Source organism: Pseudomonas sp. Sample_22 (assembly GCF_004307635.1).
Lineage (GTDB): Bacteria > Pseudomonadota > Gammaproteobacteria > Pseudomonadales > Pseudomonadaceae > Aquipseudomonas.
Genome location: NZ_RCNY01000017.1, coordinates 1 through 56264 on the forward strand (window position 1 = coordinate 1; position 56264 = coordinate 56264).

General features: G+C 59.7%; 52 protein-coding genes (1 of these 52 running past the window's edge). 27 read left to right on the forward strand and 25 right to left on the reverse strand.

What is annotated here, in order from left to right:
• The first annotated feature begins 159 nt into the window (after positions 1 to 159).
• Complete coding sequence (locus D8U73_RS03650; RefSeq protein ID WP_056854249.1) at positions 160 to 399, forward strand: PilZ domain-containing protein; 240 nt, start codon at positions 160 to 162, stop codon at positions 397 to 399.
• Here D8U73_RS03650 and D8U73_RS03655 read toward each other — a convergent pair.
• From D8U73_RS03655 to def, 5 genes are all read right to left on the reverse strand, one after another.
• Complete coding sequence (locus D8U73_RS03655; protein ID WP_056854248.1) at positions 390 to 707, reverse strand: tetratricopeptide repeat protein; 318 nt, start codon at positions 705 to 707, stop codon at positions 390 to 392. The genes D8U73_RS03650 and D8U73_RS03655 overlap by 10 nt on opposite strands.
• 173 nt (positions 708 to 880) lie before the next feature.
• Positions 881 to 2257 carry a Trk system potassium transporter TrkA gene (trkA, locus tag D8U73_RS03660; protein WP_056854247.1) on the reverse strand — a complete coding sequence of 459 codons (1377 nt, stop codon included), beginning with the start codon at positions 2255 to 2257 and terminating at the stop codon, positions 881 to 883.
• Positions 2258 to 2278: 21 nt separating this feature from the next.
• Complete coding sequence (gene rsmB / locus D8U73_RS03665) at positions 2279 to 3589, reverse strand: 16S rRNA (cytosine(967)-C(5))-methyltransferase RsmB (RefSeq protein WP_130903758.1); 1311 nt, start codon at positions 3587 to 3589, stop codon at positions 2279 to 2281.
• Positions 3586 to 4545 (reverse strand): methionyl-tRNA formyltransferase, encoded by a 960-nt coding sequence (fmt, locus tag D8U73_RS03670; protein WP_130903759.1) that lies wholly within the window; start codon positions 4543 to 4545, stop codon positions 3586 to 3588. Before fmt ends, rsmB begins: the two co-directional genes overlap by 4 nt.
• A 69-nt stretch (positions 4546 to 4614) precedes the next feature.
• Positions 4615 to 5121, reverse strand: coding sequence for a peptide deformylase (def, locus tag D8U73_RS03675; RefSeq protein ID WP_130903760.1), 507 nt, complete (start codon positions 5119 to 5121; stop codon positions 4615 to 4617).
• Between the two features lie 185 nt (positions 5122 to 5306).
• On the opposite strand from def, the gene D8U73_RS03680 reads away from it, so the two are divergent.
• The 3 genes from D8U73_RS03680 (at position 5307) to D8U73_RS03690 (ending at position 8132) form a co-directional block, all read left to right on the forward strand.
• Positions 5307 to 6332 (forward strand): LysM domain-containing protein, encoded by a 1026-nt coding sequence (locus tag D8U73_RS03680; protein WP_130903761.1) that lies wholly within the window; start codon positions 5307 to 5309, stop codon positions 6330 to 6332.
• 81 nt (positions 6333 to 6413) lie between these two features.
• On the forward strand, positions 6414 to 7520 hold the full coding sequence (gene dprA / locus D8U73_RS03685; RefSeq protein ID WP_130903762.1) for a DNA-processing protein DprA: 1107 nt from the start codon (positions 6414 to 6416) through the stop codon (positions 7518 to 7520).
• 54 nt (positions 7521 to 7574) lie between these two features.
• Entirely contained in the window at positions 7575 to 8132 is a 558-nt protein-coding gene (locus D8U73_RS03690; protein WP_056854241.1) for an L-threonylcarbamoyladenylate synthase, read from the forward strand.
• A 130-nt stretch (positions 8133 to 8262) separates the two neighbouring features.
• Here D8U73_RS03690 and D8U73_RS03695 read toward each other — a convergent pair whose 3' ends face one another.
• On the reverse strand, positions 8263 to 9240 hold the full coding sequence (locus tag D8U73_RS03695; protein WP_130903763.1) for an NADPH:quinone reductase: 978 nt from the start codon (positions 9238 to 9240) through the stop codon (positions 8263 to 8265).
• A gap of 176 nt (positions 9241 to 9416) precedes the next feature.
• Here D8U73_RS03695 and hemF point away from each other — a divergent pair, with 176 nt between their 5' ends.
• A complete protein-coding gene (gene hemF / locus D8U73_RS03700; RefSeq protein WP_130903764.1) occupies positions 9417 to 10331 on the forward strand; it encodes an oxygen-dependent coproporphyrinogen oxidase in 915 nt (304 codons plus the stop codon).
• Between the two features lie 13 nt (positions 10332 to 10344).
• Entirely contained in the window at positions 10345 to 11166 is an 822-nt protein-coding gene (gene aroE / locus D8U73_RS03705) for a shikimate dehydrogenase (RefSeq protein WP_130903765.1), read from the forward strand.
• Between the two features lie 127 nt (positions 11167 to 11293).
• On the opposite strand, the gene D8U73_RS03710 is transcribed toward aroE, so the two are convergent.
• From D8U73_RS03710 to betC, 3 genes are all read right to left on the reverse strand, one after another.
• Entirely contained in the window at positions 11294 to 12862 is a 1569-nt protein-coding gene (locus tag D8U73_RS03710) for a SulP family inorganic anion transporter (RefSeq protein ID WP_056854237.1), read from the reverse strand.
• Positions 12863 to 13058: 196 nt separating this feature from the next.
• Positions 13059 to 13976 (reverse strand): choline ABC transporter substrate-binding protein, encoded by a 918-nt coding sequence (choX, locus tag D8U73_RS03715; RefSeq protein ID WP_130903766.1) that lies wholly within the window; start codon positions 13974 to 13976, stop codon positions 13059 to 13061.
• A gap of 16 nt (positions 13977 to 13992) precedes the next feature.
• Positions 13993 to 15507: a choline-sulfatase gene (gene betC, locus D8U73_RS03720; RefSeq protein WP_130903767.1), complete on the reverse strand. Its 1515-nt coding sequence runs from the start codon at positions 15505 to 15507 to the stop codon at positions 13993 to 13995.
• A 114-nt stretch (positions 15508 to 15621) separates the two neighbouring features.
• On the opposite strand from betC, the gene D8U73_RS03725 reads away from it, so the two are divergent.
• Positions 15622 to 16572: a LysR family transcriptional regulator gene (locus D8U73_RS03725; RefSeq protein WP_056854234.1), complete on the forward strand. Its 951-nt coding sequence runs from the start codon at positions 15622 to 15624 to the stop codon at positions 16570 to 16572.
• Here the strand turns inward: D8U73_RS03725 and D8U73_RS03730 are convergent.
• Complete coding sequence (locus D8U73_RS03730) at positions 16569 to 17231, reverse strand: NAD(P)H-binding protein (RefSeq protein ID WP_056854233.1); 663 nt, start codon at positions 17229 to 17231, stop codon at positions 16569 to 16571. The two genes, D8U73_RS03725 and D8U73_RS03730, sit on opposite strands and share 4 nt — an antisense overlap.
• 86 nt (positions 17232 to 17317) lie before the next feature.
• Here D8U73_RS03730 and D8U73_RS03735 point away from each other — a divergent pair, with 86 nt between their 5' ends.
• The 10 genes from D8U73_RS03735 (at position 17318) to D8U73_RS03780 (ending at position 28420) form a co-directional block, all read left to right on the forward strand.
• Entirely contained in the window at positions 17318 to 17644 is a 327-nt protein-coding gene (locus D8U73_RS03735; protein ID WP_056854232.1) for a DOPA 4,5-dioxygenase family protein, read from the forward strand.
• A 377-nt stretch (positions 17645 to 18021) separates the two neighbouring features.
• Positions 18022 to 19329: a CitMHS family transporter gene (locus D8U73_RS03740; protein ID WP_056854231.1), complete on the forward strand. Its 1308-nt coding sequence runs from the start codon at positions 18022 to 18024 to the stop codon at positions 19327 to 19329.
• An 84-nt stretch (positions 19330 to 19413) separates the two neighbouring features.
• Positions 19414 to 20181, forward strand: coding sequence for a TerC family protein (locus D8U73_RS03745; protein ID WP_056854230.1), 768 nt, complete (start codon positions 19414 to 19416; stop codon positions 20179 to 20181).
• Positions 20182 to 20535: 354 nt separating this feature from the next.
• A complete protein-coding gene (locus D8U73_RS03750) occupies positions 20536 to 22194 on the forward strand; it encodes a Na/Pi cotransporter family protein (RefSeq protein ID WP_056854229.1) in 1659 nt (552 codons plus the stop codon).
• Between the two features lie 56 nt (positions 22195 to 22250).
• On the forward strand, positions 22251 to 23642 hold the full coding sequence (locus D8U73_RS03755) for an insulinase family protein (RefSeq protein WP_130903768.1): 1392 nt from the start codon (positions 22251 to 22253) through the stop codon (positions 23640 to 23642).
• A gap of 182 nt (positions 23643 to 23824) precedes the next feature.
• Complete coding sequence (locus D8U73_RS03760; RefSeq protein ID WP_056854227.1) at positions 23825 to 24853, forward strand: DUF5924 family protein; 1029 nt, start codon at positions 23825 to 23827, stop codon at positions 24851 to 24853.
• A gap of 55 nt (positions 24854 to 24908) precedes the next feature.
• Positions 24909 to 26057, forward strand: coding sequence for an ABC transporter permease (locus D8U73_RS03765; RefSeq protein ID WP_056854226.1), 1149 nt, complete (start codon positions 24909 to 24911; stop codon positions 26055 to 26057).
• Positions 26054 to 26857 (forward strand): ATP-binding cassette domain-containing protein, encoded by an 804-nt coding sequence (locus D8U73_RS03770; RefSeq protein WP_056854225.1) that lies wholly within the window; start codon positions 26054 to 26056, stop codon positions 26855 to 26857. Before D8U73_RS03765 ends, D8U73_RS03770 begins: the two co-directional genes overlap by 4 nt.
• Before the next feature lies 1 nt (position 26858).
• On the forward strand, positions 26859 to 27797 hold the full coding sequence (locus tag D8U73_RS03775) for an MlaD family protein (RefSeq protein ID WP_056854224.1): 939 nt from the start codon (positions 26859 to 26861) through the stop codon (positions 27795 to 27797).
• On the forward strand, positions 27794 to 28420 hold the full coding sequence (locus D8U73_RS03780) for an ABC-type transport auxiliary lipoprotein family protein (protein ID WP_130903769.1): 627 nt from the start codon (positions 27794 to 27796) through the stop codon (positions 28418 to 28420). The genes D8U73_RS03775 and D8U73_RS03780 overlap by 4 nt, the downstream gene beginning before the upstream one ends.
• 91 nt (positions 28421 to 28511) lie before the next feature.
• On the opposite strand, the gene D8U73_RS03785 is transcribed toward D8U73_RS03780, so the two are convergent.
• The 5 genes from D8U73_RS03785 to D8U73_RS03805 all read right to left on the reverse strand — a co-directional run bounded on the left by D8U73_RS03785 (position 28512) and on the right by D8U73_RS03805 (position 32968).
• Positions 28512 to 29741 (reverse strand): spore maturation protein, encoded by a 1230-nt coding sequence (locus D8U73_RS03785; protein WP_056854222.1) that lies wholly within the window; start codon positions 29739 to 29741, stop codon positions 28512 to 28514.
• 198 nt (positions 29742 to 29939) lie between these two features.
• Positions 29940 to 31271, reverse strand: a complete 1332-nt coding sequence (gene gltP, locus D8U73_RS03790; protein WP_056854221.1) for a glutamate/aspartate:proton symporter GltP — start codon at positions 31269 to 31271, stop codon at positions 29940 to 29942.
• 707 nt (positions 31272 to 31978) lie between these two features.
• Complete coding sequence (locus tag D8U73_RS03795; protein WP_130903770.1) at positions 31979 to 32443, reverse strand: inhibitor of vertebrate lysozyme family protein; 465 nt, start codon at positions 32441 to 32443, stop codon at positions 31979 to 31981.
• Between the two features lie 2 nt (positions 32444 to 32445).
• Positions 32446 to 32610: a DUF1328 domain-containing protein gene (locus D8U73_RS03800; RefSeq protein WP_003170804.1), complete on the reverse strand. Its 165-nt coding sequence runs from the start codon at positions 32608 to 32610 to the stop codon at positions 32446 to 32448.
• 70 nt (positions 32611 to 32680) lie between these two features.
• The gene (locus D8U73_RS03805; protein ID WP_130903771.1) at positions 32681 to 32968 is read right to left on the reverse strand and encodes a hypothetical protein; all 288 of its coding nucleotides are present in this window, start codon (positions 32966 to 32968) and stop codon (positions 32681 to 32683) included.
• Positions 32969 to 33349: 381 nt separating this feature from the next.
• Here D8U73_RS03805 and algB point away from each other — a divergent pair, with 381 nt between their 5' ends.
• Both algB and D8U73_RS03815 read left to right on the forward strand, forming a co-directional pair.
• Complete coding sequence (gene algB, locus D8U73_RS03810) at positions 33350 to 34696, forward strand: sigma-54-dependent response regulator transcription factor AlgB (protein ID WP_130903772.1); 1347 nt, start codon at positions 33350 to 33352, stop codon at positions 34694 to 34696.
• Positions 34697 to 34706: 10 nt separating this feature from the next.
• Positions 34707 to 36497, forward strand: a complete 1791-nt coding sequence (locus D8U73_RS03815; protein ID WP_130903773.1) for a KinB sensor domain-containing domain — start codon at positions 34707 to 34709, stop codon at positions 36495 to 36497.
• 3 nt (positions 36498 to 36500) lie between these two features.
• Here the strand turns inward: D8U73_RS03815 and D8U73_RS03820 are convergent, their stop codons facing one another.
• The 7 genes from D8U73_RS03820 to D8U73_RS03855 form a co-directional block, all read right to left on the reverse strand.
• Positions 36501 to 38114: an EAL domain-containing protein gene (locus tag D8U73_RS03820; protein ID WP_130903774.1), complete on the reverse strand. Its 1614-nt coding sequence runs from the start codon at positions 38112 to 38114 to the stop codon at positions 36501 to 36503.
• Between the two features lie 76 nt (positions 38115 to 38190).
• On the reverse strand, positions 38191 to 38970 hold the full coding sequence (locus D8U73_RS03825) for an N-acetylmuramoyl-L-alanine amidase (protein WP_056854375.1): 780 nt from the start codon (positions 38968 to 38970) through the stop codon (positions 38191 to 38193).
• 97 nt (positions 38971 to 39067) lie between these two features.
• A complete protein-coding gene (locus D8U73_RS03830; protein ID WP_130903775.1) occupies positions 39068 to 41104 on the reverse strand; it encodes a GGDEF domain-containing protein in 2037 nt (678 codons plus the stop codon).
• On the reverse strand, positions 41101 to 41979 hold the full coding sequence (locus D8U73_RS03835) for an endonuclease/exonuclease/phosphatase family protein (protein ID WP_056854214.1): 879 nt from the start codon (positions 41977 to 41979) through the stop codon (positions 41101 to 41103). Before D8U73_RS03835 ends, D8U73_RS03830 begins: the two co-directional genes overlap by 4 nt.
• A 14-nt stretch (positions 41980 to 41993) precedes the next feature.
• Entirely contained in the window at positions 41994 to 42635 is a 642-nt protein-coding gene (gene dsbA / locus D8U73_RS03840; RefSeq protein WP_130903776.1) for a thiol:disulfide interchange protein DsbA, read from the reverse strand.
• Positions 42636 to 42836: 201 nt separating this feature from the next.
• Positions 42837 to 43466 carry a c-type cytochrome gene (locus tag D8U73_RS03850; protein ID WP_130903777.1) on the reverse strand — a complete coding sequence of 210 codons (630 nt, stop codon included), beginning with the start codon at positions 43464 to 43466 and terminating at the stop codon, positions 42837 to 42839.
• A gap of 45 nt (positions 43467 to 43511) precedes the next feature.
• The gene (locus D8U73_RS03855; protein ID WP_046818664.1) at positions 43512 to 43802 is read right to left on the reverse strand and encodes a c-type cytochrome; all 291 of its coding nucleotides are present in this window, start codon (positions 43800 to 43802) and stop codon (positions 43512 to 43514) included.
• Positions 43803 to 43993: 191 nt separating this feature from the next.
• Between D8U73_RS03855 and yihA the strand changes: the two genes are divergently transcribed.
• Complete coding sequence (yihA, locus tag D8U73_RS03860; RefSeq protein ID WP_056854211.1) at positions 43994 to 44638, forward strand: ribosome biogenesis GTP-binding protein YihA/YsxC; 645 nt, start codon at positions 43994 to 43996, stop codon at positions 44636 to 44638.
• A gap of 322 nt (positions 44639 to 44960) precedes the next feature.
• Here yihA and polA read toward each other — a convergent pair whose 3' ends face one another.
• Positions 44961 to 47765: a DNA polymerase I gene (gene polA, locus D8U73_RS03865; RefSeq protein WP_130903778.1), complete on the reverse strand. Its 2805-nt coding sequence runs from the start codon at positions 47763 to 47765 to the stop codon at positions 44961 to 44963.
• A gap of 74 nt (positions 47766 to 47839) precedes the next feature.
• Between polA and D8U73_RS03870 the strand changes: the two genes are divergently transcribed.
• Positions 47840 to 48130 (forward strand): DUF2782 domain-containing protein, encoded by a 291-nt coding sequence (locus D8U73_RS03870; protein WP_015092908.1) that lies wholly within the window; start codon positions 47840 to 47842, stop codon positions 48128 to 48130.
• Positions 48131 to 48180: 50 nt separating this feature from the next.
• A complete protein-coding gene (locus tag D8U73_RS03875) occupies positions 48181 to 49134 on the forward strand; it encodes a homoserine kinase (protein ID WP_056854209.1) in 954 nt (317 codons plus the stop codon).
• 109 nt (positions 49135 to 49243) lie between these two features.
• Here the strand turns inward: D8U73_RS03875 and D8U73_RS03880 are convergent, their stop codons facing one another.
• A complete protein-coding gene (locus D8U73_RS03880; protein ID WP_130903779.1) occupies positions 49244 to 50164 on the reverse strand; it encodes a zinc ABC transporter substrate-binding protein in 921 nt (306 codons plus the stop codon).
• Between the two features lie 66 nt (positions 50165 to 50230).
• On the opposite strand from D8U73_RS03880, the gene zur reads away from it, so the two are divergent.
• Genes zur through D8U73_RS03900 form a run of 4 tightly spaced genes read left to right on the forward strand, consistent with a single transcriptional unit; the run spans position 50231 to position 53033 of the window.
• Positions 50231 to 50713 (forward strand): zinc uptake transcriptional repressor Zur, encoded by a 483-nt coding sequence (zur, locus tag D8U73_RS03885; RefSeq protein WP_056854207.1) that lies wholly within the window; start codon positions 50231 to 50233, stop codon positions 50711 to 50713.
• Positions 50713 to 51498 (forward strand): zinc ABC transporter ATP-binding protein ZnuC, encoded by a 786-nt coding sequence (znuC, locus tag D8U73_RS03890; protein WP_130903780.1) that lies wholly within the window; start codon positions 50713 to 50715, stop codon positions 51496 to 51498. The genes zur and znuC overlap by 1 nt, the downstream gene beginning before the upstream one ends.
• On the forward strand, positions 51491 to 52279 hold the full coding sequence (gene znuB / locus D8U73_RS03895; protein WP_056854205.1) for a zinc ABC transporter permease subunit ZnuB: 789 nt from the start codon (positions 51491 to 51493) through the stop codon (positions 52277 to 52279). The genes znuC and znuB overlap by 8 nt, the downstream gene beginning before the upstream one ends.
• 37 nt (positions 52280 to 52316) lie before the next feature.
• Complete coding sequence (locus D8U73_RS03900) at positions 52317 to 53033, forward strand: PA5502 family lipoprotein (protein ID WP_056854204.1); 717 nt, start codon at positions 52317 to 52319, stop codon at positions 53031 to 53033.
• A gap of 282 nt (positions 53034 to 53315) precedes the next feature.
• Here D8U73_RS03900 and katE read toward each other — a convergent pair whose 3' ends face one another.
• Positions 53316 to 55454 (reverse strand): catalase HPII, encoded by a 2139-nt coding sequence (gene katE / locus D8U73_RS03905; RefSeq protein ID WP_130903781.1) that lies wholly within the window; start codon positions 55452 to 55454, stop codon positions 53316 to 53318.
• A gap of 209 nt (positions 55455 to 55663) precedes the next feature.
• Here katE and D8U73_RS03910 point away from each other — a divergent pair, with 209 nt between their 5' ends.
• A protein-coding gene (locus D8U73_RS03910; RefSeq protein ID WP_130903782.1) for a methionine ABC transporter ATP-binding protein crosses the window boundary here: on the forward strand, positions 55664 to 56264 show its 5' portion. Its footprint extends 407 nt past the window's final position; only the first 601 of its 1008 coding nucleotides appear in the window; the start codon lies at positions 55664 to 55666; its stop codon lies beyond the right edge, outside the window.

Here is a 56264-nt window from a genome sequence, read left to right on the forward strand (position 1 = left end):
TCTCTCTTTGGACTCAGGGTCAACATACAAGGAGCGAGGCTTGCCCGCGAAGGCGACTGTCAGCCGACAAACGATATTGAAGGCGAAGTCCTCTTCGCGGGCAAGCCTCGCTCCTACAGGTCTGGATTATCCACAATCGATTTTCAAGGGCGCAAAAAGATGTCCGAGCAGCGCAAATCATTTCGCATCAAGATCACCCACGAAAGCTTCGGCGAATGCCTGGGCCAGACGCGCAATCTTTCGCACACGGGTGTCTACGTCAAGCACCCGGCACTGGCGGCCTTGCCTAAAGGTGCGGTGGTCTACGGCCAGGTGCAGGACTTGCCCACAGGCGCGCCGCGAGTGCGCATGGAAGTGGTGCAGGTGGATGTCGAAGGGATTGGCTTGCGCTATCTCTGATCGGCTCGGTCCAGTTTTTTCATAAACACAGTCATTTCCTTCTCGGCCTGCTTGTCGCCATGGTTGCGAGCGGCTTCCACGCCCTTCTCCCAAGCCTGACGCGCAGCCGCGTGATCCCCAAGTGCCAGATGCGCCTTGCCCAGCAGCTTCCACGCCGCCGAATACTTCGGGTCGAAATCGACGCAGCGTTGAAAATGCTCCGCCGCCTTGGCGTTCTCCCCCAGATCCAGATAACCCTTGCCCAGGCCGAAGCGCAGTAAAGAGTTATCCACACCCTTGGCGAGCATTTTTTCCAGGGATTCGATCATGGACACTTTTCCTTTGAGAGTAGACAGCTCTGTGGCGAGGGAGCTTGCTCCCGCTCGAGCGCGAAGCGGTCGCTTATGAGCTATCTGGCTATGTCTGATAAATCGCGATCAGAGGTTTTGCGACTGCTGCGCAGCCGAGCGGGAGCAAGCTCCCTCGCCACAAAAAAGCAGGGTCAGAAGAAACTCAACCCTACATGGAACAGCTTTTCCACATCGCGAATATGCTTTTTATCCACAAGGAACAGGATTACATGGTCACCGGTTTTGATCACGGTATCGTCGTGGGCAATGATCACTTCTTCGTCGCGGATGATCGCGCCGATCGTTGTACCCGGTGGCAGCCCGATGTTCTCGATGGCCTTGCCGATCACCTTGCTCGATTTTGCATCGCCATGGGCAATGGCTTCGATGGCCTCGGCCGCACCGCGGCGCAGTGAGTGCACACTGACGATATCGCCCCGGCGCACGTGGGCCAGCAAGGTGCCGATGGTCGCCAGTTGCGGGCTGATGGCGATGTCGATGTCACCGCCCTGGATCAGGTCGACGTAGGCCGGGTTGTTGATGATGGTCATCACCTTCTTGGCGCCCAGACGCTTGGCCAGCAGCGACGACATGATGTTGGCCTCGTCGTCGTTGGTCAGCGCCAGGAACAGATCGGCGTCGGCGATGTTTTCTTCCATCAGCAGGTCGCGGTCCGAGGCGCTACCTTGCAAGACCACAGTACTGTCGAGGTGGTCCGAGAGATGACGGCAACGTGCCGGGTTCATCTCGATGATCTTCACTTGATAGCGGCTTTCGATGGCTTCGGCCAAGCGCTCGCCGATCTGACCGCCACCGGCGATGACGATGCGTTTGTAGGTCTCGTCGAGACGGCGCATTTCGCTCATCACGGCGCGAATGTTCGCCTTGGCGGCGATGAAAAACACCTCGTCGTCGGCCTCGATCACGGTGTCGCCCTGGGGCAGGATCGGCCGGTCGCGGCGGAAAATCGCGGCCACGCGGGTTTCGACGTTCGGCATGTGCTCACGCAACTGCCGCAATTGCTGGCCCACCAGCGGCCCACCGTAGTAAGCGCGCACGGCCACCAGTTGCGCCTTGCCTTCGGCGAAGTCGATCACCTGCAGGGCTCCGGGGTGCTGGATTAGACGCTTGATGTAGTTGGTGACCACTTGTTCCGGGCTGATCAGCACATCCACCGGAATCGCTTCATTCTGGAACAGCTGCTCTTCGCGGGTCAGGTAGGCAGCCTCGCGCACCCGGGCGATCTTGGTCGGGGTGTGGAACAGCGTGTGGGCGACCTGGCAGGCGACCATGTTGGTTTCATCGCTGTTGGTCACGGCGACCAGCATGTCCGCATCATCGGCCCCGGCCTGGCGCAGCACGGTCGGGAATGAGCCGCGGCCCTGGACGGTGCGGATGTCCAGCCGGTCGCCGAGGTCGCGCAGGCGCTCACCGTCGGTATCGACCACCGTGATGTCGTTGGCCTCGCTGGCCAAGTGTTCCGCCAGCGAACCGCCGACCTGCCCTGCGCCGAGGATGATGATTTTCATCCAGTCACTCCCTTAAACCGGTTAACCGCGTGCGGCGGCGATCTTGATCAGCTTGGCGTAGTAGAAACCGTCGTGTCCGCCCTCTTGCGCCAGCAATTGGCGACCGTGGGGCTGCTTGATGCCGGCCGTGGTGGCCAGGTCCAGCTCACGGGCGCCCGGGGTGCGAGCGAGGAAGGCTTCGATGACTTCGGTGTTCTCGGTCGGCAATGTCGAGCACGTGGCGTAGAGCAGAATGCCGCCCACTTCCAACGTTATCCACATCGCGTCCAGCAGCTCGCCTTGCAGCACCGCGAGTGCGGCGATGTCGTCGGGTTGACGGGTCAACTTGATGTCCGGGTGACGACGAATCACTCCCGTGGCCGAGCAGGGGGCATCGAGCAGGATGCGCTGGAACGGCTTGCCATCCCACCACGCCTGGGTATCACGGCCATCGGCGGCAATCAGTTCGGCGCTGAGTTTCAGGCGTTCGAGGTTTTCACGCACGCGCACCAGCCGCTTGGCTTCAAGGTCGACCGCTACGACGCCGGCCAGCTTTGGCTCGGCCTCAAGGATGTGGCAAGTCTTGCCACCCGGTGCACAGCAGGCGTCGAGTACCCGTTGGCCCGGCGCCAGATCCAGCAGGTCGGCGGCCAGTTGCGCGGCTTCATCCTGCACGCTGATCCAGCCGTCGGCGAAACCCGGCAGGCTGCGCACGTCCGTGGCCGCTTCGAGCACGATGCCATCACGGCTGTAGACACACGGGGCGGCGGCGATACCCGCGTTGGTCAGCAAGCCGAGATACGCGTCGCGGCTGTGATGGCGACGATTGACCCGCAGAATCATTGGCGGATGCGCATTGTTCGCCGCGCAGATGGCTTCCCATTGTTCCGGCCAGAAGGCCTTCAGGGATTTTTGCAGCCAGCGCGGGTGAGCGGTGCGCACCACCGGGTCACGTTCCAGCTCGGCAAAAATCGTTTCGCTTTCGCGCTGGGCATTGCGCAGCACGGCGTTGAGCAAGGCCTTGGCCCAGGGTTTTTTCAGCTTGTCGGCGCAGCCAACGGTTTCGCCAATGGCGGCGTGGGCCGGGACGCGGGTGTAGAGCAGTTGATAGAGGCCAACCAGCAGCAGAGCTTCAACATCGGCGTCGGCAGCCTTGAACGGTTTCTGCAACAGCTTGGCCGCCAGTGCCGACAAGCGCGGTTGCCAGCGCGCGGTGCCAAAGGCCAGATCCTGAGTGAAGCCGCGATCACGGTCCTCGACCTTGTCCAGTTGCGTGGGTAGCGAGCTGTTGAGCGATGCTTTTCCGTTCAGGACAGCGGCAAGTGCCTTGGCGGCGGCCAGACGCGGATTCATTGAGCGTCCGCCGCTTGACCGAGAATTGTGCCAATGGCGAATTTCTCCCGACGGCTGTTGAACAAGTCGCTGAAATTCAGTGCCTTGCCACCGGGCAATTGCAGGCGCGTCAGGCACAGGGCCTGCTCACCACAAGCGACGACCAGGCCGTCCTTGCTGGCGCCAAGAATCTCCCCCGGCGTGCCCTTGCCTTCGGCCAGGTGCGCGGCCAGCACTTTCAAGGCTTCGCCATTCAAGGTGCTGTGGGTGATCGGCCAAGGGTTGAAGGCGCGGACCAGGCGTTCCAGTTCAATCGCCGGGCGAGCCCAGTCGATGCGCGCTTCGTCTTTGTTCAATTTGTGTGCATAAGTGGCGAGGCTATCGTCCTGCACTTCGCCTTCCAGAGTACCGGCGGCAAGGCCGGCAATCGCCTGGGCCACGGCCGGTGGACCCATTTCGGCCAGACGATCGTGGAGGCTGCCACCGGTGTCTTCGGCACTGATCGGCGTGGCGACCTTGAGCAGCATCGGCCCGGTATCGAGCCCGGCTTCCATGCGCATCACGGTCACGCCGCTTTCGGCATCACCGGCTTCGACGGCACGCTGGATCGGCGCTGCACCGCGCCAGCGCGGCAACAGCGAGGCATGGCTGTTGATGCAGCCCAGGCGCGGAATATCCAGCACCACTTGCGGCAGGATCAGGCCGTAGGCGACCACCACCATCAGGTCTGGCTTCAACGCGGCCAGTTCAGCCTGGGCTTCTTCGTTGCGCAGGGTTGGCGGTTGCAACACCGGGATGTGGTTTTCCAGTGCCAACTGCTTGACCGGGCTTGGCATCATTTTTTGCCCACGGCCTGCCGGGCGATCCGGCTGGGTGTAGACCGCGACGATCTCGTAAGGGCTGCTCAGCAGGGCCTTGAGGTGTTCGGCGGCGAATTCCGGGGTGCCGGCAAAGACAATGCGCAGTGGCTCAGTCATGAAAGCTCTCGATTACAAAGCAGCTTGAAAAGAAAAAGGCTTGCCGCAGCAAGCCTTTGAAGAGGGGCATCAGGCGTTCTGGCGATGGAGCTTTTCCAGCTTCTTCTTGATGCGGTCGCGTTTGAGCGTGGACAGGTAGTCGACGAACAATTTGCCGTTGAGGTGGTCGCATTCATGCTGGATGCACACAGCGAGCAAATCTTCGGCGATCAGTTCGTAAGGCTGACCGTCGCGGTCCAGCGCCTTGACCTTGACCCGTTGCGGGCGATCGACGTTTTCGTAGAAGCCCGGCACCGACAGACAGCCTTCCTGATACTGGCCCATGTCTTCGGTTAGCGGTTCGAGCTCGGGGTTGATGAACACTCGAGGCTCGGTGCGGTCTTCGGAAAGGTCCATCACGACGATACGTTTGTGCACGTTGACCTGGGTCGCGGCGAGGCCGATGCCTGGCGCTTCATACATTGTTTCAAACATGTCGTCGACCAACTGACGCACTTCGTCGTCCACTACGGCCACAGGTTTGGCGATAGTGCGCAGGCGCGAGTCGGGAAATTCGAGGATGTCTAAAATGGCCATAAGCTTGATTACTGCACGTGTGAAGTAAAGTCGGGTCGATGGCCTGGCAGGTCCGAAGATGCAGGCTACCGTTGTAAAACGTAGCTCCCTTCTGTCGACAAGCAAGTTTTGACAAGCCGGCCGGGAGCGAGCCACTGACGGCTCTGGCGTTTCACGCGAACGCACATAATAAAGGGATTCACCGCATGAGGAAATCACTACTCGCCCTGCTCCTTCTGGCTTCGGCCGGTTTCGCGCACGGGCAAGTGCAACTTCGGGAAGGTTTTCCGCAGCGATACACCGTGGTGACGGGGGACACACTCTGGGACATTTCCGCAAAGTATCTCCGTGAGCCATGGCAGTGGCCGCAGTTGTGGCAAGCCAATCCGCAGATCGAAAACCCCAATCTGATCTACCCCGGCGATTCGCTGTCGCTGGACTACGTCAATGGCCAGCCGCGCCTGACCCTCAGCCGGGGCGAGTCGCGGGGCACCATCAAGCTTTCGCCGCGGGTACGCACCAGCCCGGTAGCCGATGCGATTCCGAGCATCCCGCTGAAATCGATCAACAGTTTTCTCCTGAGCAACCGCATCGTCGACAAGGTCGAGGATTTCGACAAGGCGCCGTACATCGTGGCCGGTGATGCCGAACGCGTGCTCAGCGGCATGGGCGACAGAATCTTCGCCCGCGGTCAGTTCGACCTGGCGCAACCGGTCTACGGCATCTTCCGCCAGGGCAAGGTCTATACCGATCCACAAACCCAGGAGTTTTTGGGGATCAACGCCGATGACATTGGCGGTGGCGAAATCGTCGCCACCGAAGGTGACATCGCTACGCTGGCGCTGCAACGCACAACCCAGGAGGTACGCCTTGGCGACCGCCTGTTCAGTGGCGAGGAGCGCTCCATCAACTCGACGTTCATGCCCAGCGCACCGAGCAGCAAGATCGAAGGCTTGATCATTGATGTGCCGCGCGGCGTGACGCAGATCGGTGCGTTGGATGTGGTCACGCTGAACAAGGGTCAACGCGATGGTCTGGCCGAAGGCAATGTATTGGTGGTGATGAAGACCGGGGAAACCGTGCGTGACCGAATCAGCGGCCAGCCGGTGAAAATTCCCGACGAACGCGCCGGTCTGCTGATGGTTTTCCGCACCTACGACAAGCTCAGCTACGGGCTGGTGCTCACCGCATCGCGTTCGCTGGCGGTGATGGACAAGGTGCGAAATCCATAAGCGTGCTTCACAAGTTACCAACAGAGTTATCCACAGCTTATTCCCGTTTGTACGGGTGCTCATAACGATCAAGGATGATCCATGTCATGGCCTACTGTTACACCGGTTTCCCCTGCGGAGCTGGAAGCTCGTTTGCGTCTGCACCGTTTGCCGGAACTCGGGCCGATGCGGTTCAAAAAGTTGCTCGAGGCGTTCGGTTCGGCATCGAAAGCGATCAGTGCACCGGCCAGTGCCTGGCGCGCGCTGGGTTTGCCATTGGCGTGTGCCGAGGCCAGGCGATGTCCTGAAATCCGCGATGGAGCAAGCCACGCATTGGCCTGGCTGGAGCGTCAGGGCCAGCATTTACTGATGTGGGACCAGGTTGACTACCCGGCGCTGCTGGCGCAAATCAGTGATGCTCCGCCCTTGTTATTCGTCGCGGGCGATCCTGGCATTCTGGAAAAACCGCAGCTGGCGATGGTCGGTAGTCGGCGCGCGTCTCGGCCGGGCATGGATACCGCGGCAGCGTTTTCCCGCAGCCTGGCCAGTGCCGGTTTCGTCATCACCAGCGGGTTGGCGCTGGGTATCGATGCCGCCGCGCATCAGGCTGCTTTGGATGTCGGCGGGCAAACGGTCGGTGTACTTGGCACGGGTCTTGAAAAGTTTTATCCACAGCGCAATCGGCGGCTGGCGGACGCCATGATCGCCTCGGGCAGCGCGGTGCTTTCGGAGTTTCCGCTGGATGCCGGCCCCAGCGCCAGCAACTTCCCGCGACGTAACCGCATCATCAGCGGTTTGTCCCTCGGTGTGCTGGTGGTCGAGGCCAGCGTGGCCAGCGGTTCGTTGATCACCGCACGGCTGGCGGCCGAACAAGGGCGTGAGGTTTACGCGATTCCCGGGTCGATCCATTACCCCGGCGCGCGGGGTTGCCACCAGTTGATCCGCGACGGCGCGGTGCTGGTGGAGACCATTGAACATATTCTCGAAGCCTTGCGAGGTTGGCAGCAACAGCCGTTGTTCCCGGAAACCTGCGAGGTGGCGACGAGTCATCCGCTGTTGAAGCTGCTGCATGCGGCCCCTCACACCAGTGAAGCGCTGGCCCTCGCCAGCGGCTGGGCGCTGCCCAACGTGTTGGCGGCGTTGACGGAACTGGAGATGGGCGGCAGCGCGGTGTGCGAAAACGGGCGCTGGTTTGCGCGGGTGAGCTAGGTTTTATAAACAAGATCGGTAAACTGCGCAGAGCCTTATTCTGGAGAGTTTTTCATGGTCAACAGTTGGCGTGTGCAGCAAGCCGCACGAGCAGTTCGCGCAGGGGCGGTGATTGCCTACCCAACCGAAGCAGTCTGGGGCCTGGGTTGCGACCCGTGGGACGAAGAGGCCGTCGAGCGTTTGTTGCTGATCAAGGGCCGGGCAGTGGATAAAGGCCTGATCCTGGTGGCCGACAACATCCGTCAGTTCGATTTCCTGTTCGAAGACTTCCCTGAACTGTGGATGGACCGCATGGCCAGCACCTGGCCGGGGCCGAACACCTGGCTGGTGCCGCATCAGAACCTGTTGCCGCCATGGATCACCGGCGTGCATGAAACCGTGGCGCTGCGCGTGAGTGATCACCCGCTGGTACGGGATTTGTGTGCGTTGGTCGGGCCGTTGGTGTCGACCTCTGCCAACCCGCAAGGCCGGCCGGCAGCTCGTACGCGGCTTCGCGTCGAGCAGTATTTCCGCGGGCAGGTTGACCTGGTGCTCGGCGGGTTGCTGGGTGGGCGCAAGAACCCGAGCGTGATTCGCGATCTGGCGACGGGGCACGTTGTTCGCCCAGGCTGAGACCGAGGCGCCCCCCATCGCTGGCAAGCCAGCTCCCACGGGATTCTGGTCGTTCACATGATTTGTGACCGACCCTGTACGTGTGGGAGCTGGCTTGCCAGCGATGAGGCCTTGGCAGACGCTGAAAATCTTAAGGCAACAGAACCACCGATCCCGTGGTGCGCCGTGCCGATAATTCAGTCTGCGCTTTCGCCGCATCCGCCAGTGAATACGTCTGGCTGATATCCACCTTCAACTTGCCACTGATGATCATCTCGAACAGTTCATCGGCCATGCGCTGTAGGTTTTCGGCGTTGTTGGCGTAGGTGCCCAGCGTCGGCCGGGTTACGTACAGCGAACCTTTCGCCGCCAGAATCCCCAGGTTGACTCCGTCCACTGCGCCGGATGCGTTGCCGAAACTCACCACCAGGCCCCGAGGCGCGACGCTGTCCAGAGATGTCAGCCAAGTGTCCTTGCCCACGCCGTCGTACACCACCGGGACTTTTTTGCCGTCGGTCAATTCCAGTACCCGTTGTGCGACGTTTTCATGGCTGTAATCGATGGTCGCCCAGGCGCCGTTGGCCTTGGCCAGCGCGGCTTTCTCCGCGGAGCTCACGGTGCCGATCAGCTTGACGCCCAAGGCCTTGGCCCATTGGCAAGCCAACGAGCCGACACCACCCGCTGCCGCGTGGAACAGGATGGTTTCGCCACCCTTGAGTTCGTAGGTCTGGCGCAGCAGATATTGCACGGTCAGGCCTTTGAGCATCACACCTGCCGCCTGCTCGAAGCTGATGGCGTCCGGCAGGTGAACCAGATTGGCCTCGGGCAAGACGTGAACGTCACTGTAGGCCCCCAATGGGCCGCTGCCGTAAGCGACGCGATCGCCGACCTTGAACCGCGTGACGTCACTGCCGACCGCCTCGACCACGCCCGCGCCTTCGGAACCGAGCCCCGATGGCAGAGCCGGCGGTGGGTAGAGACCGCTGCGGTAATAGGTATCGATGAAGTTCAGGCCGATGGCCTTGTTGGTCACACGGACCTCTTTGGGGCCGGGCCCGGCGGGTTGGTAATCCACATACTCAAGCACTTCGGGGCCGCCATGGGCACGGAACTGAATACGCTTTGCCATCTGCTCTCTCCTGAGATCGATGCTGATTGTGTAAATGCGAAGCGTCCTATCGGACTCCTAAGCTTGATCTTCGTCAACTGCGACGAGCACTTCGGCGGTGTTATGCTACGCGCCCATTTGCGCAGGCCCCGGTCCGATGGAGCGCCGCGTAGCTTTGCCCGATCCAAGGTGATGCCATGACTACCCGCACCGAGGCCGTAAAAGCCTATCTGCTCGACCTGCAAGACCGTATTTGTGCTGCCCTGGAAGCCGAAGACGGTGGCACGCACTTCGTCGAAGACGCCTGGACCCGGCCTGCCGGCGGTGGTGGACGTACGCGGGTGATCGAAAACGGCACGGTCATTGAAAAGGGCGGCGTCAACTTTTCCCATGTCTTTGGCAGTGGCCTGCCACCGTCCGCCAGCGCCCATCGTCCGGAACTGGCCGGCCGTGGCTTCGAAGCGCTCGGCGTGTCGCTGGTGATCCATCCGCACAACCCGCATGTGCCGACTTCCCACGCCAACGTACGTTTTTTCATCGCTGAAAAAGAAGGTGAAGAACCGGTCTGGTGGTTCGGCGGCGGTTTCGACCTGACGCCCTACTACGGCAATGAAGAAGACTGCGTGCACTGGCACCGCGTGGCCGAGCAGGCTTGCGCGCCGTTCGGTGCGGACGTCTACCCGCGTTACAAGGCCTGGTGCGACAGCTACTTCCACATCAAGCATCGCCACGAACCACGGGGCATTGGCGGTCTGTTTTTCGATGACTTGAACGAGTGGGACTTCGACACCAGCTTCGCGTTCATGCGAGCTATCGGCGATGCATACATCGATGCCTACCTGCCGATCGTGCAGCGTCGCAAAAACGACACGTTCAGCGCGAAACAACGGGAGTTCCAGGAATACCGTCGTGGCCGTTACGTCGAGTTCAACCTGGTCTATGACCGTGGCACGCTGTTCGGCCTGCAATCGGGCGGTCGCACGGAGTCGATCCTGATGTCCCTGCCGCCGCAAGTGCGTTGGGGTTACGACTGGAAAGCCGAACCGGGCAGCGAAGAAGCGCGCCTGACCGATTATTTCTTGCAGGATCGCGATTGGTTGGCCAAGGCCTGAACGAGGAATGTAGATGGACCGTTATGTTGTATTCGGTAACCCGATTGGCCATAGCAAGTCACCATTGATCCATCGTCTGTTCGCCGAGCAGACCGCGCAGCGCCTCGACTACAGCACATTGCTGGCGCCTTTAGACGATTTTTCCGACTGCGCTCGGGCTTTTTTCCTCGAAGGCCGGGGGGCGAATGTGACGGTCCCGTTCAAGGAAGAAGCCTTTCGCCTTGCCGATAGCCTGACTGCGCGAGCGCAGCGGGCCGGCGCGGTGAATACCTTGAGCAAAATGGCCGATGGCAGTCTGCTGGGAGACAACACCGATGGCGCCGGCCTGGTGCGGGACCTGACCGTCAACGCCGGGTTCAGCCTCAAGGGCAAACGCATCCTGTTACTCGGTGCCGGTGGTGCTGTGCGCGGTGCTCTGGAGCCCTTGCTCGCCGAGCAGCCGGCGTCGGTGATCATCGCCAACCGCACCGTAGACAAGGCCGAACTGCTGGCGGAACTGTTCTGCGATTTGGGGCCGGTCTCGGCGAGCGGTTACGACTGGTTGCAGGAATCTGTGGACCTGATCATCAATGCCACCTCTGCCAGCCTGACAGGGGACGTTCCGCCGATCGCCAGCAGCCTGATCGAACCAGGCAAAACCGTTTGCTACGACATGATGTACGGCAAGGAGCCGACTTCATTCTGCCGTTGGGCCAGCGAACACGGCGCAGCGGTATCGATGGACGGGTTGGGGATGTTGGCTGAGCAAGCGGCAGAAGCGTTCTTCCTTTGGCGCGGTGTCCGCCCGGATACGGCACCGGTGCTGGCCGAGTTGCGCCGACAACTGGCGCTGTAATTCTTTGTGGCGAGGGAGCTTGCTCCCGCTGGATTGCGTAGCGACCCTTAAAATCTGCGGGCGCTTCGCTCCCGAGCGGGAGCAAGCTCCCTCGCCACAGGGATTGGTGTTTTAGCCAAGAATTTGTTCAATCTTCAAATCGGATCGGGCATTTCTCCGGTCCCTCAAGCTTCCTCAACTCTTCCACCACCTGCGGCCGCGCCTGGCGCAAGGTCAGGCTGCGATCCTGGCGCAGCAAGCGCCGGGCTTCCTGATGCAGCATTTCCACCCCTGAATAGTCGATGAAATTGATCTGCTGCGCCTCGATCACCACGCGCGCACCGTGCATGCGTTGCAGGCGCACCTGCAGGTAATGGCTGGCGCCGAAGAAGATCGAGCCGCCGACCCGCAGAATGTCTTCATCGCCGTCGCGTACATGTTGTACCCGCGGTTGCGACGTTCGCTTGAGGTAAAAAAACAGTGACGCCAGCACGCCAGCGTAAATTGCTGTCTGCAACTCCAGCAGCAGCGTGGCGACACAGGTCAGGGCCATGACCACGAACTCGGCGCGACTCACCCGCAACAACGCGCGAATGCCGCGATGGTCCACCAGGCCCCAGGCGATCAACAGAATACTACCGGCCATGGCCGGGATCGGGATGTGCGCAATCAAACCTGCGCCAAAAATCGCAAACAACGCCACCCACATCGCCGAAAAAACCCCGGCCAACGGCGAGCAGGCCCCGGCTTCGTAACTCAACCCGGAGCGGGTGAACGAGCCGGCTGACAGCGATCCGGAAAAAAACGCACCGACAATATTCGACAGGCCTTGGGCGCGAACTTCCTGGTTAGCGTCGAGTAGTTGCTGCGAACGTGCAGAGATCGAGCGGGCAATCGACAGGCTTGTCACCAGCCCGAGCATGCCAACGGCCACGGCGCTGGGCAGCAGGCGCAGGATCAAATCGAGATCCAGTGGCAACGGACTGAAGGGCGGTAACTTACCGGTGAACGCGCTGACCAGTTGCACATGACCAAACATGGTTGGCCACAGCCAGACCAGCAATGCGCCCAGCACCAGTGTGATCAACAGCGTTGGCCAACGTGGCAACCACAGCTTGAGGAACACCCCCACCACCACCGTCGCCAGACCCAACGCCAGCGAGGCCTTGTCCACTTCGCCGAGATGGCGCAATAAAGTGATGAAACTGTCCAGGGCGGTGGCCTGACTTGGCAAGTCCAACCCCAACAGATTGGGCAGTTGACCGACGGCAATCACTACCGCCGCACCGAGGGTAAAGCCGAGCACCACCGAATGGGAGACGAAATTCACCAGCGCGCCAAAGCGCAGCAATCCCAGCAGCCACTGGAAAACCCCCGCCAGGAAAGTCAGCAGCAGGATCACCGTGACGTAGTCCTGTGTCGCCGGCACGGCCAGAGGACTGACGCTGGCATACAAGACAATCGAGATCGCGGCCGTAGGACCGCAGATCAAATGCCACGACGAACCCCAAAGACAAGCGATCAACACCGGGATGATAGCCGCGTACAGCCCGTATTCCGGTGGCAGACCCGCGATCAGTGCGTAGGCAATGGATTGCGGCAACGCAAGAATCGCACCGCTGAGGCCGACGATCAGGTCGCGGCCGACGCTGGCTCGGGTTTGCCGGGGCAGCCAGGTGAGGAAGGGAAAAAGTGAATGGCGGCTTGGCAGGGCCATGGGGCCTCTCGGTCGGGGGTTTGCGCAAGGGTAGCAGGACGCACAATCATTTGTGGCGAGGGAGCTTGCTCGCGCTCGGGTGCGAAGCGCCCGCAGGTTTCAGGGCCGCTGCGCAGCCCAGCGGGAGCAAGCTCCCTCGCCACAGAGGATGATCGTTCCCACGCTCCGCGTGGGAACGATCATCAACAGAGGATCTCTACAACTTGGCTTTGACTGCCGGCAATGCATCCTTGCCGTCCACGGTTTTCACGCCATCCAGCCATTTATCCAGCACCGCCGGGTTGGCCTTGATCCACGCTCTGGCGGCGTCGGCATTGCTGATCTTCTTGTTCACCACCTCGGCCATGATGCTGTTTTCCATGTCCTGAGTGAACGTCAGGTTGGTCAGCAATTTCCCAACGTTAGGGCAGGCCTGTGCATAACCTTTGCGGGTCAGGGTGTGGACGCTGCCAGTGTCGCCGAAATACTTCTCGCCGCCCTTCAGGTAATGCATTTTCAGCTGCACGTTCATCGGGTGCGGCGTCCAGCCGAGGAAGGTCACGAACTTCTGTTTCTTCACTGCGCGCGACACTTCGGCCAACATCGCTTGCTCGCTGGACTCGACCAATTTCCACTGGCCCATGTCGAAATCGTTTTTCTTGATGATCTCTTGCAGCGAGATGTTTGCCGGTGCACCGGAACCGATGCCGTAGATTTTGCGATCAAACTTGTCGGCGTGTTTGTTCAGGTCGGCAAAGTTATGCACACCCGCGTCCCAGACGTAGTCCGGAACGGCGAGGGTGAACTCGGTGCCATCGAGATTCTTCGCCAGTTGCGTGACATCGCCCGTGGCGACGAATTTGTCGTAGAAGCCCTGCTGCGCCGGCATCCAGTTACCCAGAAACACATCGACCTGGCCGTCCTTGAGCCCGCCGAAGGTAATCGGCACCGCGAGGGTGTCGACTTTGGCCTTGTAGCCCATGCCGTCCAGGAGAAACCCGGTGATGGCGTTGGTCGCGGCGATGTCGCTCCAGCCCGGGTCGGCCATTTTCACCGTCTCGCATTGATCGGCGAACGCCGATGCACTGCCCAGAGCCAGGAGCCCGACCGTCAGTACTGTGGATAACCTTTGCATGGACTTCCCCTTAACATTATTGGTTTTGGCAGGGTTGTGGATAACGTGCTTTACGCTCCAGATCGTCGAGGTCGATATGGTTACGCATGTACTGCTGACTGGCGTCTACCAGCGGCTGGTGATCCCAGCTCTTCAGCTTGCCGATGGTCAGGGCATCGGCGACGAAACGCCGGCGCCGTTGGCTTGCGAGCACCTGTTGATGGATCGCCGGAATATCCCATTTGGCCCGCGCTTCGGCGAGAAAGTCGTCAAACAGCTGGCGATGCTGCGGCGACTGGCTCAGTTCTTCCAGTTCGCGCGGATCATTGTGTACGTCGAAGAGTAGGCAAGGGTCGTCTTCGCTGTAGATGAATTTGTAAGCGCCGCGGCGAATCATCATCAGCGGGCTGATGGTGCCTTCTGCCATGTATTCGCCGAACACTTCGTCGTGACCGCCCTGCCCTTTCAGATGTGGGACCAACGAGCGGCCATCGAGCGGCAGGCCTGGCTCCAGCGAGCCGCCCGCCAGTTCGACGAAGGTCGGCAGCAAGTCGGCGGTCGAGACCGAGGCACTGACACGGCTCGCGCCGAATTGCCCGGGAGCACTTATCAACAGGGGCACGCGAGCGGCCATTTCATACCAGTGCATTTTGTACCAGAGCCCGCGCTCGCCGAGCATGTCGCCATGGTCGCCGGAGAAGACAATGATGGTATCGTCGATCAGGCCGGTATCTTCGAGTGTTTGCAGGAGTTTGCCGACGTTACTGTCGATATAGCTGCAAGCACCGAAATAGGCACGGCGTGCATCGCGGATCTTATCCACAGGCAAGGGTTTATCCCACAGGTCGTAAACCTTGAGCAAACGCCGGGCGTGCGGGTCGAGTTCGTGCTGGTCCGGTGTTATTGGCAAAGGAATGTCGGCATCGTCGTACAGATCCCAGAAAGCTTTGGGAATGGTGTACGGATCGTGTGGGTGGGTCATTGAAACAGTCAGGCAGAACGGCTGGTCGCCATCCTCGCGAATGTGATCGAACAGGTATTGCTGGGCCTTGAACACCACCTCTTCGTCGAAATCCAGTTGATTGGTGCGCACGCACGGCCCCGCCTGCAGTACCGACGACATGTTGTGATACCAGGTCGGACGCACGTCCGGCTCGTCCCAATTCACTGCCCAGCCGTAGTCGGCCGGATAGATATCGCTGGTCAGACGTTCTTCGTAACCGTGCAGTTGATCCGGACCGCAGAAGTGCATCTTGCCTGACAGTGCGGTGCGATAGCCAAGTCGACGCAGGTAGTGGGCATAGGTCGGTACATCGGCCGGAAAATCCGCCGCGTTGTCGTAGGCGCCGATCTTGCTCGGCAATTGGCCGCTGACCAGGGTAAAACGCGACGGTGCGCACAACGGGCTGTTGCAGTAGGCGGCGTCGAACACCACGCCTTGTGCGGCGAGGCGGCTCAAATTCGGCAACTTGATGGGCGATGGGCCGTAGAACGGCAACATTGGCGCGGCCATTTGATCGGCCATGATGAAAAGAATGTTCTTGCGCTTCATGTGATCGCGGCATTCCATAGTGGATGTTTATGCGAGAGTGCTGGGATCGAGGATGTAACCCATGCACTTTGCGGTAAAGCCCACGCGCAGCAATGACTAGGATAAGCACAGCTTATGTATGACGCTCTTGGTGACCTGTCTCTGGATTTACTTCGCGCGTTCGAAGCCGCGGCCCGTCAACGCAGCTTCACGGCTGCCGCCAATGAACTGGGCACTACCCAACCCGCCATCAGCCAGCAAATCAAGCGGCTGGAAGAACAGTTGGCCACACGTCTGTTCGACCGCATTTACCGCGGTATCGAACTGACCGAGGCCGGAATGATCCTTTTCGAGCAAGTTCAGCTTGGATTGCAGAATATCGATGCTGGTTTGAGTGCGATCAGCGCACAGCAGCAACACGAAGTGTTGCAAGTGGCGACCGATTTCGCTTTTGCTGCCTACTGGCTGATGCCGCGCCTGCACCGTTTTCACGCGGCCAATCCGCACGTGGATGTCAGCCTGGTCACCAGCGAGCGCAGCCACAACATGCTGCGTACGGATATCGATGTGGCGGTGTTATTCGGCGATGGCCGCTTCAAGCAGGGTGAAAGCCATTGGTTGTTCAGCGAAGAAGTATTCCCCGTGTGCAGCCCTCAGCTTCTGAATGAGCGTGCCCTGCCCTTGCCTGCCCAGTGTTTGTTGGAGTTCCCACTGTTGCACCTGCGCGGCGAGAACAGCAGTAACTGGTTTGACTGGAGCGGAGTGTTTCGAGAATTGGGCATCACTTCGCCCCCGGCCCCCGGCCAGTTGCGCTTCGACAACTACACCCTGTTGATACAAGCCGCGATTGGTGGTCAGGGCGTCGCCATTGGCTGGCGACACCTTGTGGATAACTTGCTGACGCAAGGCTTGTTGTGTCGCCCGATTGCACAAACAGTGATTTCACGCTTGGGCTATTACGTGGTTCTGCCGCAACGCAAACGGCGTGGCGCGTTGATTCAACAGTTCGTCGACTGGTTGATGGAAGAACAGGCCAGCAGCGCGCAATCGCTGAACGGGATGGCGCTGCCCTCCATAGCGGTCTAGCTGTCTGCGGCAATGAAATTGACGTGCTCACCAATGTGCAAATTCAGCTGCAGCTCATCGGCAATCCCCGTGGCAGTGCGTGCCAGGCGTGCGAGCGGTTCGGCCAGGCCCGGTTCAAGGTTGCCGCCAGTCTGGCTGAAATGCTCGATGGTCAGGCCGGCCACTCCCCGTGGCGCGTTCACCAAAGTCCAATGCAACGTGCTGCTTTGCAGTGCTTCACGGATCTCTTCGGCGGCATGACGTTCCAGGTCGTCTTCTAATTCGGGATCATCGAGAACTTCGAAATCCCCCACCACGAACAAACGGGCAATGCCCGCCGCCTGCATGCCCTCGATCAATGCATCCACTGCCAGCACTTGCTCGACCGGACCCGGCACGATGGATTTTTCCACATGCTCACTGTTGAACGGCAGGCCAGGCGCATCTAACAAGCAGATGACCGCCGAACTGCCTGCCACACTTTGTTTCACCCGTTGAGCTGCGAAAAGATCGCCGGTTTTGGTGCGCAATCCCGGACGCGGCGCCAGCGCCGTCAGGTCGTCGAGAATGGCGATGACTTCGTGTTGGCGCCGCAGCATTTCAGCCATCAGCGCACTGCCCAGGCTACTCATGGCACCATAAAGCACCACTTTCACCACCGGGGTCTCGGCATTCTTCATGGCTGAACTCCCTTGTTTTCCCGCGTATATGGCGTACGACCTGCGGGAAACGGTGAGGGTTCTACCGGGTTTTAGAGGGATTACCCATGCAACGGATCAAGGGCTATCACGCCCACGTGTATTTCGATGCCAGTTCCATCGATCAGGCACGGGCCTTGTGCGAGCAAGCTGCGCAATTGTTCCCGCTGAAAATGGGGCGCGTGCACGAACGCCCGGTCGGCCCGCATCCGGACTGGAGTTGCCAACTGGCGTTCGGACCGCAGCTGATCGGCGAAGTGCTGCCGTGGCTGGCGCTCAACCGCAAGGGCTTGGTGGTGTTCCTGCACCCGGACACCGGCGACGATCTGCTTGACCACAGCGAGCATGCGATCTGGATGGGGGCCATTCGTCCGCTCAATCTGTCTGTTTTTTGATCAGGGCGTTTCTTCGCCTTCGCCTTCACCTCGCAAGTGCTTGCGCAGAGTGCTGTTCTGCCGGGGGCTCGCGAAGGCTGCCCTTTGGTCCTGGCCCCGTCCGACGACCGGTTACACATCCGGTCAATGCTTTCATTGCCGAAAGCTGGCTGAAAGCTTCCCCGATTAGGATCGCCCCACTACCGGCAACAGACCGGTCGGCCAATGCCAGCGTTTTATCGCTCGCACAGCCCATTTAACAACAACAATGGTGACCCTGATGTCCTTTGAAACCCGCCGCTTCGCCGCCACTCCGCCCGTACGTCTCGTGCTTCCCGTTCTGCGCTGACCCACCCGGTTCGCCCATTCCCTAGCCGCGCTACGCCTGGAGTATTCCCATGCTGACTTTCCTTGGCTTCGCCATGGTCATCACGTTCATGTTCCTGATCATGACCAAGCGCCTGTCTGCGCTGATTGCCCTGATCATCATTCCAATCGTCTTCGCCTTGTTTGGCGGTTTCGGCCCGAAAATCGGCCCAATGATGCTCGAAGGCATCACCAAGCTTGCGCCGACCGGCGTGATGTTGATGTTCGCGATTCTGTACTTCGCCCTGATGATCGACTCCGGCCTGTTCGACCCGGCCGTGCGCAAGATCCTGAAAATGGTCAAGGGCGACCCGCTGAAAGTTTCGGTCGGTACCGCCGTACTGGCGCTGGTCGTTTCCCTCGATGGTGACGGTGCGACCACCTACATGATCTGCGTGGCCGCCATGTTGCCGCTCTACAGCCGCATCGGCATGAGCCCGCGGATCATGGCCGGCCTGATCATCCTCGCCGGTGGCGTGATGAACATGACCCCATGGGGCGGCCCGACCGCCCGTGCCGCGAGTGCGCTGCACGTGGACCCGTCGGCGATCTTCGTGCCGATGATTCCGGCGATGGCAGCCGGTGTGGTGGCGATCCTGGCGATTGCTTACTTCTACGGCAAGCGTGAACGTGCGCGTCTGGGTGAGTTGCACCTGGTGGGCGATGAGATCGATCACAGCGAAATCAGCGTCTCGCAATTCCCCGATGCCCGTCGTCCGAAGCTGATCTGGTTCAACGGTGCCCTGACCCTGGGCTTAATGTGCACCCTGATCGCTGGCCTGTTGCCGTTGCCGGTATTGTTCATGGTGGCCTTCAGTATCGCGATGATCGTTAACTACCCATGCCTGCAACAACAGAAGGATCGTGTGGCTGCCCATGCTGGCAGTGTGCTGGCGGTGGTCGGGCTGATCTTTGCTGCCGGTATCTTCACCGGTATCCTGTCGGGCACCGGTATGGTCGATGCGATGTCGAAAAGCCTGCTGTCGGTGATTCCGGATTTCCTCGGCCCGTACCTGGCAGTCATAACGGCGCTGGTGAGCATGCCGTTCACGTTCTTCATGTCGAACGATGCATTTTATTACGGCGTGTTACCGGTACTTGCCGAAGCCGCCAGCCATTACGGTATAACCGCGGTGGAAATGGCACGTGCCTCGATCGTCGGTCAGCCCGTCCACTTGTTGAGCCCGCTGGTACCATCGACTTATTTGTTGGTGGCCCTGGCCGGGATCGATTTTGGTGATCACCAGCGCTTCACCCTCAAGTGGGCAGTGCTGGTGTGTATGTGCATACTGGTTGCTGCATTGCTGATGGGGATTTTTCCGCTGTTCAGCACTCTATAAGCCCAAGACTCACCACACCGGGTCCAGGCTTCGTTTTTGAAGCCCGGGCCCGTTTTGGTTTAACAATCGCTCAAAGGAATACACATGGAATGGCTGACCAACCCTGAAATCTGGGTTGCCTTCTTCACCCTGACTGCTCTGGAAATCGTCCTGGGCATCGATAACATCATCATGATTTCGATCCTGGTCAGCCGCATGCCCAAGCACATGCAACAGCGCACGCGGATTTTCGGCCTGGCGCTGGCCATGATCACGCGGATTCTGTTGCTGCTGTCGATCACCTGGGTCATGCGCCTCACCGCCGACTTGTTCGAAGTATTCGGCCAGGGCATTTCCGGACGTGACCTGATCCTGTTCTTTGGTGGCCTGTTCCTGCTGTGGAAGAGCTCGCAAGAGATGTACCACGCACTGGAAGGTGAAGACGAAAGCAACGAAGAACCTTCGGGCAAGGGTGGCAACTTCCTCTACACCATCATCCAGATCGCGATCATCGACATCGTGTTCTCGCTGGACTCGGTGATCACCGCGGTCGGCATGGTGTCCCATGTACCGGTCATGGTGGCGGCGATCGTTGTCGCGGTTCTGGTGATGATGCTGGCCTCGGGCACCATCAGCACGTTCATCGACAAGCACCCATCCCTGAAAATGCTGGCGCTGTCGTTCCTGTTGGTAGTCGGTACCGTTCTGATTGCCGAATCCCTGGATGTGCACGTGCCAAAAGGCTACGTCTACTTTGCCATGGCGTTCTCGCTGGCGGTGGAAGCGATCAACATCAAGATGCGCACCGCGATGGCGAGAAAGCGCAAGCAGCAGGATCCGGTGAAACTGCGCAAGGACATTCCGGGACAGTAACCCGGAGGGCAAAGCTCTGTGGGATAAGAGCTTTTGTGGCGAGGGAGCTTGCTCCCGCTCGACTGCGCAGCAGGCGTAAACGTATCGGACTTGCCGGTATTGGGGCCGCTACGCGACCCAGCGGGAGCAAGCTCCTTCGCCACAGTCACGCTGTGAACAAGGGGACCTTCGGGTCCCTTTTTCATTTTCCGCACGGAGCTGTTTTCATGACAGTTTTGTTTCAATCACGTCTTTAGCTATGCGATGCTGGCGTCCAGACCGTTAGCCAACTACAGCTTAAGTACAGAAGAAGTAGATCGTCGCGCGGCACCGTCAACTTGCTCCCTTTGGAGCGCTACACCACAGGGGGTCTGTATGCTCACCCTGCTCAATCTACTCTCCGCCGTGGCCTTGTTGATCTGGGGCACGCACATCGTCCGAACCGGCATTCTGCGGGTGTTCGGCTCCAACTTGCGCCATGTCATCGGACAGAACATGTCCAGACGCTGGCTGGCGTTCATTTCCGGAATCGTCGTCACCGCGATGGTGCAGAGCAGCAACGCCACCGCGATGCTGGTCACTTCATTTGTCGGCCAGGGCCTGATGGCGCTGACGCCGGCGCTGGCCACCATGCTTGGCGCGGATGTCGGTACGGCGCTGATGGCGCGGGTGCTGACTCTTGACCTGTCATGGCTGTCGCCGCTGCTGATTTTCCTCGGGGTGATTTTCTTTCTCTCGCGCAAACAGACCCGCCTGGGCCAGATGGGCCGTGTCGCGATCGGCTTGGGCTTGATCATCCTGGCGTTGCAGCTGATCGTCGAAGCGGCCACGCCGATCACTCATGCCCAAGGGGTGAAGGTAATCTTCGCCTCGCTGACCGGCGACATTTTGCTCGACGCCCTGGTGGGTGCGCTGTTCGCGATGATTTCCTATTCAAGTCTCGCGGCGGTGCTGCTGACCGCGACCCTGGCCGGCGCGAACGTGATCAGTCTGCCGGTGGCCATCGGCCTGGTGATCGGTGCCAACATCGGCAGCGGCATTCTGGCGTTCCTCAGCACCAGCATGCAGAACGCCGCCGGGCGCCAGGTGGCATTGGGCAGCCTGCTGTACAAACTGATCGGCCTGGTGCTGATCATTCCGGTGCTCGACCCCGTGGTGCATTGGCTCGACAGCCTCGACTTCAGCCCTCAGGAAATGGTCATCGGCTTCCACCTGCTCTACAACACGGCGCGCTGCCTGATCCTGTTGCCCAGTGTCGGGCCAATGGCGAGGTTCTGTGCCTGGGTGTTGCCGGAGCGTCCGCAAGCCAACGGCACCGCCAAACCACGGCATCTCGACCCGACGGCCTTGGCTACCCCGAGCCTGGCGTTGGCCAATGCGGCGCGGGAAACCCTGCGCATGGGCGACCTGATCGACAACATGCTCGAAGCCATGCTCGATGTGTTGCACGGCAAGCAAACCGCGGTGACTCAGGAAGTGCGTCGCCTGGCGGAAGACGTGGAATCGCTCTACAGCGCGATCAAGCTCTATCTGGCGCAAATGCCTCGCGAAGACCTTAGTGACCAGGACAGCCGACGCTGGGCAGAAATCATTGAATTGGCGATAAACCTGAAGCTCGCCAGTGACCTGATCGAGCGCATGCTGCGCAAGGTGCAGCAGCAGAAAACCTCGCAACGCCGGTCGTTTTCCGAGGTGGGCCTGGAGGAGTTGGCGGGGTTGCACAGCCAATTGATTGCCAATTTGCGCCTGGGATTGTCGGTGTTCCTCAGCGCCGACCCGGAAAGCGCTCGCCAATTGGTCCGTGAGAAACGTCGCTTTCGCGCACAGGAGCGGCGCATGGCCCATGCTCATGTCAGCCGTTTGCAACGCAAGATCGTGCAAAGTCTCGAGACCAGTTCGTTGCACCTGGAGTTGATCGCCGACATGAAACGTCTGAATTCGCTGTTTTGCAGCAGCGCCTACGTAGTGCTGGAAACGTCCGACACCGGAGCGCTGGTTGTCGACGATATGACTGACATCACGCATTCTCCCTGAACGTCCACAGTGGCCTGAAGTCTGTTGAACTCACGCTAGCCGTATGGAAGCTCGTTATGCGTTGCCTGTTGTTCGCCTGTTTGTTGCTCGGCTCATTCCCGTCGTTTGCCCTGGATCGCTTCCAGGTCGAGGGTTATACCCTGCGCAACGGTCTGCAAATTCTGCTCAAACCCGGTGCCGAACGCGGGCATGTGGCAATCCGGCTGGTAGTCGGCGTCGGCATTGATGATTTCGGCTGCGCTGACAAAGAGTTGCCACATCTGCTCGAGCATCTGCTGTTCAGCGGTATCGACGCCAGCGGCGAAGGCGGGCTTGAAGAGCGCATGCAAGCGCTGGGCGGTGAGTGGAATGCGTTCACCAGCAACGCCGACACCACGTTCGTGATCGAAGCCCCGGCGAAGAATCAGCGCAAAGTCCTCGACCTGCTGCTGGCATTGCTGACCCAGACTCACTTCGACGACAACGCCATCAACGCGGCCAAACAAGTGGTCGAGCGCGAAGACGGCGGTCACTACTCGCATTTGCAACGCTGGCTGGATCGTCAGGACCTGGGTCACACCGCCAGCAAGCAACTGGCCGTGGAATTGGGCCTGAAATGCTCCGAGCGCGCCGAAGTCGATCAGTTGACCCGCGAGCAGTTGGAGAAAGTCCGCAAGGATTGGTACGCGCCCAACAACATGACGCTGATCGTGGTCGGCGACCTGGATCGCTTGCTGCCGGCCTATCTGGAGCGCACCTACGGCACGTTGGTACCGATCGAGCCGGGCAATCATCCGCCGCTGCCGCAAATCCAGGCCAGCGCGGCCCACGAGCGCGTGCTGACACGCGGCTTCGTCGGGGGTGGGGCCAAGCTGCATTGGCTGGTACCGGAACCGGTGCTGGAGGATCAGCATGACGAAACCTTCGACCTGCTCAAGGACTATCTGGACTGGGCGCTGTATCGCCAACTGCGGCTGGCGCACAGCTTGTCATACGGCCCATGGGCCGAGCGTGAGGTATTCGGCGGGGTTGGTTTCATGAGCCTCAACGCCGACCTTGAGCGTGACGACGTAGCCGAGGCTCTGACGGTGCTGGATGAATTGAAGGCGCAATTACTCAAGGACGGCCTCAACGCTGAGACCTTCAACCGTCTCAAGCAAGCCGCTATCGCCCGTCAATCCTGGGCCGTGCAAGGCAACAGCGCGCTGGCCGATTACTATTGGAGCGCGTTGGGAGACTATCAGGACGGCCGTTTCGCCAACCCCGCCAAGGAACTGCAAGCGGTATCACTGGCTGAAGCGAACAAGGCGATGCGCGAGCTGCTCCTGCAACCGGGGTACGTGCGGATCGAAAAACCGTTGCTCAGTGATGACCAAGTGTTGTGGGTGATTGCCGGGGCGTTGGGATTGTTGGTGCTGGGCCTGGCAGCCTGGCGCTTCCGATCCCGATCCCGATCCCGACCCCTGTAGGAGCACAGCTTGCTCGCGATGGCGGAATGTCAGTCACCGATAATGTTGAATGTGCCGACGTCATCGCGGGCAAGCCATGCTCCTACAGGGTGTGTGTGTCAAAGGAGCGTCTGTTCTCGCCACACCGCCCTGCCGGCGGTAACCTGTTTGAGATTTTTCCTACGACTAATGTGAATCGCCGAATGTCGACTCTGACCCTTTTTGTACAGCGCATACTCGAGCTGATGAAGCGCTACCCTGGGGTCATTGCGCTCGGTGGTTTTGTTTCCGGGGTCGGCAGCTTCATTCTGGTCGACCGTCAGCAGGGCTTGGCCAGCTGGATCACCACCATCATGCTGATCAGCTGGATCTGGCTGATGCTGGAAAACAGCCTGACCAAGCTGTTCACGCGGATCTTCAAGCGGGAAATTCCTCAGCCGTTGCTGCGTTACGCGACGCAGATGATCCATCAGGAAAGCCTTTTTTTCGTTCTGCCGTTCTTTTTCATCACCACCACCTGGAACAGCGGCCAGTTGTTCTTCACCGGGTTGCTGGGCATCGCCGCACTGATCTCCATCGTCGACCCGCTTTACTACAAATGGCTGGCGCCGCGGCGCTGGGCGTTCCTCGCGCTGCATACGCTGACATTGTTCGCCGCCCTCCTCACCGCGTTGCCGGTGATCATGCACCTGACCACCTCGCAAAGTTTCAAATGGGCGCTGGGTATTGCCGTATTGCTGTCGTTCCCGAGCCTGGCGTCGATTTTTCCGATTCGCACCGTGCGCAATGCGCTGGCGATCCTGAGCATCACCATCGGGATCGGCGGTGTCGGTTGGGTGTTGCGCTCATGGGTGCCGCCAGCGACCTTGTGGATGACCGACGTGGCCATCAGCACGCAAATGCAGGATCGCACGCCAGGCGCCAGCCTCGAAGAAGTCAGTGCCGAGCAGATTCGCGGCGGTGGCCTGTATGCCTACACCGCGATCAACGCGCCGCGTGGCCTGGACGAGCGGATTTATCATGTGTGGCAGTTCAACGGCAAAGAGGTCGACCGCATTCCGCTGGACATCCACGGTGGGCGCAAAGAAGGCTATCGGGCCTGGACTCACAAACAGAACTTCCCCGGCAATCCGGCAGGCAAATGGCAGGTCCGGGTACTTACCGAAGACGGCCAGCTGATCGGCGTATTGCGCTTCAAAGTGAAGGACAGCACACCGGCCAAAGAAAAGTGAGGCCGTTCGTGGTATTACGTAAGTCAGCGTAAATAGCCGAAAAAGCACGGAGCTTATGACCAGCAGCACATTGGCCGGCAATGCCCATCTGGACACCTCGCTCGCCCCCGCCCGGATCCGGGTGACCGGGGACTGGACGCTTGCCCATTACGCCGACCTCAAGCGCCTGAGCGAAAAGCTCGAAGGCCAATACGATGCCAGCACCCACATCGACCTCAACGGTCTCGGCGCCCTGGATACCGCCGGCGCTTCATTGCTGGTGGAACTGCTGGGCTCCGAGCGTCTGGGGCGATCCGCCGAACACCCTGATTGCACCCTCTCCTCTGCCGACCGTGCGTTGCTGCAAACCGTCTACCAGTCGCTGACCGATTTCTGTGTGCCGGTCAAGGAGCCGGAAATCAGCGTCGGCATTCAATTGTTGACCCGCATTGGCCGCGCGGTGGACGCAGTCTGGCAGGACACCCTGCAACTGCTGGGTTTCGTCGGGCTGATTCTGGAAACCCTCGTCCGTGGCCTGTTCCGCCCCAAACGCTGGCGCATCACGCCAATGGTCGCGCACATCGAGCAAACCGGTCTCGACGCTGCGCCCATCGTTGCCTTGCTGACGTTTCTGGTGGGCGCCGTCGTTGCGTTTCTCGGGGCGACCGTGCTGACCACGTTCGGTGCCAGCGTCTTCACGGTGGACCTGGTGGCATTCGCCTTCCTGCGGGAATTCGGCGTGCTGCTGACTGCGATTCTCATGGCCGGGCGCACGGCCAGTGCGTTCACTGCGCAGATCGGTTCGATGAAGGCCAACGAGGAAATCGACGCCATTCGCACCCTCGGTCTCGATCCGATGGAATTACTGGTGGTGCCGCGTGTGCTCGCCCTGCTGGTCTCGTTGCCAATGCTGACCTTTCTGGCGATGGTTTCGGGGATTGTCGGTGGCGGCGTGGTGTGTGCGGTGTCGCTGGATATCTCGCCGGCAATGTTCCTTTCGCTACTGCAATCGGACATCGGTGTTCAGCACTTTCTGGTGGGGATGGTCAAAGCGCCAGTGTTCGCGTTCTTGATTGCCGCTATCGGCTGCCTGGAAGGCTTCAAGGTCAGCGGCAGCGCTGAGTCCGTCGGCGCGCATACCACGTCCAGCGTGGTGCAATCGATTTTCGTGGTGATCGTGCTCGACGCCGTGGCCGCGCTGTTCTTCATGGAGATGAGCTGGTGAGTCGTTTACCCCGAGCGCCCGCCGAGGCGGTGATTGAAGTCCGTGGGCTGTGCAATCGCTTCGGCCGCCAGAGCGTGCATGAAAACCTCGATCTGGATTTGTACAAGGGCGAAATCCTCGCCGTCGTCGGTGGCTCCGGCAGCGGCAAGTCAGTGTTGCTGCGCAGCATTGTCGGCTTGCGTCAGCCCAGCGAAGGCGTGGTCAAAGTGTTCGGGCAAAACCTGCCGACGTTGCCGGAACACGAACGCTCGCTGATTGAGCGGCGTTTTGGCGTGCTGTTTCAGAAAGGCGCCCTGTTCTCTTCCCTGACCGTGACCGAAAACGTCGCGCTGCCCCTGATCGAACACGCCGGCCTGAGCCGCGACGATGCCGAACATCTGGCCGCGGTGAAACTGGCCCTGGCCGGGTTGCCACTGTCAGCGGCGGATAAGTACCCCGCCTCCTTGTCCGGCGGGATGATCAAGCGTGCGGCGCTCGCGCGGGCCTTGGCGCTGGACCCGGACATCCTGTTTCTCGACGAACCCACCGCCGGCCTCGATCCAATTGGCGCGGCAGCGTTCGATCAGCTGATCCTGACCTTGCGCGATGCCTTGGGCCTGAGCGTGTTTCTGGTGACTCACGATCTCGACACGCTCTACACCATCACCGACCGCGTGGCGGTGCTGGCGCAGAAGAAAGTGCTGGTGGCGGATGCCATCGACAAGGTATCGGAAACCGACGACGCGTGGATTCACGAATACTTCCATGGCCCTCGCGGCCGCGCGGCACTGACGGCCGCTCAACAGCTCAACGAGGTCTGACATGGAAACCCGAGCTCATCATGTATTGATCGGCCTGTTCACTGTGATTGTGGTGGCAGGCGCCCTGCTCTTTGGTTTGTTTCTGGCCAAGTCCAGTGTCGATACCGCGTTCAAGGACTACGAAGTCGTGTTCAACGAGGCGGTCAGCGGCTTGTCCAAAGGCAGTTCGGTGCAGTACAGCGGTATCAAGGTCGGCGATGTGATATCGCTGCGCCTGGACCCGCAAGACCCGCGCCGGGTGCTGGCGCGGATCCGCCTGGGCGGCGACACGCCGGTCAAGGAAGACACCCAGGCCAAACTGGCGCTGACCGGGGTCACCGGGACATCGATCATCCAGCTCAGCGGCGGCACGCCACAGAGCCCGACGCTAAAGGGCAAGGACGGCAACCTGCCGACAATCGTTGCATCGCCCTCGCCTATCGCCCGTCTGCTCAACGACAGCAACGACCTGATGGCCGGCGTGAACATGCTGATGCACAACGCCAACCTGATGTTTTCCACGGAAAACATCGAGCGCATCAGCAAGACCCTTGAACATCTGGAGCAAACCACCGGGGTCATTGCCGACCAGCGTGGCGATATTCGCCAGGCCATGCAGCAACTGTCCTCGGTGGGCAAGCAGGCCAGCAGCATGATGGAGCAAACCTCAGCGCTGATGCGCAACGCCAATGGACTGCTCAACGATCAGGGCAAGCAGATGTTCGGCAGCGCCGAGCAAGCGATGAAGTCGCTGGAACAGAGCAGTGCAACCATCAACACATTGCTGAGCAGCAATCAGGACTCGATCAACAACGGCATGCAGGGCCTCAATGGTCTGGCTCCGGCGGTGCGTGAGCTGCGCGAAACCCTCACCGCGCTGCGCGCCATCTCTCAACGCCTTGAGGCCAACCCCAGCGGTTACCTGCTGGGCAGTGACAAGAACAAGGAATTCACTCCATGAAGCTGACCCTCATCGCCCTCCTCGCCGGTTTCATGCTGGTCAGCTCCTGCTCGATCCTGCCCAAGCCCGAGCCGTTCGATGTCTATCGTTTGCCTTCAGCTCAGAGCATTCCGGCGAACAGTCATGGTGCGGCGCAACGCTGGTCGTTGCGCCTGACCAAACTGCAGGCCAGCGAAGCGTTGAACAGTCCGAACATAGCGGTCATTCCTCAGGGCGATGTGATCAGCAGCTACAAAGGCTCGCGCTGGAGCGACCCGGCACCGGTGCTCGTGCGCAATCGCCTGCTCGATGGTTTCCAGCGCGATGGTCGGGTCTCGCTGTTGAGCACCGATGACAGCATTTTCCAGACGGATCTGGAGCTGGGCGGTGTCCTGCAAGCCTTCCAGACCGAATACCAGGGCACGAACGCCAGCGTGGTGGTACGCGTGGATGCATTGCTGGTGCGCAGCTACGACCAGCACATCCTCGCCAGCCGCCGCTTTGAGGTTCGTCAGCCGCTCAATGATGTAAAAGTGCCGGCGGTGGTGGCCGGGTTCGGCCAGGCCAGCGATCAATTGACGGCGCAGGTGGTGAATTGGGCGGTTGAGCAAGGCCAGAAAATTGTGCTTCCCGCGAGACCTTGAAGGTTCTGCGGGCCTTATCGCTGGCAAGCCAGCTCCCACAGAAACTGCGCGGTCCTTGTGGGAGCTGGCTTGCCAGCGATAAATGTTGGATTTACCCAAAGAACCAGTAGCAAACCCCGATGGCACCCAGCACGCCGGCCAGCTCCGCCAACAACGCACAGCCCACCGCATGCCGAGCTCGTTGGATACCCACTGCCCCGAAATACACCGCCAGCACATAGAACGTGGTTTCGGTACTGCCCTGAATCGTCGCCGCCACCAGCGCCGGGAAGCTGTCGACGCCGGAGGTCTTCATGGTTTCGATCAGCATCGCCCGGGCGGCGCTGCCTGAGAACGGTTTGACCATGGCAGTGGGCAGTGCATCGACGAAACGCGTGTCCCAGCCGGCCCACTCCACCAGGTGACGAATGCCGTCCAGGCCAAAATCCAAAGCCCCGGACGCTCGCAGCACACCCACCGCGCAGAGCATCGCCACCAGATACGGCAGCAGGTTCTTCGCCACATCAAAGCCTTCCTTGGCGCCTTCGACGAACGCTTCATAGACTTTGACTTTACGCATCGCACCGATGATCAAGAACAGCATGATCAAGCCGAATAGCGTCAGATTGCCGAGGATCGACGACAAACCGGCCAGCGCGGCTGCCGACATGGTTCCCAGCAACGCCATGAACCCGCCAAGGACCAAAGCGCCCGGGATCAGATACGCGAGCACGACCGGGTCCCAGACACGCAGGCGTTGCATGAAGGCCACCGCGAGGAAGCCCACGATGGTCGAGCAACTGGTGGCCAGCAGGATCGGCAGGAACACCAGCGTCGGATCAGGCGCGCCTTGCTGGGCGCGGTACATGAAGATCGTCACCGGCAGCAGGGTCAGGGAAGAAGCATTGAGCACCAGAAACAGGATTTGAGCATTACTGGCGATGGTGTCACTGGGGTTGAGTTCCTGCAGGGCTTTCATCGCTTTGAGGCCGATGGGCGTAGCGGCGTTGTCCAGGCCAAGGCCGTTGGCGGCGAAGTTCAGGGTAATGAGGCCGATGGCGGGGTGGCCGGGCGGGACTTCCGGCATCAAGCGCAGAAACAGCGGGCCGAGGGCTTTGGCCAGCCACTCGACAATCCCGGCTTTTTCGGCAATCCGCAGGAAACCCAGCCAGAGGGTGAGGGTGCCGAACAGCAATACCATCACTTCGACCGACAATTTGGCCATGGCGAAAATGCTTTCCACCATCGCCGCGAAGATTCCGGCATTGCCGCCGATCAGCCACTGCGCCAGCGCCGAAATCGCGGCCACGATGAAAAAGCCAAGCCACAGGCCATTGAGCATCAGTCAAATCCCCCAAAAGATGCGCGAATGATAGCGGGGTGGCCGGAAACGACAAACCCCGGATTTCTCCGGGGTTTGTCTGGTGCTGTCATTGACTTGTGTAGGAGCAAGGCTTGCCCGCGATCGGGACGCCTCGGTGTATCAGATGCACCGCGCTTTCATTCATCGCGGGCAAGCCATGCTCCTACAGGGCGCGTGTCAGTTGCTGGAAACTTCGCCGGCCGGCAGCTTCTCTTTGCTGCGCCAGTGCGGCAGGGAGTTCCAGTAGCGCTGGCCCTTGGCATCGTCGTACATGCCTTCCCAGCGGGAAATAACCAGCACGGCCAGGGCGTTGCCGATCACGTTCAGTGCGGTACGCGCCATGTCCATGATGCGGTCGACACCGGCGATGAAGGCCAGGCCTTCCAGCGGAATGCCGACGCTGCCCAGGGTAGCCAGCAGCACCACGAAGGAGACGCCCGGTACGCCGGCGATGCCTTTGGAGGTGACCATCAGGGTCAGGACAAGCAGCAGTTGCTGGCTGATCGACAGGTCGATGCCGTACAACTGAGCGATGAAGATCGCCGCGATGCTCTGATACAGAGTCGAACCGTCGAGGTTGAATGAGTAACCGGTCGGCACCACGAAGCTGCAGATGGCTTTCGGCGCGCCGTAGGCTTCCATCTTCTCGATCACGCGCGGCAGCACGGTTTCGGAGGAGGCGGTGGAGTAGGCCAGCACCAGCTCATCCTTGAAGATGCGCATCAGCTTGATCACCGAGAAGCCGAACAGGCGGGCGATCAGGCCCAGTACCACGAAGGCGAAGAAGGCGATGGCGACGTAAACCAGGATCACCAGTTTGGCCAGCGGCAGCAGGGACGCGAAGCCGAAGTTGGCAACGGTGACCGCGATCAGTGCGAAAACGCCGATCGGGGCGTAGTTCATGATCATGTGAGTGACCTTGAACATGCTTTCCGACACGCCCTGGAACATCGTTACCAGCGGGTCGCGCAATTCGGGTTTGAGGCTCGACAGACCGAGACCGAACAACACCGAGAAGAAGATGATCGGCAGCATCTCGCCACGGGCCATGGCCGCGAAGATGTTCGACGGAATCAGGTTGAGGATGGTTTCGATGAACGCGTGTTCATGCTGCACCTCGGCCGCGGTCGCCTGGTACTTGGAGATGTCCACAGTACCCAGGGTGCTCATGTCGATGCCGGCACCCGGATGGAACAGGTTGGCCAGCAACAGGCCAACGACGATGGCAATGGTGGTGACGACTTCAAAGTAGATGATGGTTTTCAGGCCGATGCTGCCGAGCTTCTTTGCATCACCCACGCCAGCAATACCAACGATCAGCGAGGAAATCACGATCGGGATCACGATCATTTTGATCAGACGGATAAAGATATCGCCTGCCGGTTGCAGGACGTTGCTGATCCACCAGGCTTTCTCGGCACTGAAATGGTTGAGCAGCGCACCGATTGCAATCCCCAACACCAGACCGATGAGGATCTGCCAGGCGAGGCTAAGCTTTGCCTTCTTCATATCTTTACCCTTACTTCAGTTTGACTCGGGCAATCGCGTGAGCGGGTTCGCTTGTGGCGAAAAAGTCACGCAAATGCCCCCGTATAAGGAGCCCCGGAGCGCTTGTTAGTGGCTCTCTGGCAGGCGAAAAAAGGCGCAACTATTCCGATGCAAGGAAGCGACGTCTAATGCCGTAAACGCCTACCCTATGCCGAATCGGCATGAGGTTTTTTAGCTGAAAGCGACGTCGCAATCGGTTCGAATGTGACATTTCGGCAGTCATAAGTGCCGTGAACCGGTCATCACAGCGCTGATTGATTGTTTTTTGACCAGTGGAATCGACGGCGAATTACCGATAAAACCGACCAATCCGCCCATGGAATTGCGCGCGGACGCAGGCAATATTTCTCGATATACGGTCGCAGTGGGGGTTATGACGGCAGGGAATTTTGCAGAGACTGAGGCAGGGGCTTTTAAAAGGTGCGGGGATAAACGGGAGTACGCTGTCACTTGATTGAGCAAGCTCTCCGCAAGTCCGTCGAGCCATGATCGACCGGCGAACTTGCGTCGCAGCTTTTCCTGACCCGGCCCTTGCGCAGGTACTCCCTGTACCCGTAGGTCACTCCGCCCCTGAAGCAGGCAGAACGTCCCGACCCCTTGGTCATGCGCCAGCCTTCCTCAGGTGGCGCAGGTGGAGAAAAGCGAGGCTTCTCTCACGTGTCTGAAACCTAGTACCAGTTCGGATCTTTCTTGAGTTGCTCCATCAACAAGTCCTGCATGCCCTGGTCCGGCTTACCGATAAATCGGTAGCTGGCATGTCGGGTCGGTGACTTGTCGGCAGGTAATCCCGCAGGCACCTCGACCAGCATGGCGTAGGCATCTTTTTTGTCGAAGCTGACGGCGACAATCAAGCGTTTGTCAGGGCATGTCGCCTTGGATTCGCACAGCGGCCCCACCAGATACTGCTCGCCATCTTCTTCAACGGCATTCATTTGTTCGGCATCGCCGGACAGGTTCATGACCCATTCCGGCAGGCGTTCCTCTTTCTTGACGACGCCTTGCCAGGTTTCCTGGTACTGCGGGTCGGTCTTCAGCAACTCGTTGACCCGCATCTGCCCGTCATTGGCAGCAATCGCCATGGCACTACCGCCCATTAGCAGGGCGGCTGCCAGTGTCTTCAACGAAACGCTCATGTTCAACCTCGGCCGCGACGGCCAAAGAAGAAGGAAGCAATGAACATCACCAGGAACACGACAAAGAGAATCTTGGCGATACCCGTGGCGGTGCCCGCGATACCACCGAAGCCCAGTACGGCAGCGACAATGGCAATGATCAAGAATGTGATTGCCCAGCTCAACATGGTGATTCTCCTTACGCTTCTATTTTAGAGGTGCTTGTCCCGGCGCATCGAACGCGCCAAGTTTGTGTAATCAGAAAACCCAGCGCTCTTGACGAGGCATCTCGTTCAAAGGTTGTGCCTGGTCGACGTCCATCATGCGCATGGCGGCGGTGTCATTCATGCCGCTGCCGGCCGCGCTGAAGTGGGTTTGGATCGGTTGTTGAAACGACACGCGTGGCGCTGCTTGCTGCTGATCCTGCTCCCAGCGCAAAAATTGTTGACCGGCAATCAGAGTGACCAGCAGCGCAAAAACGCAAAACAAGCCTTGCTGGATGTGCAGTGGCGAGAGACGTAATTGGGCGGCACGTTGACGATTCATTCTGAAGCTCCTCCCGCGTGGGGTGATCTGGTTGAGGGCGGTTGTTGTTGCCCTGCATTGCTCAGATCATTGCAGTCGTCATGCCAGCTTTTTTCATCGAAAAAATGCGTTATAAATCAATATGTTAGTGATGATTGAAAAGTCTGTTCGGCGGCATCCTGCACGATGCTGCGTTGCCCGTCCGTGCGTAATGCACGATTTGCCATACGGCATCGCAATCATTTTGAATTGAGAGAAGGACGTGACTGTCAGAAAAAGACGCAACTCATGGTGTTTGCAGATAGCTACCCTGAGACGGCGTTAATAGATCAGAATAAACCATGCAACTTGCCCGATTTTTCCGGGACTAACCTAAGATCATTCATTAAGGAGCGTAGGAAAATGGAATCAGCCACCGAGCATCAAGGCCGTATTCTTCTGGTGGATGATGAGTCCGCCATCCTGCGTACCTTTCGATATTGCCTTGAAGACGAAGGCTACAGCGTGGCAACGGCCAACAGCGCTGCCCAGGCCGAAGCGCTGTTGCAGCGTCAGGTGTTCGACCTGTGCTTCCTCGATTTGCGTTTGGGCGAAGACAATGGCCTGGACGTGCTGGCCCAGATGCGCGTCCAGGCGCCCTGGATGCGGGTAGTGATCGTTACCGCGCACTCGGCCGTGGACACGGCGGTGGATGCAATCCAGGCGGGCGCCGCGGATTATCTGGTCAAGCCGTGCAGCCCCGATCAATTACGTCTGGCTACCGCCAAGCAATTGGAAGTACGGCAATTGTCGGCGCGCCTGGAAGCACTGGAAGGCGAGGTACGCAAACCAAAGGACGGTCTGGACTCTCATAGCCCGGCAATGAAAGTGGTGCTCGAAACCGCACGGCAGGTCGCCAATACCGATGCCAATATCCTCATTCTTGGCGAGTCCGGTACGGGTAAGGGTGAACTGTCCCAAGCCATTCACGGCTGGAGCAAACGCTCCAAGAAGTCGTGCATCACCATCAACTGCCCGTCGCTGACGGCCGAACTGATGGAAAGCGAACTGTTCGGTCACAGCCGTGGTGCGTTTACCGGTGCCAGTGAAAGCACGTTGGGCCGTGTCAACCAAGCCGATGGCGGGACGCTGTTTCTCGACGAGATCGGCGATTTTCCCTTGGTTCTGCAGCCAAAGCTGCTGCGTTTCATCCAGGACAAGGAATACGAACGAGTCGGTGACCCGGTCACGCGCCGCGCCGACGTTCGCATCCTCGCCGCCACAAACCAGAATCTCGAAGACATGGTCCGTGATGGGCGTTTTCGCGAAGACCTGCTCTATCGCCTGAACGTCATCACCCTGCACTTGCCGCCGCTACGCGAGCGCAGGGAAGACATCATCAACCTGGCCGATCGCTTTCTGGCCCGGTTCGTCAAAGAGTACGCGCGTCCGGCGCGGGGGTTCAGTGATGAAGCCATTGAGGCAATGCTCGGTTACCGCTGGCCGGGCAACATCCGCGAGTTGCGCAACGTGGTAGAGCGGGCGAGCATTATCTGCCCGCAGGAGCGTGTCGAGATCACTCACCTGGGGATGGCGGAAACACCGGTCAACAACGCCCCGCGCATTGGTGCCGCGCTGAGTCTGGACGAACTGGAAAAAGCCCACATCGGCGCGGTTCTCGCCACCGCCGGTACACTGGATCAAGCTGCCAAAACCTTGGGAATCGACGCATCGACCCTTTATCGCAAACGCAAACAGTACAACTTGTGAGTCGCCTCCGATGAAGCTGGCGATGAAGTTGCGGACTCGCCTGTTTTTAAGCATTTCCGCGCTGATAACCGTCGCGCTGCTCGGGCTTTTGCTCGGGCTGGTCAGCGTGATGCAGATGGCCGGAAGCCAGGAAGCACTGGTACGCAACAACTTCGTCACCCTGGATATTGGCCTTAAATTGCGCCAGACGCTGGGCGATCAGTTGATCATCATGCTCAGCGAGCGCCCTGATTCCCAAGCCTTCGAAGCCTCCAAACGGCGTTATTTCGAATTGCTGGACCAGGGAATCGCCCAGGAAGCGCAGTCCGAAGGAAACGAGTACGGATTCAAAAAGGCCAAGGCGGATTACCTCAGCTTTATTCGGGCCTATGAAGTTTCGCCCGATCATACTCATGTGCTGTCCGGCAACGATGAACTCACGGAAAGATTCAACGCGCTGCGCAATGGTTTGATCATTGAACACAAGCGCGCCCTGGATAACATCGGCGCGACCGAGCGCAAGGCTCGCGAGCGGGCGCTGTTGGTCGCCGGCCTGCTGGGGTTGGTCGGGTTGGCGGTGTTGATCATCGGCTTCGTGACCGCTCACGCCATCGCCCGGCGTTTTGGCGAACCCATCGAGGCGCTGGCACAAGCGGCGGATAACATCGGGCAGGGGAATTTCGATGTCTTGCTGCCGGTTTCTTCCGCCGTCGAGCTCAATCAGCTGACCCGGCGCTTCGGCATCATGGCCGAGGCACTGCGCGAGCATCAGGCGACCAACGTCGATGAGCTGCTGGCCGGTCAGCAACGTTTGCAGGCGGTGCTCGACAGCATCGACGATGGTTTGCTGATGATCGATCGTCAGGGCCATCTGGAGCATCTCAACCCGGTGGCTCAGCGTCAGTTGGGCTGGGACAGTGATCGACTCGGGCAAGGCCTGGGCACAGCGCTGGAGCGTCCTGAGCTTGATGAGCAGCTGCAATTGGTTCTGCGTGGCGGCACGCTGGAGCGGGCGCCCGAAGATCTGAGCATGGAGGTCGATGGCGAGACGCGGCTGTTGACCTACAGCCTCACGCCAGTGAGCCACACCCAGGGCCATATTCTCGGCGCGGTCATGGTGTTGCATGACGTTACCGAGCAGCGTGCCTTCGAACGGGTGCGCAGCGAATTCGTGCTGCGCGCCTCCCATGAATTGCGCACACCGGTCACCGGCATGCACATGGCGTTCGGCCTGTTTCGCGAACGCGCGCACTTCCCGCAGGATTCCCGTGAAGCCGATCTGCTGGACACGGTGAACGAAGAAATGCAGCGCCTGATGCAGCTGATCAACGACCTGCTGAACTTCTCCCGTTACCAGAACGGTCTGCAGAAGCTGGTGCTGGCGCCTTGCTCCATCGAGGATCTGCTGGAGCAGGCGCAGCTTCGCTTTGCCAGAGGCGCCGAAGAGAAGGGCATTGAGCTGTTGATTGAGGTGCAGGGGCCGTTGCCACGCTTGCAGGCCGATCAACCACAGTTGGACCGGGTGCTCGATAATCTGATCGACAACGCGCTGCGCCATACCGCTGCCGGCGGGCTGATCCGCTTGCAGGCGCGGCGCCATGGCGATCGGGTGATCATCAGTGTCGAGGACAACGGCGAAGGCATTGCCTATGGGCAACAGGGGCGGATCTTCGAGCCTTTCGTCCAGGTGGGCCGCAAAAAAGGCGGAGCCGGGCTCGGCCTGGCGTTGTGCAAGGAAATTGTGCAATTGCACGGCGGACGGATGGGCGTTTATTCGCGGCCGGGGCAGGGCACCCAGTTCTACATGGCACTGTCGGTGTAGGCTTCAGGCCTCGTCATCCAGGCGCCGGTTGGTCAGCCGGCGCCCGCGGGTAATCAGTTCGATGAACTGCACGGCGCTCAGCGCGTGGGCGAACAACCAGCCTTGGCCGAACTTCACACCTTCACTGCTCAGTAACGCTGCCTGGGCTTCATGCTCAATGCCTTCGGCAATCACCTTCAGGTGCAGGGATTGCGCCATGTGGATGATGTGCGGGGCTACGCCACTGCTTGCGGCGTCATGGCCCAGCGCATCGATGAAAGCCTTGTCGATCTTCAGGCAATCCACCGGCAGGGTTTGCAAGTAAGCCAGGCTGCAATAGCCGGTGCCGAAATCATCAATCAGCACTTGATGCCCGACATCGCGCAAGGCTTGCAGGTTCTCCCGGGCGACCACCACATCGATCAAACCCCGTTCGGTCACTTCAAAGGCAATTTGCTTGGCTGCCACTCGATGCAACGTCAGCAGGCGCGCCATCACCTGGCCGATGCGCGGAACCATCACATCGCACGCCGCCAGGTTGACGGAGATGTACAGCTGCGGATTGGCCCGAAGCAGTTGCCCAAGTTGTTCAAGCAGGCGTTGCAGGACGAAGTCGGTCATCTGGCGGATCTGCCCGGTGTTCTCTGCCATCGGGATGAACAGGTCGGGGCTGGTCAGCGTGCCATCGGGTCGTCGCCAGCGCAGCAAGGCTTCGGCGCCAACGCAGTTGCGGCTGTCGAGATCGAAGATCGGTTGATACAACACCTGCAATTCGCCCCGGCGTATGGCCCCGGTCAACTCAGCATCCAGCGATTGGCGTTGGCGCACCAGCAGGAACACCAGGAAACCCACGCAGGCTGACAGCAACAGACACACAGGGAGCAGCCACCACCATACGGGCGGAATGTGCGTGCCGGTGCGCGGGCTGATCAGGACCAATTGGTATTCCGGGTTGTCGGTGGGCATTCGGTAAATCAGGCGGGTGTGCGTGACGAGCAAGGCATCGCGGGTCTTTGGTGGCCAGGATACCGTCGGTGGCCACACCTGGGACACACCGAGCACTGGTATCGCCCGCGTGCCGTGGTCAAGGATCACCAACAGGCTGCTGCCCGGTGACAGGTCGACCATGTCGGTCAAATGGCCGCGAGAAGTGGCCACACGGAAGTTGCCGCGGCCGAGCATCAGCGCGGCGCGGTTTTCATCGGGTTCGGTGGTGGTGTTGAGCCAGTAGCTGTAGGTCGGTCCTTTGATGTCCGGTGCCCGCACCAGCGACAAACCTTCCTGGCGGGGGCGGTTGGAGCAGATACGCGAGGCGTCCATATAGGCCGCTTCGTATACGAACCGATAGTTGAAGCTCACTTGCTGCAACGTCGCGATCATTTCGTCATCGCAACTTCGCAGCGGTTGGGCTTCCAGGTCGTCGAGGCTTTCGCGTAGTTGCCCAAACAATTGTTCCAGGCGAGCGAGAAAACGTTCGCCCTGGGCGTTCATTTCCCGGCTTTCTTCTTGCTCGAGCTGGTGGATGGCGATGAAGTAACTGCCCGCCATCATCATCGTTGCGCTCAGGACAGCAGCCAGCATCGCCAGAAACCACGGGCGATAGAACCAACTACGAAATGTCTCTCGAGCAGCAGGCATTGTGGAATATCCGAAGAATTACCAATGAGTTATAGCTGCTGATGAAAAAAACGCGCTGACCGTCGGGCGGCCGTCATTATTTTGTCTGATTCAATACCTGTAACAGCGCAGCAGTTTGTGCGTCCGGCGTGCCATCGAAACGGGACGGGCGGAAATGCATTTGAAAGGCTGCAATGACATGCCGTGTGGCGACGTCCAGTTCGCCAGTCTGTGGTGTTTCGTACCCCGCGCGTGCCAGCTGCGCCTGATACCAGGAGATGCTCGGTAGCTGCGTCTCGAATTGCGTTTGCTGCCGGGCGACCGCCTGTTCGTTTGGCCAAATGCCGATGCCTTCGGCGGCGAGGCGTTTCCAGGGGAATAGCGGGCCGGGATCGAGTTTACGCAACGGCGCGATATCGCTATGGCCGACAATGCTGCGAGGGCTGATTTTGTAGCGCTGGCTGATGTCTTTGAGCAAGACAATCAACGACTGGACCTGCGCTTCTGTGTAGGGATACCAGAGGCGTCCGGTCGGAGTGTCCTTGAAACCCGGGTTGACGATTTCGATACCAAGGGAACTGGAGTTCATCCAGGTGCGGCCTTGCCATTGGCTTTCCCCGGCATGCCAGGCCCGCAGGTTTTCATCCATCAGTTTATAAATGGTCGCGTTTTTGTCGTCGCCGATCAGGTAGTGGGCGCTGACTTCGCCGTGGGTCAGTAATTGCACCGATCGCTCCATTGATGTGGAGGTGTAGTGCAGCACCACAAACTGAATGCGACTGTCGTGGTTGGCAGATGGATAACGGGTGTCGTAGCGGGGGCCACTGGCGCAGCCAGCCAGCACAACGAGCGATACGATAAGGGCAAGATATTTCATGGCGAAAGCACGCAAGACAGTAATGCAACAGTGTAACGTACTGCCTTGCATGCCGCGGGCAATCGCGATCATTTAAACAAAATGGAACAATTGGTCTTCAGCCCAGCTCCACCCGGTTGCGCCCGGCATTTTTTGCCCGATACAACGCCTGATCGGCTCTTTTGAGCACCAGATCGCTGTGTTCGCCGGGCTTGAAGGCGGCAAGCCCCATGGAAATCGTGATCGTGACCCGCTCGCCCTTGAAGTGGAACGGGCAAGCCTGGATCGATGCTCGCAGGTGTTCCAGCAGTTTCAGGCCGGCCGCCGGGACTGTCGACGGTAATAACAGAACAAACTCTTCTCCGCCAAAGCGGGCAATGAAGTCTGTCCCGCGCAGTCGCTTGCGCAGCACCGTGGCGATGATTTTCAGCACTTTGTCCCCCGCCAGGTGACCGTAGTTATCGTTGATGCGTTTGAAATGATCGAGGTCGAGCATCGCCAGCATCAGCGTATTGCCATGTTGCTGCCATTGGCCGATCTCGTGATCCAGGCGTTCGCTCCAGGCGGCGCGGTTGGGCAGGCCGGTGAGCGGGTCGATCAAGGCTTTCTGGCGCTGCTCTTCGAGGTGTTCGCGAAAACCTGAAGCTTCCTGCTCCATATGTGCCACCCGTTCGGCCAGGCTTTGCAGGCGAGCGGCCACTTCCTGCTCGCGTTCGTCGCGTTGCTTGCGATGCTCGTCCATGGTGCCGAGCAAGCCTTCGAGATGGTTTTCCAGAACGTGCTTCAGACCTTCCAGGTCTGCAGCTTCGTGCATGCTGGTTTGCAGGCCGCCGACCTGTTCGCGAATTTGCGTGTCCAGCGCATGCGCGGCCGTGCGGCTGTCGGCGTGATCGGCGCTGGCAGCTTGCAGGTTGCTCTGGAACGACTCGAGACGCTCGTTGAGGCGTTGCAGATAGGCTTCGAATTCATGCTGGCCGCTGTCCGAAATCGCTAGCATCAAGGTTGCCAGATCGTCGAGGATCGGCAGCAATTCGTACCAGTTCAGACCATTTTTCAAGCGATCACGCATCGACTCTGCTTGAGGCCGATGGCGTTCAGGTAACGTGAGATCGTCAAGCAAGCCGAGCAGGGTTTGCTCAATGTGTTTGGCCACCGAGCTGTAGGACGGCTCGGGAGAGTCCGGCAGCGCGTAAAACATATCGTGCCCGACCTGCCCGGAATCGCCTGTTGCCGCGCTTGGAGGCAACAACGCCGCTTCGGGTAAGGGAGCGGGGGTAAGTTCGTCCGGATTGGTTTGCAGCTCATTCCCGCTAGCGGGCTCGACCATACCAGTAGGGGGTTGTTCAACGTACACGGCGCGATCAGCTTCGGGGGCATCGTGCGGTTCATTGAAGGATGGAACGAGCGGTGCGGCGACGTCGGGCTCTATCGCCACTGCAGGGGTCGGGCGTGGCGGGTGGGCGACGACTGTGGAGGCGTTGGCCGGCGGTTCCACAGGCATTGGTTCGGCCGTGAACAGGATTTCGCTGGTTGTTTCAGCCGTTGTGGCAACCGCAGGTACCGCCACGGTCACGGCCAGAGGCGCACTGGCGTCTGGGTCGGCTGTGGCCGTGACTTGTAGATCATCTGAGTCGCGGTGACCGAACAACCGCTGTAGCAGGCCTGGACGTTCGGGTTCTGGCAGGCTTTCCAGCTGACTCAGGGCCTTGCCTTGCAGACCGCTCAGTTCACTGAGCAGCAGTGGAATTTCGCGAGCCTGACTGACCCGGCTGTCCAGTTGCTTGGCAAAATTCTTGAGTGGGCGACTGACTTCTCGAGGCAGCGGTAATGTTTGCAGTTGAGTGACCAGCGCGTTCAACGCGGCGCTGGTCTGGTTGACCCGGGTTTCCCGGCGCTGTTCGGAGTCGAGTACGGCTTTTTCCAGGCGCGGGAGCAGGGCGGCCAGACCGGCGTCCATGTCGTCGGTGCGCACCACCTCGCGCATTTCCTTCATGCACTGGTCAACGGCGCGATCGGTGCCTTCTGCGGCCAGGGTGCTGCGCACCAGCCCGCGACGCAACAAATCGAGCCGGGCGTCCCAGCGGCGTTCGAGCTTTTCCTGGTGTTCGATGCTTTTGAGGTACTTCTCTTTCCAGCGCTGTGTTTCGTCGCTCATTCAGGGGTTCCGCGAAGGGCAGGACTCAACGCGGGCAATGCATCAGCCGTGAGCGAACCCGGCAGACGAATCTCTACCGCGACCGGCAGGTGATCGGAAATGGGTTGGGCCAGCACCTCGACCTTTTCGAGGGTCAGGGACGGGCTCAGCAGAATATGGTCCAGGCAGCGCTGCGGACGCCAGCTGGGGAATGTCGCTTCGAGTTGAGGGGCGAGCAGGCCAAGGTCGCGCAACGGCGAGTGTTGCAGCAGGTCGCTGGCATGGGTGTTCATGTCACCCATCAGCACCTGATGTTTGTAACCGCCGATCAATTCGCGGATGTAGGCCAGTTGCATGCTTCGGGCGCGTGCACCCAATGCCAGGTGCATCATGACCACCACCAGCGCTTCCGGTCCTTCGCCGAAACGCACCAGAATCGCTCCGCGACCCTTGGGCCCCGGCAGCGGATGATCCTCGATCGCCCACGGGCGCAGGCGGCTGAGCACGCCATTGCTGTGCTGGCCGAGGCGTCCGAGATTGCGATTGAGTTGTTGATACCAGTAGGGGAAGGCGCCGAGCTGGGCCAGGTGTTCGACTTGATTGACGTAGCCTGAGCGCAGGCTGCCACCGTCGGCTTCCTGCAAGGCGACCAGATCGAAGTCGCCCAGCAGATTGCCGATTTTTTGCAGGTTATCGGCCCGCCCGGTATGGGGCAGCAAATGCTGCCAGCCACGGGTCAGGTAATGCCGATAGCGCTCGGTACTGATGCCGACCTGAATATTGAAACTGAGCAAGCGCAGACGACTGTCTGCGGGCAGGCCCGTGGATTCCAGATGATGTTCGTTGACCCGCGGATCATGCAGGCCAACGACGCGTTCAGTACCCCAGCGGCGCATGGCAGGTACTGCCCTTAGTTGGCGGCAGCCTTGGTAGCCGCTCGCTCTTTGTCGATCAGTTTGTCGGCCAGTTGCAGCGCTTGTTCGGCACCGCCGGCGGAGCCCACATCGAAGCGGTACTTGCCGTTCACGACCAGGGTTGGAACGCCGGTGATTTCATACTTCTTGGCCAATTCACGGGCTTGAACAACCTGACCCTTGATCGCGAAGGAGTCGAAGGTGGCCAGGAATTTTTCCTTGTCTACGCCTTGCGTAGCCAGGAAGTCGGCCATGTCATTCTTGTCGGTCAGCTTCATTTTCTTGTTCTGGATTGCGTCGAACACCGCGGCATGGACCTTATGCTCGACACCCATGGATTCGAGGGTCAGGAACATCTGGCCATGAGCGTCCCAAGGACCGCCGAACATCGCTGGAATACGCTTGAAGTTCACGTCCGATGGGAGTTTTTCAGCCCATGGATTGATGGTCGGTTCAAAGTGATAGCAGTGAGGGCAGCCATACCAGAACAGTTCCACCACTTCGATTTTGCCAGGCACGGCTACCGGAACCGGATTGCTCAGTTCTACGTAAGGGGTGGCTGGGGCTTCGGCGGCCTGGGCAGTCATGCCGAACAGGCTGGCAGCGGCAAAAACGGCGCTGATAATCAGATTACGCATGCTTTACTCCTGGACAAATTTTATCGCCTCGCGCGACCTGTTTTTCAGACAGATCCTGGCGGGCCTCAGTTCTGTAGTGTAACGGCAGCGGCCACAAAAAAGGGCGGCCAAAGCCACCCTTTTTATACTTGCTGCGACGGATTAATCGAGCGTTAACGTTGCAAGAGACGTACGCCTTGCGCAACGCTCGATTCGCCGGCCTTAGTGCAGGCCCTGAATGTAGCTGGACACTGCGGCGATGTCTTCGTCGCTCAGCTTTTTGGCAATGCTTTGCATTGGTTTGGTGTCGCCATCGTTGGTGCGTCCACCGTCTTCCTTGCGGAAATCGGTCAATTGCTTGGCGATGTATTGAGCGTGCTGACCACCCAGGTGCGGGAAGCCGGCGGCTGCGTTGCCTGCGCCATTTGGCGAATGGCACCCGGTGCAGGATGGCAGGCCCTTGGCCAGATCGCCGCCGCGGAACAGATTCTCACCGCGCTTGACCAGTTTTTCATCGGCGGCGCCCACGCTGCCTTTCTGGCTGGCGAAGAAGGCGGCCATGTCGGCCAGGTCCTGATCGCTCATGTTGGTCAGCAGGCCGGTCATTTCCAGAACCGTACGCTTGCCCGACTTGATGTCGTGCAACTGCTTGGTCAGGTAGCGCTCACCCTGGCCCGCCAGTTTCGGAAAGTTCGGCGCCATGCTGTTGCCATCCGGGCCATGGCAGGCCCCGCATACGGCGGCTTTTGCCTGGCCGGCTTTTGCATCGCCCGGCTGTACTGCCTCACCTGCAGCATTGGCCATGCCGGAGATGCCCACGGTCAACAGCAGACTCACGATCAATTTCTTCATCAGCTAATCCAACTACGGCTAAGGGTTAAGAGTTATGGACCGGGTTTACTCGCTCATCCACTGGATGATGGCTTGGTAATCCTCGGCACTGCAGTCCATGCACAAACCACGCGGCGGCATCGCCTTGAAACCCTGGGTCACGTGTTGCACCAGCGTCTCCATACCTTTCGCCAACCTCGGCGTCCAAGCTTCCTGATCGCCCTTGCGGGGCGCCATGGGTAGTTGGCCGGAATGACAGGCACCACAAACACGGTTGTACACAGCTTCCGGATCCTGTGTAGCCTGAGCGCTGTAAAGCGGTATCAGGACACCGGCAGCTAGCAGCCATTTCGTCATAAAACGACCTTTTCAGGGTTGAGAGCGTTCTGCGTTCTAATGCGCAATCAAGGTCTATCGCTCCCGTGAACTTCATCCTGCGTTGGGACAAAGCGCACACAAAATCTGCGGCATTATATACTGGCGTCACTGAAACGGAAGCGACACTGCTTGCCGCACCCATTCCTGGCGCCGCCCACATCGGAAATCCCATGCAACTCAAGAATCCCATCCTCGGTCTGTGCCAACAGTCCACCTTCATGCTCAGCGCCGCCAAAGTCGACCAATGTCCGGATGACGAGGGCTTCGAAGTCGCCTTCGCCGGGCGTTCCAACGCCGGCAAGTCGAGTGCTCTCAACACCCTGACCCACGCCAGCCTGGCGCGTACCTCGAAAACTCCGGGGCGCACACAGCTGTTGAACTTCTTCAAGCTAGACGATGAACGCCGTCTGGTCGACCTGCCGGGCTACGGTTATGCAAAAGTACCGATCCCGCTCAAGCAACATTGGCAGCGTCACCTGGAAGCCTATCTGGGCGGTCGCGAGAGTTTGAAAGGTTTGATTCTGATGATGGACATCCGTCATCCAATGACCGATTTCGACCTGCTCATGCTCGACTGGGCCGTAGCCGCTGGCATGCCGATGCACATTTTGCTGACCAAAGCCGACAAGCTGACCTACGGCGCCGCCAAGAACACACTGCTGAAAGTGCAGTCGGAAATCCGCAAGGGCTGGGGTGATCTGGTGACTATCCAGCTCTTTTCGGCGCCAAAACGCCTGGGCCTGGAAGAGGCCTACACGGTATTGGCAGGCTGGATGGAGCTGGCCGACAAGGGTGCCGAGGCCGAGGCCCAGTAAGCGTCGAAAACTGCCTGTGGCGCGCTCAGGCAGTTTTCTACGGGCAAAAAAAACCCCGGACTTCTATGGGGAGGGGGAAGTTCCGGGGTTCAAGTTCTAGACCGCTAGGGCGGGGTCCAGATATCTGCCAACACTTAACACAACATAGGAGCATCGAAGGGCTTCACCAGCCATTCAGTAACTCTGAGTGGCATTTCTCCAGATTAGTTCAGATTTTTTTCAAATGCTTTGGAATAACCCCGAGCATTTTCCGGACTAAGCGCTCTTCGAACCGCCCACCGCGGCACTATGCCGCAGCAGGCGTGGCTCTTTTTTCATTGGCTCAGTGCGCCTCATCCCAGTTATTACCTACGCCGACTTCCACCAGCAGTGGAACATTGAGCTGCGCGGCACCACTCATGTGCTTACGAATGTCAGAGCTGACCTGATCGACCAGGTCTTCACGTACTTCAAGAACCAATTCATCGTGCACTTGCAGAATGACTTTGGCGTCGAGGCCGGACGAAGACAGCCATTCGTCCACGGCCACCATGGCTTTCTTGATGATATCCGCCGCCGTACCTTGCATCGGTGCGTTGATCGCCGTGCGTTCGGCGGCGGCGCGTTCCTGTGGTTTATTGGAGTTGATCTCGGGCAGGTACAAGCGACGTCCGAAGAACGTCTCCACATAACCTTGCTCCGCCGCCTGAGCACGGGTGCGGTCCATGTATTGGCGAACACCCGGGTAACGGGCGAAGTACGTATCGATGTACGCCTTGGCAGTCTTGGTATCGACGCCAATGTCTTTACCGAGTTTCTGCGCACCCATGCCGTAGATCAGGCCAAAGTTGATCGCCTTGGCGCTGCGACGCTGATCGGAAGTCACGTCAGCAAGCTCGACCTTGAAAACTTCGGCGGCAGTGGCGGTGTGCACGTCCAGATTGTGGCGGAAAGCGTTCATCAAGCCTTCGTCGCCCGAGAGGTGGGCCATGATCCGCAATTCGATCTGCGAATAGTCCGCCGCCAGCAATTTGTAGCCGGTCGGCGCCACGAACGCCTGGCGGATGCGCCGTCCTTCAGCGGTGCGCACCGGGATGTTCTGCAGGTTCGGATCGCTGGAAGACAAGCGCCCTGTAGACGCCACCGCCTGATGATACGAGGTGTGAATCCGCCCGGTACGAGGGTTGATCTGCTCCGGCAGGCGGTCGGTGTAGGTGCTTTTCAGCTTGCTCATGGAACGATATTCCATCAGCACTTTAGGCAACCGGTAATCGTCCTCGGCCAGTTTCGCCAGCACTTCTTCAGCGGTGGACGGCTGACCCTTGGCGGTTTTCTTCAGCACCGGCAGTCCGAGTTTTTCGTAGAGAATCACCCCCAGCTGCTTCGGCGAACCCAGGTTGAATTCTTCGCCGGCAATCTCAAAGGCTTCGCGCTCCAGCGCGACCATCTTGTCGCCCAGTTCGATGCTCTGCACGCCAAGCAGCGCAGCGTCGACGAACGCGCCTTGGCGTTCGATGCGCGCCAGCACCGGTACCAGCGGGATTTCGATGTCGGTCAGCACGCTGGCCAGGCTCGGGATCGCCGTGAGCTTCTCGAACAGCGCCTGATGCAGACGCAACGTGATGTCGGCGTCTTCGGCTGCATACGGGCCGGCCTGTTCCAGAGCGATCTGGTCGAACGTCAGTTGTTTCGCGCCTTTGCCGGCAATGTCCTGGAAGCTCACGGTGGTGTGATCCAGGTACTTCAGGGCCAGGCTGTCCATGTCATGGCGGGTGGCCGTGGAATTGAGCACGTAGGACTCGAGCATGGTATCGAAGGCAATGCCGCGCACGGTGATGCCATTGGCCTGATCGCCGCCGATGGCGCAATTGGCCAGGATATTCATGTCGAACTTGGCGTGCTGGCCGACCTTGAGTTTGTTCGGGTCTTCCAGAATCGGCTTGAGCGCACGCAGGACGGTATCGCGATCCAGTTGCTCGGGCACGCCGATGTAGGAGTGGGTCAGCGGGATGTAAGCCGCTTCGTTAGGCTGTACCGCGAACGACAGGCCAACCAGTTGCGCCTGTTGCGCATCGATACCGGTGGTTTCGGTGTCGAACGCGAACAATTTGGCATTGTTCAGTTTCTCCAGCCAGACATCGAAACGCGCCTGATCAAGGATGGTTTCATAAGCGGCTTCGGCGACGGGGGCCGGTGCTTCGACTTCGGGTGCGCTGAACAGATCAGCGACTGGCGCAGGTTCGGCGGCACTACTCAGTTCGAGTCGTTTGGCGTCGCGATCGAGGTCATTCAACCAGCTTTTGAATTCCAGCAGGGTATACAGCTCGTAGAGTTTGTCTGGATCTTCCGCGCCCATTTTCAGGTCATCAAGGCCGATGTCCAGCGGCACGTCGACCTTGATGGTCGCCAGTTGATAGGACAGGAATGCCATCTCCTTGTGCTCTTCGAGCTTGGCCGGCAGGGTCTTGGCACCGCGAATCGGCAGGGTCGGCACGATGTCGAGCTGCGCGTAGAGCTCGGTCAGGCCACCGTTGACGCCGACCAGCAGGCCGGAAGCGGTCTTCGGACCGATGCCCGGAACGCCCGGAATGTTGTCGGACGAATCGCCCATGAGCGCCAGGTAATCGATGATCTGCTCGGGAGCGACGCCGAATTTCTCCTTCACGCCCTCCACGTCCATGCTGCTACCGGTCATGGTATTGACCAAGGTAATGTGGCCGTCGACCAGTTGCGCCATGTCCTTGTCGCCGGTGGAAATGATCACCGGGCGATCTGCCGCGGCGCTGCTGCGGGCCAGCGTGCCGATCACGTCATCGGCCTCGACGCCTTCGACGCACAACAGCGGGAAGCCCAGGGCGATCACGCTCTGGTGTAGCGGCTCGATCTGTACGCGCATGTCATCGGGCATGCTCGGGCGGTTGGCCTTGTACTCGGCGTACATGTCATCGCGAAAAGTCCCACCCTTGGCGTCGAACACCACGGCGAAAGGACTGTCCGGGTACTGCTTGCGCAGGCTCTTGAGCATGTTCAACACGCCCTTGACCGCACCGGTCGGCAGGCCTTTGGACGTGGTCAGCGGTGGCAGCGCGTGAAAGGCGCGGTACAGGTAAGAAGAACCGTCCACCAGGACGAGGGGGGCTTGGCTCATGAGCAGGATCAACCTTTTCGGCGGGTCCGGCGCTAGAATAGCGGGACCGTTGACGACAAAGGGACAAGGTTATCATGCGCACACTAAATCGCCTGTTGCTGGCTGGCTTGTTTGCAATCACTCCATTGGCTGTTATGGCGGCGGACGATGCGCCATCGCCGGAACCGGATGTAACCATCCGCACGGAAGGCGACAACACGATCAAGGAATACCGCCAGAATGGCTTCCTGTATGCCATTCAGGTCACGCCGAAGGGCGGAAAACCGTACTTTCTGGTGCGCGCCGATGGATCGGACGGTAACTTTATCCGCTCGGATCAGCCCGATATGCTGATTCCGTCGTGGAAGATCTTCGAGTGGAAGTAGTTTCTTAATTTCAATTGGCGCCCACCAGCGCCCGTACTGGCAGCTTAAACATGTCTGTGTTCACCCCCCTGGCTCGGCCTGAGCTGGAAGCTTTTCTCGCCCCTTATGGCCTCGGCCGCCTGCTTGATTTCCAGGGGATTGCCGCCGGTAGCGAAAACACCAATTTTTTTATCAGCCTGGAGCAGGGCGAGTTTGTCCTGACCCTGGTCGAGCGTGGCCCGGTGCAAGAAATGCCGTTCTTCATCGAGCTGCTCGACGTGTTGCACCAAGCCGATCTGCCGGTGCCATACGCCATCCGCACCACGGACGGCGTGGCGTTGCGTGAGCTGGCTGGCAAGCCTGCATTGTTGCAACCGCGCCTGGCCGGCAAGCACATCAAGCAGGCCAACGCGCAACATTGCGCGCAAGTGGGCGAGTTACTGGCGCATCTGCACCTGGCCACCCAAGCTGCAAACATGATCAAGCGCAAGACCGATCGTGGCCTGGACTGGATGCTGGAGGAGGGCACGCAATTCCTTTCGCACGTGAATGCCGAGCAAAAGGAACTGTTGCAGCGGGCGCTGGAAGAAATCACCCGGCAGAAAGAGAAAATTCTGGCGCTGCCTCGCGCCAACATCCACGCCGACCTGTTCCGCGACAACGCGATGTTCGAGGGCACGCACCTGACCGGGCTGATCGACTTCTACAACGCGTGTTCGGGGCCGATGCTCTACGACGTGGCGATTGCCTTGAACGACTGGTGTTCCGATGACGATGGTCTGATCGACGGAGCGCGAGCGCGAGCGCTGTTGGGCGCTTACGCCGCACTGCGTCCGTTCACGGCGGCCGAAGCCGAGTTGTGGCCGACCCTGTTGCGGGTGGCGTGCGTGCGGTTCTGGTTGTCGCGCCTGATCGCGGCCGAATCGTTCGCCGGGCAGGACGTGTTGATTCACGACCCGATGGAGTTTCAATTGCGCCTGGCACAGCGGCAGACGGTCAATACACCGTTGCCTTTCGCTCTTTAAATTGTGGCGAGGGAGCTTGCTCCCGCTGGGTTGCGAAGCGACCCCTTCTTGGGGCCTGCCGCGCAGTCCAGCGGGAGCAAGCTCCCTCGCCACAGGGTTATTGCATTAATTAAAGCGACTCCAGGCACCCCGCCAAATCATTCCCCAACTTCTCCAGCACTTGCTCATAACCTTGAGCCGTCGCGGGTGTGTAACCGCCCAACGCATCCAGCTCCGCCAATTTCACCGGCAGGCCCGCTACCAGGGTTTCGGCCAGGCGCGGGCGCAGCGGCGGCTCGCTGAAGACGCAGGTCTTGCCGACTTCCTGCAACCGCGCACGCATCGCCGCTACGTGCTGGGCGCCGGGCTGTACTTCCGCGGCAACGCTGAATACGCCCGCGTGCTTAAGGCCGTAGGCGTCTTCGAAGTAGTCAAAAGCCTCGTGAAACACGAAGTAAGGTTTGCCTTCAATGCCTGCCAGGCGTTTCTTCAGCCGCACGTCGAGCGCATCCAGACGCTCATCGAACGCCTTGAGGTTGCTCTGATAGCGCGCTGCATTGGCAGGGTCGGCGGCACTCAGGTCAGCCGCCATTTTGGTGGCGATGACTCGGGCATTGATCGGCGACAGCCACAAGTGCGCGTCGAGGCTGCCCGGGCGATGATCATGATCATGTTCGTCGGCTTCTTCGGCGTGTGAGTGGTTATCTTCGGCGAAATGGCGGAGCTTCATCCCTGGCAAAACCTGAACGGAAACGCTAGGCAAAGTACGACCATTGAGTACTCGCGGCAGGAAACTTTCCATGTCCGGACCGATCCAGTACAGCAGATCGACCGACTGCACCTTCCGTACGTCGGAAGGTCGCAAGGCATAGTTATGCGGCGAGGCGCCTGGCGGCAGCAGCACTTCCGGAATCGCCACGCCGTCCTGCACGGCAGCGGCGATCAGTTGCAGCGGCTTGATGCTGGTGAGGACTTTGACCTCGGCTTGTGCTGAACCCATCAGCAGAAAACTGGCGATAAATGCGACAAAGATAGAAAAAATTCGGGACACGATGACCACTCAAAGAGGCGAGAACGGGTAACATAATAACGTCTCTCACAAACCTCGTCGCCGCTCATGCCTAAAACACCGATTGCCAGCCGTCCCCACGACCACTCTCATTGCGTGCATAGCGCTCTGTCTGAGGCCGATGCTTTGTGCGCACGTCAGGGCCTGCGCCTGACGGCGTTGCGGCGGCGGGTGCTGGAGCTGGTTTGGCAAAGCCACAAGCCATTGGGTGCCTATGACATCCTCGCGGTGCTCAGCGAACAAGATGGCCGCCGTGCCGCGCCGCCAACCGTGTACCGCGCACTGGATTTCCTGCTGGAAAACGGCCTCGTTCACCGCATCTCATCCCTCAACGCCTTCATCGGCTGCAATCATCCGGAGCACGCGCATCAGGGTCAGTTCCTGATCTGCCGTGAATGCCACGCCGCCATTGAGCTCGAACAGAAATCCATCAGCGACGCGATTATCGCCAGCGCCGAGGATGTCGGGTTCGTCGTTGAGGGCCAGACTGTCGAAGTGATCGGTCTCTGTTCGGGTTGCCAGGGGGCTTGATGAGCAACGCGCTGATCCGACTCGAACAGGTTGCCGTTACGTTTGCCGGGCAATCGGTGCTGGACAATATCGAGCTGAGCGTCGAGCCAGGCCAGATCGTCACCCTGATCGGTCCCAACGGCGCGGGCAAGACCACGCTGGTGCGTGCCGTGCTTGGCTTGTTGAAACCCGACAGCGGCAGCGTCTGGCGCAAGCCGAAACTGCGGGTGGGCTACATGCCGCAAAAACTCCATGTCGATCCGACCCTGCCGCTTTCCGTGCTGCGCTTCTTGCGCCTGGTGCCGGGTGTGGACCGCGCGATGGCCCTGGCCGCGCTCAAGGAAGTCGGCGCCGAACAAGTGATCGACAGCCCGGTGCAAAGTGTTTCCGGCGGTGAGATGCAGCGTGTCTTGCTGGCTCGCGCGCTGTTGCGTGAGCCGCAACTGCTGGTGCTCGACGAGCCGGTGCAAGGGGTCGACGTCGCTGGCCAGGCCGAGCTCTACAGCCTGATTACCCGTCTGCGTGACCGTCACGGCTGCGGTGTGTTGATGGTGTCTCACGATCTGCATCTGGTCATGAGCACTACCGATCAGGTGGTGTGCCTCAATCGCCACGTCTGCTGCTCCGGCCACCCTGAACAGGTCAGTGGCGATCCGGCATTCGTCGAGCTTTTCGGCAAAAACGCACAGAGTCTGGCGATTTATCACCACCATCATGACCACGCCCACGATCTGCACGGCTCGGTCGTCAAGGCGCCCGGGTCGGGCCATAACCATGTTCACGGAGATAGCTGCAAGCATGGCTGATTTTCTGCTCTACGCCCTGCTTGCAGGTTTGGCTCTGGCTGTAGTCGCGGGTCCGTTGGGCTCCTTTGTAGTCTGGCGGCGCATGGCCTATTTCGGTGACACCTTGTCACACGCGGCGTTGCTGGGCGTTGCGCTGGGTTTCCTGCTGGATGTCAGCCCGACTGTCGCCGTGACCGTAGGCTGCTTGCTGTTGGCGGTGTTACTGGTGACCTTGCAACAGCGCCAGCCGCTGGCGTCCGACACACTTTTGGGAATTCTCGCACCGAGCACCCTCTCTTTGGGATTGGTGGTACTAAGCTTCATGCACGAAGTGCGGATCGACCTGATGGCCTATCTGTTCGGCGACTTGCTGGCGATCAGCCCGACCGATCTGGCCTGGATTCTCGGCGGCAGCGCGGCCGTGCTGGCCTTGCTGGTTACCTTGTGGCGGCCATTGCTGGCGATTACGGTGCATGAGGAGCTGGCAAGGGTCGAAGGTTTGCCCGTGGCGGGTTTACGCATGGCGCTGATGTTGCTGATCGCCGTGGTGATTGCCGTGGCGATGAAAATCGTCGGCGTATTGCTGATTACTTCGTTGCTGATCATTCCGGCGGCTGCGGCACAACGTCACGCCCGCTCTCCGGAACAGATGGCACTGGGCGCGAGCCTGTTGGGCATACTCGCCGTGTGTGGCGGGCTGGCGCTGTCCTGGTTCAAGGACACCCCGGCCGGTCCGTCGATTGTTGTGACGGCCGCCGCACTGTTTCTGCTGAGTTTTGTTCTGCCCCGTCGAGGGGTGTAGACTTGCTCGTTTTTTGCGCAAATAGAGAGTCGCAGGAATGAAGTCGTTCGCCGCCCGTTATCTGCTCCTTGTCGCATTTTCCTTGCTGCTGGGCGCCTGCCAAAGCACGCCACCGACGGCCACCGAGGTCCCGGATGCGCGGGCCACGGCCATTGCACAGCTTGAGCAAAGCCTGGCCAGCAGTGAGCTGGCCACGGCCGAAGGTCAATTGGCAGCCTTGCAGGCCGAGTCGCCCAATGATCAATCCCTTGAGCAATACCAACGGCAACTGGCCGAAGCCTACTTGCTACGTAGCCAGATCGTGCTGCAAAAAGGTGACGTAAATGCGGCCGCTACGGCCCTGGCCCGTGCCCGTGCGTTGATGCCCAAGGCACCAGCGTTGACCGGTGGCGTCAACGGCCCTATCGCTGAGGCCCGCAAAGCGGAACTGGAAAAAGCCGAAGCAGCACTCAAAGCCGCGGAAGCCATGCCCAAAGCCAAAGTCATCGACCCAACGGCCGAAAGCACCACGGTAGCGCTAAATATCAACGATATGGGCAAACTGCGTCGTCAACTGGACGCCATCGCCGCCGATGTTGTGAATTACCAGTGCGATGTGAGCATTCAGGCGCCGCGTACCGATGATTACCCGTGGTTGGCAAACCTGCTGACCAAACGCGTGAAAAAGCTCGACCCGCAATTCGACCTGAAGCTGGAGCGGCAGATTTTGCGCAGCGTACCGGCGCAAATGGTACTTAGCCCTCGTAAATCTTGAAAAGCTCGCGGGCAAGCCTAGCTCCTACAATGTTTCAATGAACCCTGTAGGAGCGTAATGCTGTTCACTTGAGAGAACATTACATCCTGTGGCGAGGGAGCTTGTCGGATCGCCGCACCGTCCCGCTGGGGCGCGAAGCGGCCCAAAAAGGGTCTGCTGCGCAGCCCAGCGGGACGGTGCGGCGATCCGACAAGCTCCCTCGCCACGGGAATAGGTTCGTCCTTAAGTGAACAGCATTACCGTATGTACCCGCGAAGGCGCGCGCTCAAACGAAACAGAACCTCAGGCCGGAATCGCCTTGGCCTTGGGCTCCCTGCCCCACACCCGATGCTGACCGATCGCAGCAAAAAACGCCTTGAACAGTTTGGCATCCGCCCCGACGATCAAACCCGCATCAGCCTCCAGCTTCAACACATCCAACAACTGCTTCGCCTCACCGTGCAGCGCAATCGCCTTCAGGTGCTTATAAGCCTCCAGCACGTAATGCAGCGCCACGCCATCGGCACTCAGCGCCTTGATCGACGCCGCGCCACCGGGCACAAACACCGCGTCGAATGCCACTGAAGGCAAACCTTCCATGGATGCATCCACTGGCAACGCCTTGCCGTCAGCGGTTTTTACCGGCGCCGAGGTCGGCCCCAGCAGCTTGGCGTGAGCGCCTTCAGCTTCCAGCGCTTTCTTCATGGCATCAATCGCGGCGCCGTCCACGCCATCGGCTGCAAGGATCGCCACTTTGCGGGTTTTGATATCCCCGGGCAGCAAGTTGGCCTGGCTCAACGCAGGCGAGCGCTCCAGAGAGGTTTTCGGCACCTCCACCGTTCCAGCCGTCGGGGCCGGCAAGCCAAGGTTTTGCGCCACGCGCTTGGCCAGTTCCAGATCGATATTGGCCAGAATCTCGTTCACCTCACGGGCACGGATGAATTCCCGTTCGACCTTGCCCAGCTCAAAGCTGTACGCCGCAATGATGTGTTCCTGTTCGTGCTTGCTCATGCTGTGGAAAAACAGGCGTGCCTGGGAAAAATGGTCACTGAATGATTCGCTGCGCTGGCGAATCTTGTTGGCGTCGATGCGTTCCTGATAGCTCTCGAAGCCGCCATCCTGCGCGGCAGGCGGGGTTTCCTTCGGCCAGCCGCCGTCGATGGAATTCGGTTCGTAAGCCGCACGCCCCTTATCGATGGTGGTTCGATGCAGCGCATCCCGCTGACCGTTGTGGAACGGTGCTACCGGACGGTTGATCGGGATCTCATGAAAGTTCGGTCCGCCGAGTCGGCTGATCTGCGTGTCGGTGTAGGAAAACAACCGACCTTGCAGCAGTGGGTCGTTGGAAAAGTCGATGCCCGGCACGATATGCCCCGGGCAGAACGCAACCTGTTCGACTTCGGCGAAGAAATTGTCCGGGTTGCGGTTAAGCACCATCTTGCCCAGCGGCGTGATCGGCACGATTTCTTCGGGAATGATCTTGGTCGGGTCGAGAATGTCGAAGTCGAAGTCGTGCTCGTTTTCTTCTTCTACCACTTGTACCCCCAGTTCCCATTCCGGGTAGTCGCCCATCTCGATGGCTTCCCAGAGATCCCGACGGTGGTAGTCGGTATCTTTACCGGCAAGTTTCTGCGCTTCATCCCATACCAGCGAGCAGGTACCGGCGGTGGGGCGCCAGTGGAATTTGACGAAGCGCGATTTTCCTTCGGCATTGATGAAACGGAAGGTATGGACACCGAAGCCCTGCATGCTGCGCAGACTTTTCGGAATCGCCCGATCGGACATCGCCCACATCACCATGTGCGCCGATTCCGGTTGCAACGAAACGAAGTCCCAAAACGTGTCATGGGCCGAGCCGCCGGTTGGGATTTCATTGTGCGGCTCGGGTTTCACCGCGTGTACGAAATCGGGAAACTTGATGGCGTCCTGGATGAAAAACACCGGCATGTTATTGCCCACCAGGTCGTAGTTGCCTTCGTCGGTGAAGAACTTCACCGCGAAACCTCGTACGTCGCGAACCGTATCGCCTGACCCGCGTGGGCCTTGTACCGTGGAAAAACGCACGAATACCGGGGTCTGCTTGCCGGGATCCTGCAAAAATCCGGCTTTGGTCAGTACGCTATGGTTTTCGTAGGACTGAAAGTAGCCATGGGCGCCGGTGCCGCGAGCGTGAACGATGCGCTCGGGTATGCGCTCATGGTCAAAGTGCGTGATTTTCTCACGCATGATGAAGTCTTCCAGCAGGGAAGGTCCGCGGGCGCCGACCTTCAGGGTGTTCTGATTGTCCGCGACTTTCACGCCTTGATTGGTGCGCAAGGCCTGGCCGGTGGCGTCAGAGCGGAAGTTTTCCAGGCTGTCGAGTTTGGCATTGCTGTTGTTGCGGTCCAGGGTATCAGTCCCGGCCATCGCGCTCTTGGTCGCGGCAGGCTTCTTGGTACTCATCAGGCATATCTCCTCGGGGTATTTTCGAGTTGCCTAAGTAGTGACTGACGGGGTTTTTAGCCGTTCCTTTTATCTGACCTTTGATCGCGTTATTGCCAAATGGCTGGATGAATGCGAAATAAATGCTAAGAACCTCTATACGGACAGGCTAAAATGCGCGCCCGGCTAACCGCTGACCCTTTTCCAACGCGCCCCACAAGGTTCGCTACGTGATCGAGTTTCAAAACGTCCATAAAACCTACCGCGTCGCCGGTAAGGATATCCCCGCCCTGCATCCGACCAGTCTGACGATTGAGAACGGTCAGGTTTTCGGCCTGATTGGCCATTCCGGTGCGGGAAAAAGTACCCTGCTGCGTCTGATCAATCGCCTGGAAAGCGCCAGTGGCGGCAAGATATTTGTCGACGGCGAAGAAGTCACCGCGCTGGACGCCAATGGCCTGCGCCGTTTCCGACAGCAAGTCGGGATGATTTTCCAGCACTTCAACCTGCTGGCATCCAAGACCGTGGCCGACAACGTCGCCATGCCGCTGACGCTGGCCGGTGAACTGTCGCGTAGCGAAATCGACCGGCGAGTGGCTGAGTTGCTGGCGCGGGTTGGTCTGTCCGACCACGCCAAAAAGTACCCGGCGCAATTGTCTGGCGGCCAGAAGCAGCGTGTCGGCATTGCCCGCGCCCTGGCGACCAAGCCCAAAATCCTGCTGTGCGATGAAGCCACCAGCGCCCTCGACCCGCAGACCACGGCGTCGGTCCTGCAATTGCTGGCCGAGATCAATCGCGAACTGAAACTGACCATCGTCCTGATCACCCATG

What these genes read in the sequence shown, in the direction of transcription:
- D8U73_RS03805 (WP_130903771.1), bottom strand. Translation starts at nt 32,968, where the DNA reads ATGAATCGTCAACGTGCCGCCCAATTACGTCTCTCGCCACTGCACATC.
- hemF (WP_130903764.1), top strand. Translation starts at nt 9,417, where the DNA reads ATGACTACCCGCACCGAGGCCGTAAAAGCCTATCTGCTCGACCTGCAA.
- rsmB (WP_130903758.1), bottom strand. Translation starts at nt 3,589, where the DNA reads ATGAATCCGCGTCTGGCCGCCGCCAAGGCACTTGCCGCTGTCCTGAAC.
- D8U73_RS03775 (WP_056854224.1), top strand. Translation starts at nt 26,859, where the DNA reads ATGGAAACCCGAGCTCATCATGTATTGATCGGCCTGTTCACTGTGATT.
- D8U73_RS03900 (WP_056854204.1), top strand. Translation starts at nt 52,317, where the DNA reads ATGAAGTCGTTCGCCGCCCGTTATCTGCTCCTTGTCGCATTTTCCTTG.
- D8U73_RS03875 (WP_056854209.1), top strand. Translation starts at nt 48,181, where the DNA reads ATGTCTGTGTTCACCCCCCTGGCTCGGCCTGAGCTGGAAGCTTTTCTC.
- algB (WP_130903772.1), top strand. Translation starts at nt 33,350, where the DNA reads ATGGAATCAGCCACCGAGCATCAAGGCCGTATTCTTCTGGTGGATGAT.
- def (WP_130903760.1), bottom strand. Translation starts at nt 5,121, where the DNA reads ATGGCCATTTTAGACATCCTCGAATTTCCCGACTCGCGCCTGCGCACT.
- D8U73_RS03780 (WP_130903769.1), top strand. Translation starts at nt 27,794, where the DNA reads ATGAAGCTGACCCTCATCGCCCTCCTCGCCGGTTTCATGCTGGTCAGC.
- trkA (WP_056854247.1), bottom strand. Translation starts at nt 2,257, where the DNA reads ATGAAAATCATCATCCTCGGCGCAGGGCAGGTCGGCGGTTCGCTGGCG.
- D8U73_RS03730 (WP_056854233.1), bottom strand. Translation starts at nt 17,231, where the DNA reads ATGAAGAATGCCGAGACCCCGGTGGTGAAAGTGGTGCTTTATGGTGCC.
- D8U73_RS03830 (WP_130903775.1), bottom strand. Translation starts at nt 41,104, where the DNA reads ATGAGCGACGAAACACAGCGCTGGAAAGAGAAGTACCTCAAAAGCATC.
- D8U73_RS03740 (WP_056854231.1), top strand. Translation starts at nt 18,022, where the DNA reads ATGCTGACTTTCCTTGGCTTCGCCATGGTCATCACGTTCATGTTCCTG.
- D8U73_RS03650 (WP_056854249.1), top strand. Translation starts at nt 160, where the DNA reads ATGTCCGAGCAGCGCAAATCATTTCGCATCAAGATCACCCACGAAAGC.
- znuC (WP_130903780.1), top strand. Translation starts at nt 50,713, where the DNA reads ATGAGCAACGCGCTGATCCGACTCGAACAGGTTGCCGTTACGTTTGCC.
- D8U73_RS03825 (WP_056854375.1), bottom strand. Translation starts at nt 38,970, where the DNA reads ATGAAATATCTTGCCCTTATCGTATCGCTCGTTGTGCTGGCTGGCTGC.
- yihA (WP_056854211.1), top strand. Translation starts at nt 43,994, where the DNA reads ATGCAACTCAAGAATCCCATCCTCGGTCTGTGCCAACAGTCCACCTTC.
- D8U73_RS03835 (WP_056854214.1), bottom strand. Translation starts at nt 41,979, where the DNA reads ATGCGCCGCTGGGGTACTGAACGCGTCGTTGGCCTGCATGATCCGCGG.
- D8U73_RS03695 (WP_130903763.1), bottom strand. Translation starts at nt 9,240, where the DNA reads ATGGCAAAGCGTATTCAGTTCCGTGCCCATGGCGGCCCCGAAGTGCTT.
- dsbA (WP_130903776.1), bottom strand. Translation starts at nt 42,635, where the DNA reads ATGCGTAATCTGATTATCAGCGCCGTTTTTGCCGCTGCCAGCCTGTTC.
- dprA (WP_130903762.1), top strand. Translation starts at nt 6,414, where the DNA reads ATGTCATGGCCTACTGTTACACCGGTTTCCCCTGCGGAGCTGGAAGCT.
- fmt (WP_130903759.1), bottom strand. Translation starts at nt 4,545, where the DNA reads ATGACTGAGCCACTGCGCATTGTCTTTGCCGGCACCCCGGAATTCGCC.
- D8U73_RS03655 (WP_056854248.1), bottom strand. Translation starts at nt 707, where the DNA reads ATGATCGAATCCCTGGAAAAAATGCTCGCCAAGGGTGTGGATAACTCT.
- polA (WP_130903778.1), bottom strand. Translation starts at nt 47,765, where the DNA reads ATGAGCCAAGCCCCCCTCGTCCTGGTGGACGGTTCTTCTTACCTGTAC.
- zur (WP_056854207.1), top strand. Translation starts at nt 50,231, where the DNA reads ATGCCTAAAACACCGATTGCCAGCCGTCCCCACGACCACTCTCATTGC.
- D8U73_RS03710 (WP_056854237.1), bottom strand. Translation starts at nt 12,862, where the DNA reads ATGGCCCTGCCAAGCCGCCATTCACTTTTTCCCTTCCTCACCTGGCTG.
- D8U73_RS03800 (WP_003170804.1), bottom strand. Translation starts at nt 32,610, where the DNA reads ATGTTGAGCTGGGCAATCACATTCTTGATCATTGCCATTGTCGCTGCC.
- D8U73_RS03735 (WP_056854232.1), top strand. Translation starts at nt 17,318, where the DNA reads ATGCAACGGATCAAGGGCTATCACGCCCACGTGTATTTCGATGCCAGT.
- D8U73_RS03725 (WP_056854234.1), top strand. Translation starts at nt 15,622, where the DNA reads ATGTATGACGCTCTTGGTGACCTGTCTCTGGATTTACTTCGCGCGTTC.
- gltP (WP_056854221.1), bottom strand. Translation starts at nt 31,271, where the DNA reads ATGAAGAAGGCAAAGCTTAGCCTCGCCTGGCAGATCCTCATCGGTCTG.
- D8U73_RS03870 (WP_015092908.1), top strand. Translation starts at nt 47,840, where the DNA reads ATGCGCACACTAAATCGCCTGTTGCTGGCTGGCTTGTTTGCAATCACT.
- D8U73_RS03855 (WP_046818664.1), bottom strand. Translation starts at nt 43,802, where the DNA reads ATGACGAAATGGCTGCTAGCTGCCGGTGTCCTGATACCGCTTTACAGC.
- D8U73_RS03820 (WP_130903774.1), bottom strand. Translation starts at nt 38,114, where the DNA reads ATGCCTGCTGCTCGAGAGACATTTCGTAGTTGGTTCTATCGCCCGTGG.
- D8U73_RS03850 (WP_130903777.1), bottom strand. Translation starts at nt 43,466, where the DNA reads ATGAAGAAATTGATCGTGAGTCTGCTGTTGACCGTGGGCATCTCCGGC.
- D8U73_RS03760 (WP_056854227.1), top strand. Translation starts at nt 23,825, where the DNA reads ATGTCGACTCTGACCCTTTTTGTACAGCGCATACTCGAGCTGATGAAG.
- betC (WP_130903767.1), bottom strand. Translation starts at nt 15,507, where the DNA reads ATGAAGCGCAAGAACATTCTTTTCATCATGGCCGATCAAATGGCCGCG.
- D8U73_RS03750 (WP_056854229.1), top strand. Translation starts at nt 20,536, where the DNA reads ATGCTCACCCTGCTCAATCTACTCTCCGCCGTGGCCTTGTTGATCTGG.
- D8U73_RS03755 (WP_130903768.1), top strand. Translation starts at nt 22,251, where the DNA reads ATGCGTTGCCTGTTGTTCGCCTGTTTGTTGCTCGGCTCATTCCCGTCG.
- aroE (WP_130903765.1), top strand. Translation starts at nt 10,345, where the DNA reads ATGGACCGTTATGTTGTATTCGGTAACCCGATTGGCCATAGCAAGTCA.
- choX (WP_130903766.1), bottom strand. Translation starts at nt 13,976, where the DNA reads ATGCAAAGGTTATCCACAGTACTGACGGTCGGGCTCCTGGCTCTGGGC.
- D8U73_RS03815 (WP_130903773.1), top strand. Translation starts at nt 34,707, where the DNA reads ATGAAGCTGGCGATGAAGTTGCGGACTCGCCTGTTTTTAAGCATTTCC.
- D8U73_RS03785 (WP_056854222.1), bottom strand. Translation starts at nt 29,741, where the DNA reads ATGCTCAATGGCCTGTGGCTTGGCTTTTTCATCGTGGCCGCGATTTCG.
- D8U73_RS03765 (WP_056854226.1), top strand. Translation starts at nt 24,909, where the DNA reads ATGACCAGCAGCACATTGGCCGGCAATGCCCATCTGGACACCTCGCTC.
- D8U73_RS03795 (WP_130903770.1), bottom strand. Translation starts at nt 32,443, where the DNA reads ATGAGCGTTTCGTTGAAGACACTGGCAGCCGCCCTGCTAATGGGCGGT.
- D8U73_RS03680 (WP_130903761.1), top strand. Translation starts at nt 5,307, where the DNA reads ATGAGGAAATCACTACTCGCCCTGCTCCTTCTGGCTTCGGCCGGTTTC.
- D8U73_RS03745 (WP_056854230.1), top strand. Translation starts at nt 19,414, where the DNA reads ATGGAATGGCTGACCAACCCTGAAATCTGGGTTGCCTTCTTCACCCTG.
- katE (WP_130903781.1), bottom strand. Translation starts at nt 55,454, where the DNA reads ATGAGTACCAAGAAGCCTGCCGCGACCAAGAGCGCGATGGCCGGGACT.
- znuB (WP_056854205.1), top strand. Translation starts at nt 51,491, where the DNA reads ATGGCTGATTTTCTGCTCTACGCCCTGCTTGCAGGTTTGGCTCTGGCT.
- D8U73_RS03690 (WP_056854241.1), top strand. Translation starts at nt 7,575, where the DNA reads ATGGTCAACAGTTGGCGTGTGCAGCAAGCCGCACGAGCAGTTCGCGCA.